The 55,232-nt window shown below is 39.4% G+C and carries 53 protein-coding genes (1 of these 53 cut by a window edge); 13 read left to right on the forward strand and 40 right to left on the reverse strand.

Translation table 11 applies throughout. The annotated features are described in order from the left end of the window. The 9 genes from C7972_RS14300 to C7972_RS14340 form a co-directional block, all read right to left on the reverse strand. On the reverse strand, positions 1-528 hold the 5' portion of the coding sequence (locus tag C7972_RS14300) for a hypothetical protein (protein WP_110356856.1). The gene continues 486 nt to the left of window position 1, outside the view; the window shows 528 of its 1,014 coding nt (coding positions 1-528); the start codon lies at positions 526-528; the stop codon falls past the left edge of the window. 223 nt (positions 529-751) lie between these two features. After that, positions 752-1,189: a GNAT family N-acetyltransferase gene (locus C7972_RS14305; protein WP_181422899.1), complete on the reverse strand. Its 438-nt coding sequence runs from the start codon at positions 1,187-1,189 to the stop codon at positions 752-754. A 139-nt stretch (positions 1,190-1,328) separates the two neighbouring features. Beyond that, positions 1,329-2,558 (reverse strand): MFS transporter, encoded by a 1,230-nt coding sequence (locus tag C7972_RS14310; RefSeq protein WP_110356858.1) that lies wholly within the window; start codon positions 2,556-2,558, stop codon positions 1,329-1,331. A gap of 307 nt (positions 2,559-2,865) precedes the next feature. Continuing rightward, complete coding sequence (locus C7972_RS14315; protein ID WP_110356859.1) at positions 2,866-3,213, reverse strand: 5-carboxymethyl-2-hydroxymuconate Delta-isomerase; 348 nt, start codon at positions 3,211-3,213, stop codon at positions 2,866-2,868. 82 nt (positions 3,214-3,295) lie between these two features. Continuing rightward, positions 3,296-3,925, reverse strand: coding sequence for an NAD(P)H-dependent oxidoreductase (locus C7972_RS14320; RefSeq protein ID WP_110356860.1), 630 nt, complete (start codon positions 3,923-3,925; stop codon positions 3,296-3,298). A gap of 11 nt (positions 3,926-3,936) precedes the next feature. Then, positions 3,937-4,653, reverse strand: coding sequence for a GNAT family N-acetyltransferase (locus C7972_RS14325; RefSeq protein WP_110356861.1), 717 nt, complete (start codon positions 4,651-4,653; stop codon positions 3,937-3,939). A 5-nt stretch (positions 4,654-4,658) separates the two neighbouring features. Next, positions 4,659-5,105 (reverse strand): DMT family transporter, encoded by a 447-nt coding sequence (locus tag C7972_RS14330; protein ID WP_110356862.1) that lies wholly within the window; start codon positions 5,103-5,105, stop codon positions 4,659-4,661. A 3-nt stretch (positions 5,106-5,108) separates the two neighbouring features. Further along, a complete protein-coding gene (locus C7972_RS14335) occupies positions 5,109-6,089 on the reverse strand; it encodes a cyclase family protein (RefSeq protein WP_110356863.1) in 981 nt (326 codons plus the stop codon). A gap of 70 nt (positions 6,090-6,159) precedes the next feature. Further along, a complete protein-coding gene (locus C7972_RS14340) occupies positions 6,160-6,738 on the reverse strand; it encodes a Crp/Fnr family transcriptional regulator (protein WP_110356864.1) in 579 nt (192 codons plus the stop codon). A 439-nt stretch (positions 6,739-7,177) separates the two neighbouring features. On the opposite strand from C7972_RS14340, the gene C7972_RS14350 reads away from it, so the two are divergent. The 3 genes from C7972_RS14350 to C7972_RS14360 all read left to right on the forward strand — a co-directional run bounded on the left by C7972_RS14350 (position 7,178) and on the right by C7972_RS14360 (position 9,571). Continuing rightward, on the forward strand, positions 7,178-7,717 hold the full coding sequence (locus C7972_RS14350; RefSeq protein WP_110356866.1) for a DUF7010 family protein: 540 nt from the start codon (positions 7,178-7,180) through the stop codon (positions 7,715-7,717). A gap of 166 nt (positions 7,718-7,883) precedes the next feature. Further along, positions 7,884-8,501 carry a class I SAM-dependent methyltransferase gene (locus C7972_RS14355; protein ID WP_375334787.1) on the forward strand — a complete coding sequence of 206 codons (618 nt, stop codon included), beginning with the start codon at positions 7,884-7,886 and terminating at the stop codon, positions 8,499-8,501. Positions 8,502-8,746: 245 nt separating this feature from the next. After that, the gene (locus tag C7972_RS14360; protein WP_110356867.1) at positions 8,747-9,571 is read left to right on the forward strand and encodes a universal stress protein; all 825 of its coding nucleotides are present in this window, start codon (positions 8,747-8,749) and stop codon (positions 9,569-9,571) included. Between the two features lie 118 nt (positions 9,572-9,689). Here the strand turns inward: C7972_RS14360 and C7972_RS14365 are convergent, their stop codons facing one another. The 11 genes from C7972_RS14365 to C7972_RS14425 form a co-directional block, all read right to left on the reverse strand. Beyond that, positions 9,690-10,412, reverse strand: a complete 723-nt coding sequence (locus C7972_RS14365) for a carbon-nitrogen hydrolase family protein (protein WP_110356868.1) — start codon at positions 10,410-10,412, stop codon at positions 9,690-9,692. Positions 10,413-10,499: 87 nt separating this feature from the next. Continuing rightward, positions 10,500-11,270: an SDR family NAD(P)-dependent oxidoreductase gene (locus C7972_RS14370; protein WP_110356869.1), complete on the reverse strand. Its 771-nt coding sequence runs from the start codon at positions 11,268-11,270 to the stop codon at positions 10,500-10,502. Positions 11,271-11,818: 548 nt separating this feature from the next. Then, the gene (locus C7972_RS14375; protein WP_110356870.1) at positions 11,819-12,394 is read right to left on the reverse strand and encodes a GrpB family protein; all 576 of its coding nucleotides are present in this window, start codon (positions 12,392-12,394) and stop codon (positions 11,819-11,821) included. A gap of 310 nt (positions 12,395-12,704) precedes the next feature. After that, complete coding sequence (locus C7972_RS14380; protein ID WP_258364870.1) at positions 12,705-13,193, reverse strand: GNAT family N-acetyltransferase; 489 nt, start codon at positions 13,191-13,193, stop codon at positions 12,705-12,707. Positions 13,194-14,062: 869 nt separating this feature from the next. After that, positions 14,063-14,905, reverse strand: a complete 843-nt coding sequence (rlmF, locus tag C7972_RS14395) for a 23S rRNA (adenine(1618)-N(6))-methyltransferase RlmF (RefSeq protein ID WP_110356872.1) — start codon at positions 14,903-14,905, stop codon at positions 14,063-14,065. 160 nt (positions 14,906-15,065) lie between these two features. Next, a complete protein-coding gene (locus C7972_RS14400; RefSeq protein ID WP_110356873.1) occupies positions 15,066-16,469 on the reverse strand; it encodes a sialate O-acetylesterase in 1,404 nt (467 codons plus the stop codon). Between the two features lie 519 nt (positions 16,470-16,988). After that, entirely contained in the window at positions 16,989-18,638 is a 1,650-nt protein-coding gene (locus C7972_RS14405; protein ID WP_110356874.1) for a SulP family inorganic anion transporter, read from the reverse strand. 319 nt (positions 18,639-18,957) lie between these two features. Further along, on the reverse strand, positions 18,958-19,428 hold the full coding sequence (locus C7972_RS14410; RefSeq protein ID WP_110356875.1) for a DUF4174 domain-containing protein: 471 nt from the start codon (positions 19,426-19,428) through the stop codon (positions 18,958-18,960). 168 nt (positions 19,429-19,596) lie between these two features. After that, positions 19,597-20,454 carry a mechanosensitive ion channel family protein gene (locus tag C7972_RS14415; RefSeq protein ID WP_110356876.1) on the reverse strand — a complete coding sequence of 286 codons (858 nt, stop codon included), beginning with the start codon at positions 20,452-20,454 and terminating at the stop codon, positions 19,597-19,599. Positions 20,455-20,720: 266 nt separating this feature from the next. Further along, a complete protein-coding gene (locus tag C7972_RS14420; RefSeq protein ID WP_110356877.1) occupies positions 20,721-21,509 on the reverse strand; it encodes a polysaccharide deacetylase family protein in 789 nt (262 codons plus the stop codon). A 54-nt stretch (positions 21,510-21,563) separates the two neighbouring features. Then, entirely contained in the window at positions 21,564-21,914 is a 351-nt protein-coding gene (locus tag C7972_RS14425) for a ribose-5-phosphate isomerase (protein ID WP_110356878.1), read from the reverse strand. Positions 21,915-22,072: 158 nt separating this feature from the next. On the opposite strand from C7972_RS14425, the gene C7972_RS14430 reads away from it, so the two are divergent. Beyond that, a complete protein-coding gene (locus tag C7972_RS14430; RefSeq protein ID WP_110356879.1) occupies positions 22,073-23,587 on the forward strand; it encodes a Gfo/Idh/MocA family protein in 1,515 nt (504 codons plus the stop codon). A gap of 345 nt (positions 23,588-23,932) precedes the next feature. Continuing rightward, the gene (locus C7972_RS14435; protein WP_110356880.1) at positions 23,933-24,892 is read left to right on the forward strand and encodes a lipid A-modifier LpxR family protein; all 960 of its coding nucleotides are present in this window, start codon (positions 23,933-23,935) and stop codon (positions 24,890-24,892) included. Positions 24,893-25,058: 166 nt separating this feature from the next. On the opposite strand, the gene C7972_RS14440 is transcribed toward C7972_RS14435, so the two are convergent. From C7972_RS14440 to C7972_RS14505, 12 genes are all read right to left on the reverse strand, one after another. Further along, positions 25,059-25,655 carry a hypothetical protein gene (locus C7972_RS14440; protein ID WP_110356881.1) on the reverse strand — a complete coding sequence of 199 codons (597 nt, stop codon included), beginning with the start codon at positions 25,653-25,655 and terminating at the stop codon, positions 25,059-25,061. A gap of 160 nt (positions 25,656-25,815) precedes the next feature. Beyond that, entirely contained in the window at positions 25,816-26,181 is a 366-nt protein-coding gene (locus tag C7972_RS24195; protein WP_258364871.1) for a hypothetical protein, read from the reverse strand. A gap of 1,012 nt (positions 26,182-27,193) precedes the next feature. Continuing rightward, positions 27,194-27,646 carry a hypothetical protein gene (locus tag C7972_RS14455; protein WP_110356884.1) on the reverse strand — a complete coding sequence of 151 codons (453 nt, stop codon included), beginning with the start codon at positions 27,644-27,646 and terminating at the stop codon, positions 27,194-27,196. A gap of 93 nt (positions 27,647-27,739) precedes the next feature. Continuing rightward, on the reverse strand, positions 27,740-30,163 hold the full coding sequence (locus tag C7972_RS14460; RefSeq protein WP_181422900.1) for an ATP-binding protein: 2,424 nt from the start codon (positions 30,161-30,163) through the stop codon (positions 27,740-27,742). Between the two features lie 383 nt (positions 30,164-30,546). Then, positions 30,547-31,650 carry a hypothetical protein gene (locus tag C7972_RS14465; RefSeq protein ID WP_110356886.1) on the reverse strand — a complete coding sequence of 368 codons (1,104 nt, stop codon included), beginning with the start codon at positions 31,648-31,650 and terminating at the stop codon, positions 30,547-30,549. Positions 31,651-31,773: 123 nt separating this feature from the next. Beyond that, positions 31,774-32,481 (reverse strand): class I SAM-dependent methyltransferase, encoded by a 708-nt coding sequence (locus C7972_RS14470; protein ID WP_110356887.1) that lies wholly within the window; start codon positions 32,479-32,481, stop codon positions 31,774-31,776. Positions 32,482-32,512: 31 nt separating this feature from the next. Continuing rightward, the gene (gene yiaK / locus C7972_RS14475; protein WP_220020911.1) at positions 32,513-33,532 is read right to left on the reverse strand and encodes a 3-dehydro-L-gulonate 2-dehydrogenase; all 1,020 of its coding nucleotides are present in this window, start codon (positions 33,530-33,532) and stop codon (positions 32,513-32,515) included. 205 nt (positions 33,533-33,737) lie between these two features. Beyond that, positions 33,738-34,166, reverse strand: a complete 429-nt coding sequence (locus tag C7972_RS14480; RefSeq protein ID WP_110356888.1) for a hypothetical protein — start codon at positions 34,164-34,166, stop codon at positions 33,738-33,740. Between the two features lie 387 nt (positions 34,167-34,553). Beyond that, positions 34,554-35,153 (reverse strand): hypothetical protein, encoded by a 600-nt coding sequence (locus tag C7972_RS14485; RefSeq protein WP_146216329.1) that lies wholly within the window; start codon positions 35,151-35,153, stop codon positions 34,554-34,556. A gap of 193 nt (positions 35,154-35,346) precedes the next feature. Next, positions 35,347-36,318, reverse strand: coding sequence for an acyl-CoA thioester hydrolase/BAAT C-terminal domain-containing protein (locus C7972_RS14495; protein WP_220020912.1), 972 nt, complete (start codon positions 36,316-36,318; stop codon positions 35,347-35,349). Positions 36,319-36,455: 137 nt separating this feature from the next. After that, on the reverse strand, positions 36,456-38,507 hold the full coding sequence (locus C7972_RS14500) for an alginate lyase family protein (RefSeq protein ID WP_110356892.1): 2,052 nt from the start codon (positions 38,505-38,507) through the stop codon (positions 36,456-36,458). 4 nt (positions 38,508-38,511) lie between these two features. Next, positions 38,512-39,438 (reverse strand): hypothetical protein, encoded by a 927-nt coding sequence (locus C7972_RS14505; protein WP_146216330.1) that lies wholly within the window; start codon positions 39,436-39,438, stop codon positions 38,512-38,514. Positions 39,439-39,652: 214 nt separating this feature from the next. Between C7972_RS14505 and C7972_RS14510 the strand changes: the two genes are divergently transcribed. From C7972_RS14510 to C7972_RS14520, 3 genes are read left to right on the forward strand one after another with little or no spacing between them, the layout of a single operon-like run. Further along, the gene (locus C7972_RS14510; protein ID WP_110356894.1) at positions 39,653-41,833 is read left to right on the forward strand and encodes a S9 family peptidase; all 2,181 of its coding nucleotides are present in this window, start codon (positions 39,653-39,655) and stop codon (positions 41,831-41,833) included. 30 nt (positions 41,834-41,863) lie between these two features. Continuing rightward, positions 41,864-43,474 (forward strand): hypothetical protein, encoded by a 1,611-nt coding sequence (locus C7972_RS14515; RefSeq protein ID WP_220020913.1) that lies wholly within the window; start codon positions 41,864-41,866, stop codon positions 43,472-43,474. A gap of 40 nt (positions 43,475-43,514) precedes the next feature. Further along, positions 43,515-43,808, forward strand: a complete 294-nt coding sequence (locus C7972_RS14520; RefSeq protein WP_110356895.1) for a Dabb family protein — start codon at positions 43,515-43,517, stop codon at positions 43,806-43,808. 71 nt (positions 43,809-43,879) lie between these two features. Here C7972_RS14520 and C7972_RS14525 read toward each other — a convergent pair whose 3' ends face one another. Then, a complete protein-coding gene (locus C7972_RS14525) occupies positions 43,880-44,884 on the reverse strand; it encodes a 2-hydroxyacid dehydrogenase (protein ID WP_110356896.1) in 1,005 nt (334 codons plus the stop codon). Between the two features lie 92 nt (positions 44,885-44,976). After that, positions 44,977-45,438 carry an Lrp/AsnC family transcriptional regulator gene (locus C7972_RS14530; protein WP_110356897.1) on the reverse strand — a complete coding sequence of 154 codons (462 nt, stop codon included), beginning with the start codon at positions 45,436-45,438 and terminating at the stop codon, positions 44,977-44,979. A gap of 182 nt (positions 45,439-45,620) precedes the next feature. On the opposite strand from C7972_RS14530, the gene C7972_RS14535 reads away from it, so the two are divergent. Together C7972_RS14535 and kbl are read left to right on the forward strand one after the other, a co-directional pair. Further along, positions 45,621-46,571, forward strand: a complete 951-nt coding sequence (locus tag C7972_RS14535) for an NAD-dependent epimerase/dehydratase family protein (RefSeq protein ID WP_110356898.1) — start codon at positions 45,621-45,623, stop codon at positions 46,569-46,571. 68 nt (positions 46,572-46,639) lie between these two features. After that, on the forward strand, positions 46,640-47,827 hold the full coding sequence (gene kbl / locus C7972_RS14540; RefSeq protein WP_110356899.1) for a glycine C-acetyltransferase: 1,188 nt from the start codon (positions 46,640-46,642) through the stop codon (positions 47,825-47,827). 97 nt (positions 47,828-47,924) lie between these two features. Here kbl and C7972_RS14545 read toward each other — a convergent pair whose 3' ends face one another. The 3 genes from C7972_RS14545 to C7972_RS14555 form a co-directional block, all read right to left on the reverse strand. Next, on the reverse strand, positions 47,925-48,470 hold the full coding sequence (locus tag C7972_RS14545; RefSeq protein ID WP_110356900.1) for a pyridoxamine 5'-phosphate oxidase family protein: 546 nt from the start codon (positions 48,468-48,470) through the stop codon (positions 47,925-47,927). A 139-nt stretch (positions 48,471-48,609) separates the two neighbouring features. After that, positions 48,610-48,855: a YgjV family protein gene (locus C7972_RS14550; protein WP_110356901.1), complete on the reverse strand. Its 246-nt coding sequence runs from the start codon at positions 48,853-48,855 to the stop codon at positions 48,610-48,612. Continuing rightward, positions 48,836-49,330, reverse strand: coding sequence for a MarR family winged helix-turn-helix transcriptional regulator (locus C7972_RS14555; RefSeq protein ID WP_110356902.1), 495 nt, complete (start codon positions 49,328-49,330; stop codon positions 48,836-48,838). Before C7972_RS14555 ends, C7972_RS14550 begins: the two co-directional genes overlap by 20 nt. A gap of 186 nt (positions 49,331-49,516) precedes the next feature. Between C7972_RS14555 and C7972_RS14560 the strand changes: the two genes are divergently transcribed. Continuing rightward, positions 49,517-50,659 carry a hypothetical protein gene (locus tag C7972_RS14560; RefSeq protein ID WP_110356903.1) on the forward strand — a complete coding sequence of 381 codons (1,143 nt, stop codon included), beginning with the start codon at positions 49,517-49,519 and terminating at the stop codon, positions 50,657-50,659. A 38-nt stretch (positions 50,660-50,697) separates the two neighbouring features. Here the strand turns inward: C7972_RS14560 and C7972_RS14565 are convergent, their stop codons facing one another. Next, a complete protein-coding gene (locus C7972_RS14565; RefSeq protein ID WP_110356904.1) occupies positions 50,698-51,702 on the reverse strand; it encodes a DUF1080 domain-containing protein in 1,005 nt (334 codons plus the stop codon). 207 nt (positions 51,703-51,909) lie between these two features. Next, positions 51,910-52,629 (reverse strand): class I SAM-dependent methyltransferase, encoded by a 720-nt coding sequence (locus C7972_RS14570; protein ID WP_110356923.1) that lies wholly within the window; start codon positions 52,627-52,629, stop codon positions 51,910-51,912. A 316-nt stretch (positions 52,630-52,945) separates the two neighbouring features. Here C7972_RS14570 and C7972_RS14575 point away from each other — a divergent pair, with 316 nt between their 5' ends. Then, a complete protein-coding gene (locus tag C7972_RS14575; protein WP_110356905.1) occupies positions 52,946-54,130 on the forward strand; it encodes a hypothetical protein in 1,185 nt (394 codons plus the stop codon). A gap of 270 nt (positions 54,131-54,400) precedes the next feature. Further along, entirely contained in the window at positions 54,401-54,985 is a 585-nt protein-coding gene (locus C7972_RS14580; RefSeq protein WP_110356906.1) for a DUF4494 domain-containing protein, read from the forward strand. Between the two features lie 145 nt (positions 54,986-55,130). Here C7972_RS14580 and C7972_RS14585 read toward each other — a convergent pair whose 3' ends face one another. Beyond that, entirely contained in the window at positions 55,131-55,217 is an 87-nt protein-coding gene (locus C7972_RS14585; RefSeq protein ID WP_258364821.1) for a hypothetical protein, read from the reverse strand. Between the last annotated feature and the right edge of the window lie 15 nt (positions 55,218-55,232).

The following is a 55,232-nucleotide window of genomic DNA, read 5'->3' on the forward strand; positions in this document are numbered from 1 at the left end:
ATGCATTAAATCAACGGAATTCCCCATTGAATTTGGATCCAAGATCATTTCCATGGTGGTACGAAGGGCATCGGATCTCTGGATATTTTCAACCTCGGTTTTGGCGTTATACAGATCTGGACGGGCAAAAAGGCCGGTGCCTACCCATTTATATTCTACACAAACCCTACTAAGTACATCTCCATATATATTTTTGGAAACCTCCTCCATGGCACAAACCTGTTCCATAATCTCTACCTTGTCCTCTGGGAGGTAGCTGGGACATTGCCTGCCAAAAGCTCTTAGGTATTGTTCGAAAATCATAAGGAATGGCATGTCCTCGCGTTTTATATCAATATTTTCAAAATGCCCTCTAAAAATATAGTCGTAGAACTCTGCGTTGTATAAGCCATCTGTATTAAAAACCAACGATTGTGTCTGTGTGTCCTTACTTTCAGAAAGGACGGGAATTGAATGATTAAAGGAGGAAATAATAATAAATAGAAAACCTAGGAATAAAATCCGAAAAAAGTAATTGTTTTTCCACATGTGAAACTTTGGTTGTTTTAGACGAAAAGTCAGGGTTAAATTATTGACAACTTGATAAATATACAAATTATCATAAATCTAAAAAATGCAATATGTCCTTGTTTTAGTGGGTAGACCATTTTATGCGATTCCAACTTTATAGATATTTAAGCTTTGTTTTACGGCTTCAATTTTGAACTTCAGGCCTTAGGGATGATCACAGTGGTATACTGTCTTTAATCAATTACAAATTGGAAATATGGTACTTAAATAAAATATACACCCCTTCCTTTGAGATTCCTTCGGATACGGCTTTCCATCCAGATTTTAAATAGAAATTAACACCTAATTTATTTAGTTTCAAACATTTTAATGTAACGTCAAAATTGGCCTTTTCAATGACCTTGTCCAATAGCATGGTGCCAATGCCATTACGTTGATAATGGTTCATAATATAAAGATGGTGTAGGAAATTGTCAGGAAGCCAAACGGAGGCAAAACCCACAATTTCATTTCCAACTTTCGCTACTAAAATGTATTCTCCTTCGGTGTCCCTATTAAACGACGATTTGTTGATAGATTCCTTGGTCAACCAAGTAAAGGTGCTAGACCTAACTTCAAAATAAATTTGTTCCAGCCTTTCCCTATCTGTTTCCTCAAAATCCGTTATATCAACTTTCAAAACCAATTGATTGTTTTGTCAAGGTTATTTTCTAAAATCAATACGCCTTATTGTAATGATAATTTTGGGATTATCTTAAGCCCATTTGTAATTATACTTTAAAATTCTCTTTTATCCGGTTGTAGACCTTAGCCCTGTATTATCCAATACTCCTAAGAGTGCTATTTTTATTTTCCTTCTTTAAAGAACGCATGAACAGCAAAATAAATACTGCACTGGACAATGCCACTAGGGTAATTATATGCCAGGTATACCTATATCCTAGATTGGCAACTAGATTCATTCCAATGCTGTGTCCAAAAATGTGGGCTATGGAGAACGAAATGGAGTAATAGGCCATGTATTGTCCTTGGTTTCCTTTTACGGATCTATTAAGGGCCAAGGAATTGGAGAATGGAAAGACGATCATTTCTCCAAAAGATATAAGAATCATTCCAATAATTAAGGCACCTATCCATCCAATAAAATTGATTACAATGAAGCTCATAGCCGTTAATAACACCCCAATGAGGATGAGTTTGGACATACTGTTTTTACTGCTTTCCAACCATTTGATCAATGGCATTTCAAAAATAAAAACAAGAAAGCCATTTAAGCCCAGAAGCAGGCCGATCTCTGCTTCTGACAAAGAATGTACATCTTTGTAAAAAATGGGTAGAGTGGATAACAATTGAAAGAATGCCAACCCAAACAAGGTCATTGCGGCCAAGAGAATCATAAAAGCCTTATCCGTGTATGCCTCTGCCGGATTTGCCACCTTTACTTGCTCTATAACCTTGGCTTTTTTGGGGTTGAGAATCTTCAATAATAACATACCGGCAATAAAACAGGTAAGGCCATCTATCCAAAACAATCCTCCGTAACCTAGGGCAAATATAATAAGGCCCCCCAAGGCAGGTCCCGCAGAAAACCCCAAATTTATGGCCAATCTTATCAGCGTTATGGAGCGCGTTCTGTTTTCCGGTTTGCTATATGAACTCAATGCCACAAACATGGCCGGTCTGAACATATCTGCAATGGCCATTAAAACAAAAACCCCTACACAAAAACCAACATATGATGTAATATACTGAAGTAGGATGAAGGAGATTCCTGAAGCCAAGAGGCTTATTGCCATAACCTTATAATAGCCTATTCTGTCCGTTAATTCTCCCCCCAACCAGGAACCAACTACAGACCCCATGCCAAAGAGTGCCATGATCCAGCCTACCTCCCAAAGGCTAAAATCCAAACTTTGGGTTAGATATAGGGATAGAAAAGGTATAACCATGGTACCTGCCCTGTTAATAAGTGTAATAAGTGCCAGCCACCAAACTTCCCTGGATAGTCCATCAAAGGTGTTAAAATAATTAAATAATAGTCTTTTCATTTAAACATTTCCTTTTTGATCCCACTTGGTATAATTGCACCTTCCACTATTGGTGATGGATATGGCATAATTGTTACAGATTCCCGGCCTATTCTATAAATATGATTTCGTGTTCAACGCGAATCCTGTTTTAGTACCTAGCTAATATTATTTTAAATTCATTGTTGGGAGATTCCGGGTTTTCCATGGATTGGATTACCAAAAAATCGTTCCATAACCTTAACCTTTTCATTCACCTAGATGAAAATAATAGCTAAAGTTGCGTGAAAGTGGTTAATTAGTATTATCCCAGATAAACTGTACACATTTACCCTACCATTGATTTATTATAGTAGGTGGCTTTCTCAAAATCCCGGATGTTCATAGAAATAATGGGAACTTCTGGAAGCAATGATTTCAATTCGGAAACTATTTTTTTTGATAAATCATTTTTTTCGGGAATGCTTCTTCCTTCCATAATATTGGCGAAAACGTGTATAAAGTCGCCCCTGGTATTACCTATCGTATAATATTCAAAGGGATTGATCCTTACCTTGATGTCCCCTTCTTCGAAAAGACCGGATGCTTCAGCGGTATTATAAACTATCTGAATGATTTCGTTAGGAGCCTTTTTGTTTAAAATGTTTTGCGAGCAATCAATTACAAAGTGTGGCATATTATAATTTCTTAGTGAGTTTTAAGCAAGTCCAACTTAATAAGGGAGTTGGACTTGCCATTCTTTTTTTAATTCTATCCCGTTAGGCGATTTGGAATAATTCTTCCTTGGTCTTCCTTACTTTTAACCTATTCTGGGTTTTATCGGAAACAGATCTATACCCTACGGGAGCTATCACCACTGCATTAAGTCCCTGTTCATCCAATCCCAATATTTGATTGTAGGCATGGTTGTCAAAACCTTCCATGGGGCAGGCGTCTATTTTCAGCTCTGCACAGGCAATAAGAAGGTTGTTCATGGCCAGATAGGTTTGCTTTTCCGACCAGCTTTTTCGTTCCTCTGCCGACATCTTGCCGATGCTCGTCTTGATGGATTCCCCGTATTGTTTTATCCCATTGGAAGAATTGCCCTGTATAGTGATAATTCGTTCTACATAATCGTCTACATGCCTGTCATAATCTAGGGTGTAATTACAAAAAACGAATAGTTGGGAGGCGTCGGTAATTTGCGATTGATCCCAAGAGGCCTTTCTAAGTGCAGCCCTGATTTCATCGTTTTCAATGATCAATACTTTATAAAGTTGAAGGCCGTAGGAAGATACGGAAAGCCTTATGGCTTCTTTTAGAAATTCCAAGTCTTGCTTGCTTACTTTTTTTTGGGGGTCGAACATTTTGGTGGCATATCGCCAATTTAGATGATCAATTAAATTCATTGTATACTGTTTTAATGTTTTACAAAATTCTGAATAAGGAAATCTTCTTGAAATCCTGTTTTTAGATATAGTCCTTTTGCCATGGAAGACGCTTGTAGGGTGGCATATTTTGCGCCTTGCTGATTCGCCAGGTACAAGACATGGTTCAGTAGATCTGCTGCATATCCCTTTCGTCTATGTTTGGGGGCCACCCCTATGGAATGGATACCGGCCGTGTTGGGTGTATCCCTATAAAGAACAGCGGTCCCGATAGCTTGGGATCTATGGTTTCCTATGAAGTATTCCACTTGCTCCATGGTGAGTTCTACTGTTTTAGGATCTATAAAATATCCAAAAGCCTTAAGGAAAAGTTGGGACCATAGGGCAGCGGAGCTAGCGTTGGTCACCTTTTCGAAATTTAGTCCACTGACTTTAAAGGTGGCATCCTTCAGTTGAATGGACATAGCGGACAATTCACTTTTTATATAGAAATCATGGGAATTAAATAGTTTTTCCTGTGCCATATTTTTCCATATGGGAATGGTGATGCCAGCCATATCATTACTATTTTTTACTTTCTGTAACATCTTTTTAGTAGGGGGGCTATGAAACCATATCCTATTTGGCCATCCCGATTTCGCCACCGTGCTGATGGCGTAATTTTCATTGCTATAGAACCGGCCATTGGCCTTACCTGCCAGGCTCCAAAGACTCGTTAGGTTCTTTATATTGTCTTCAGTTAAATCCATATTCCTTAATATTTTATGAGTATTATGCCCAGGGTCATCACTATCATTCCCATAATTTTTTTAAGGGTCATGGGTTCAAATGGCATTCCAAACCAGCCAAAATGGCCGGCTATGGCCGCAAAAATTATTTGACCACTAAGTCCAAAAATTACCGCTGTAGAAATGCCAATACGGGGAATTATGTAATAAAAGAGTGTTACCGCCAAGAAACTTAAAGCCCCTCCTGTGAACCACATATAGGCGGGAATAGATTGTATTTGGGCTGTACTGGGAAGATCCCGAACGGTCATACATACTGCAAATATTGTACAACTCGCACTCATGATCAAAGCTGCCGAGGTGGCCAATAAAGTATTGTTTAAAAGTATTCCGAGCCTAGCATTGATTCCACCTTGGATTACGACCAAAACACCCACCGAAAACGAAAGGATTAATAGTGACAAATTGTTCATGGCTTACTTCTTTGTATTTATTGGAATGGCTATTGGCCGCATTGGGGATCCACTTGCACCCCTCAATTTTAAAGATGTTGCAATGAATGCAAATTCATAGACCTGATCTTTGGACAACTCCTCCAGAAATAGTTGTTCAATGAACATTACCCCTTTTTCGGCAAGTAGATAGGTGTGGACAGGTACCCAATTGTCTTCCCGTTCCGGGGGGAATGCCTCAAAACTAAGGTTGTCGGCACCCAAGAGCATAATTTCTTGCTCTTCTACCAACCACTTAACGGCCTCCAGGCCAATACCTGGATAGTTGTCTAGGTAGTGCGGGGCATCATCATAAAACTTGGCTTGGCCAGTTCTGATTAAAACTACATCTCCCTTTTTTAGCTTTATATCCTGTTTTTCCAAGGTGAGCTGTAGGTCTTGGGAGGTGATGTGATGGTTTTTTGGAAGTGGCCCTGTGGCAGCCGCCACATCCAAGAGTACACCTCTGGCAATAATTGGTGGAATGGTTTCTGCTCCGGTCTTCTTCCAGCCCTTATTACCAAGGTATTCTTCCGGGGTAAAACCGTTCCATATTTTTCCATTAAGACCAAAATGGTTCAAGGCATCTATATGTGTACCCATATGGGTGTACATGGAGATGGCATCCCCGGTATAACTTACTTTTTTGTTCATTTCAGCTCCTAGGCCATTGGGATTGTCCACTATGGTGCCATGTGGTGTATGGGTTAACCAATACTGGTATCCAGGATCTCCCAAAGAATGAAAACTGGGCATCCCAACAAAGTAATCTACACTTAGATCGTAGGTTTTTCCAATGTAAATTTTGGATAGTACCTGAAGCTTAGAAGCTTCCGTCATCATATTTAGGGTACCAATTTCATCCTGTGGTCCCCAAGGACTTGTACCAACTGTTTCTTGATCTTGCCCTCTTGCCAAAAATTGAAAAAAGAGCAGAATTGCAATAAAAATTTTTGTTCTTTTCATGGTTTATAATATTTGTTTGTGCAAATATTAAAACCATGTGGAAGTATTCCATTAAGGTATCTTAAGAAGGCTAATGACCCCTTATATTTTTCCGGATAGAGCTTAGGTGTTCCGGGGTAACCCCCAAGTAGGAGGCCAGCATATATTGTGGAATCTGTTGTTCAATGTCTCGATAACGTACTATAAAATCAAGGTATCGTTGTTCAGCGGACTGACTCATATTATTGATCGTTCTTTCCTGTAGGGCTACATAGCCGTTCTGTGTTTTGATACGAAAAAATCTATCCATCATATGGATTTTATCAAAGAGTTCATTTAATCTGTCCCTATGTATTTGCAGCACGGTACTCTCAGATATGGCTTGGATAAAGAAAGTGGCAGGTTTTTGGGTGAGATAGGCATACAAGTCATTGATCCACCATCCACTTATCCCAAATTGTAGAATATGTTCAGCACCCAATTCATCTAGGTTATAAAGTTTTACACATCCGTGGGAAATAAACCGCATATGATTGCAGGGTTCCCCACTTTGTAGCAAATATTGTTTTCTGTTGAGAGTTATAGGTTCAAACGATTTCTGGATCAACTTGGATTCATCTTCGGTAATGGGGACCAATTCCCTAATATTTCCAATAAGCAGGTCATACATTATTCGTAGGTTGGATTATTCCGAAATAGTTTTCCGTTTAAAATTCGAAAAAAAATCCGTTCGACACAAGATATGGCCTATTTTCTTGACCCCTATCAATATATTTAATTGCCACTTGAGTAAAAATAATACAGCTTGTATGGAATTTAGGAATATTGACTTTTGCTCTTTATTAAATCGTATTTGGATTTTTGGGTATGCAATTCGCACAAATTCCAAAAATTATTGGAACTTTGTTCTAATCGGTTGGCATGGAATATCTTTATGGTGGTTTGTTAAAATAATTATGAGGCCTATTTTGTGGAAGGAAGAATAAGGGGGGACTGCCCATGGGGATCTCCCATTCGTCCTTTGGTTTTAGGCAAGTGGACATAAAAAAGAGAAAAGTGATACCAGTGGAAAGTAGATTTTCGGGGAATATATTAAGTAATTTAGGGTAATGGAGACATTGGAACAGCAACGTCGGGAATTTTCAAAAGGCCCCTTTTTGGCAACCCCAATTTCAGGTTTGATAGCTTGGTTGCTGGTGGCCATATCCGGTATTTTTTTTTCTGATAGGGTAACGGTTTGGGTGCTTTTTATAGCAACAGGTAGCATTGTGTATTTGGCATTGTTTATTTCAAAATTTACGGGTGAGAATTTTATGGACAGGAATAAGCCTAAGAATGTTTTTGACGGTTTATTCTTTTTTTCCGTTGCACAGGCCGTTTTGGTCTACGCTATAGCCATTCCTTTTTTCTTGACCGACTATACTTCCTTGCCCTTGTCCGTTGGCATATTGACAGGAACCATGTGGTTACCTTTTTCCTGGATCATTCAGCATTGGATAGGCATTGTACACGCCATAGTAAGAACAGTGAGTATTGTGATTCTGTGGTATGTTTTTCCCGACCTGCGATTTGTGGTCATCCCCTTGGTAATAGTGGTTATATACGTTGCAACCCTTGTTGTTTTAAATAATAGAAAGAAAATGATCTAAATTGTTATAGCTCATGGCAGTTCAATTTATTGGGCATGAGTTTTATGGTTTGGGTTATTGCAGTAGGTTTGCTTATGGTCCGTTAATAGTACAATAATGAATGTTTGTGAAGAAGGAGGAAATTGAAAGTAAATTAAGGAAGAAGCCTTGGCCCACTAAAGCGGCTATGGAACAGGTTTATGAAAAGAACCTATGGGGTGGTAAGGAATCCGATTTCTATTCTGGAGAAGGATCCCATGATCCGGAAATTGTAAAACCTTATATAGCTGTTTTAAAATCATTCTTGAGCTCGTTTAAAGAACCCTTGACCGTTTGTGATCTAGGTTGTGGGGATTTTAATATAGGCAAGGACTTGGTAGGGCATACCAAAAGGTACATAGCTATCGATATCGTATCTGGGCTTATAGCTAGGAATAACGAAAAATTTAAGGTAGAAAACCTGGAATTCCGTTGTTTGGATATCGCCCGTGATGATTTGCCATCTGGGGATTGTGCCATACTGAGACAAGTGCTTCAACATTTATCCAATGCTGAAGTACAAAGTGTAGTGGGTAAATTGTATAATTTTAAATATGTTGTTTTAACGGAACATTTACCTGAAGGTGATTTTGTACCCAATAAGGATATTATTTCCGGACAGGGAATTAGATTAAAAAAACAAAGCGGTCTAAACCTAGCGGCCCCACCATTTAATTTAAGGGTGAAGGAAGAAAAACAATTGGTATCCCACAGGATTCCTAGAGGTAAAGGGGTCATTGTTACTACACTTTATAGAACTTCTTAGGATTTATGTGTAGGCGTGTTTGTGGTTGTATTTTATCACCGAAAAGGAAAAAAATCTATAGATTTTAAAAGGCTTGGGAAGATGATGGTAAATGTTCATTTATTGGATTGTAACATTTCATATTACGTTGCTATGGGTTGAAGAATATCAAGGTCTGGGGTAGATTATTGGTAGGGATGACCAATATCATATTATTTGAGCCCATAGTTGGATAATTTTAAGGTACAAATTTTAAATAACGTTCTATGAGAATTTTAATTCCAACCGATTTTTCCGAATTATCCAATGTCGCAATTAAGTATGCCATTGATTTAGGTAAAGATATAGAGGTAAAGTTACACTTACTTCACGTTATAGATACATCTGCACCATCAAGGGCCAGAGTGGGTTCCCATAAACTTCAGGAGGCTATAAAATCCAGTTCAGAAAGGGACATGAAAGAACTTTTGGCATCTATCAAAAAAGATAATGACCGTAATATTGAAATAAGCTATGAGATTACCTCTGGCTCGCCTATAGGGAAATATGTTGAAATAACGGCACAGAAAAATGATGCTGATGTTGTATGTATTGGGACCAAGGGTGCCAGTGGACTTAAAAAGATTCTCTTTGGAAGTAATGCTGCCGATATCATAGAAAATAGTAGCATCCCTGTCTTAACCATTCCTGAGTTTGCCCGCTATAAGGGTATTCAAAACATTGTATATTCCAGTGATTTTTATAATCTAGACAAAGAGCTGGATATAATTATCCCATTTGCAAAATTATTGGATTCCTGGATTCAAATTCTTCATATTGACAAGGATAATGAAGGCTATGAGGGAGATCTAAAACAAAAGGAAATGAATTTAAGACAAGATTTTTCTTATCAAAAAATAAAATTGACCGAATTAAAAATCAACTCCGTGATATTGGGCATCAATAAATTTGTTACCGACGTTGACGCGGACATGGTGATTATGTTCACCCACCATACCAACTTTTTAGAAAAGGTATTTCAAAAGAGTGTTACCCAAAATACAGCATTTCAAACTAGCATACCACTTTTTACTTTTCAAAAGGATTCATAATCTTGTAGATACTTAAAAGTGTGTAGGTGAAAGAGATGGCTAAGTCAAAATTTATGGCATTTTGAGTCGTATCCTTTTTGATACTTATTTGCCCCATAGGTTTTTTTCATTTGGTACGTCATATCCGAAGGATCGATTTTGAAATTGTATCATAGATCAGTAATCCTTCACTTTGGCTGTTGAGTTGTCCAATACGATATCCGTTAGCGTCCCAAATTGACGTTTGTCCTGCACTTTGGAAATCATCACAATATCCAATAGAGTTGGCCATTAAAATAGGTGTTGAATATTTACGGGCCACCTTTGGAAAATAGGCATTCGCCTTTTCGATTCCCAGCTGTGATTTGGCCACACTTGCCAAATAAACGGTCGCTCCCATTGCATACGCATTTGCAGTATGTTGTGGCTGCAATGATTCGAAACAAATGGCAAGGGCAATTTTTGCGTCTTTCAGGGTCAAAATAGTTTGTTTATTACCTTCAATGAAATACTTCTTTTCGTCTAAATGCAATATTTGCTTGGAATAGGTTTGCCGTGGTAGGTGAGGTTGAAAAATAACCATGCTAATTAATATTCCAGCTTCTGAATGTGTGGGCAAACCAACTCCAATCGCAATTTTGTTTGTATTGCTCATTTCTTGAAATACATCCAATCTCAAGTCGTTTTGATCGGTTGCCAAAGCCTTTGCCAGTTTGGGTTCATAACCCAACAACGATAATTCAGGAAAAACAATTAAGTCGGTTTTTTCTGTCACAGCACGTGTAATCCATCTCAAATGGTTTTCGATATTGACTTTGATATTCCCTATTTCAGATTTTGTCTGTGCAACACAAATTTTCATTGTATTCGTTTTTTCAAAATGAATTGGCCAATAGGTAAGCGTTTGTAACGATTGATTGCATTTGGTTGCATACAATTTAAATTCGGACTACATATTATAAATGCCGCCATTGATGTCCAAGGTAGCACCGCTAATAAAGCCATCATATTCGGAGGCCAGGAATAGAACCGCCCGTGCAACGTCATTTGCGTTACCTGCTCGTTGAATTGGAATCCCAGCGGTTGTTGCGGCCGCTGATTCTTTGGTAGTATGTGTGTTATGAAAGGAAGTGCCAAGGATAAGACCTGGGGCAACGGCATTGACCCTAGTGCCTTGGGGACCCAATTCGGCAGAGAGAGCCCTCGTAAAGGTAAGGATAGCGCCTTTGCTGGTAGAATAAGCCAGAGATCCAGGGTGTCCCCCTTTGCGCCCTGCGAGTGAAGCCAGGTTAACGATACTGCTATTTTTATTTTTTGCTAGAAAGGGAGATGCGGCTTTAGTAACGAACATCATGGAAGTAAGGTTTATGTCCATTACCTTGTGCCAGAACCCAGCCTCCATTTCGCTCAGCATTTTACGAGAAACAAGTGAACCTGCGTTGTTGATTAATATGTCCAGCCCGCCAAACGTTTCCACTGCTTTTTGGACCAATGTATTGGCATCGGCCTCTTGGGTTAGGTCACCACCTATGGCAACAGCTTTTAGTCCTTTGCCCATGGCGTATTCCGTTAATTGCTTCGCAGTTTCTGCACTGGAAAAATAGTGGATGGCAACATTGGCTCCACTATCGATAAAGTGTTTGGTAATTGACTCGCCAATTCCTTGTGCACCAGCCGTGATAAGAATATTTTTTCCTGTTAATTTATGGTTGTTTTTCATGATATAACTTATTAAAAAGCATTGATAGTGGTCGTATAATTAATGTTTACTCTTATGGACAGCATACTCTTACAAATATAAGGAAACAAGGTAGGTATTTTTATACTGTAGACATTGTCGATACAAGAATAGTGTTATGGGAAAGCCATAGGAACCAAGTCATTGGAAGTGGGAGGGGCTTTTACAATTAATCCTGCAGTCTATACGTGCCGGGATGGACAGGAAGCAATGAGGTGGTCGGTTCCTTATACAGGTGTTATCTATTATTTAAGTTGTAATAAACCATGGATTTGCAATTTATAAAAACACCATTTAAACCTTGCGTATCAATCAAAGTCCATTAAGGTAATGGTCACTATTTAAATTATGAACATTCAAATTAATAGCCTTAAACCATTTGTGGTAATTCTGTTAATATCGTCGTTGCTTTCTATTTTTAGTTGTAACAATAATTCGGATGATGGCATAGCCGTAGAAATTATTAACACGCCAACCTGTTTTCTTGATCCACGAGCCAATATGGCACGATTGTACCCAGGGTGATGGGATTACTTTTCTCTTAACAAATTTAGCGTTTCTTTGATGAATTCCCCTTTTCCCAAGACATAGGCCCCTCTGTCATTTCGATACTTTGAAGCTAAATCCAGTTTTAATTTTTCGTATTCCTTTGCTCTTTTTTTGTCCGCAATCAGATAATCCCGAAATTCAATTTGTTGCCACATAACATTGTCCTTTGGGCACATATGTATATGAAAAATTTGCTCTTTTTCTCCATTAAGATTGTAACCTTTGCCAAAAGATGAATATTCTTCTATATTTTCCCTTGAAGGAACTTTAAAATGTGAGTATCCCAAATGGGCAAATTTTTCAATTAGATTTTCGTCGAATAATAGTTTTTTAGGTATTTCAATTAGCATGTCTATATAAGGTTTGGACTTTATTCCGGGAATTGAAGAACTCCCAAAGTGTTCCGCCCTTAAAACTATGTCCTTACCAACTTTTTCAATAATTAGTTCTTTTTCCTTTTCGTAAATAGCGATCCATTCCGGATTGTGATCTACCAGCTCAATTGGAAAAAGTCTATTCCAATCATCCTTGGTCAAATCGTAAAGTGACTTTTGCATTATTGTTTGTGTTTTACAAGTTGCGTATAAAGGTGGTTATAAAGTTAATGCGGGACAACCAATGGCTAAAGAATTAAAACTTGTTACAATTGTAAATAATGTATATACTATATTTTTACTACTCATGGAATTTGGTTTCAGTTTTGCACATTGGTCCAATACAACGGACAGCTAGGTTTTTTTACCAATTTTCAAATAAACTAGGACTCAGGCAATTGCGAGAGCCTCCTATGATCCATTATCTCATGGACAGTTGAGTGTTGGGGAAATCAGCTTTTCCGAATGTTTTTGAGATAATAGCAATTTGTGCTTATACATCTTTGGTCTTGTTTTTTTCTTTATTTTGGTAAACATTCGGATTGTATTTTTCCATATAGATCTCTGGTCTGGGCAGTTTTGTAAAACCGTATTTTTCATAGAGCCATTCCGCTGTGCTTGTCAATAAAATCCAGCGTCTTAAATCTTGTAAATGTTTGTGTTCCATGATCGTTTCCATAAGCCATTTGCCCAATCCAAGTCCGCGATATTCTTTTAATATAAATATATCACCTAGATATGCAATGGTAGAAAAGTCGGAAATAACCCTGGCATATCCAATGAATTTCGAGTCACAATATATTCCGAAATTTAAGGAATTGTCTATTGATTTTTTAACCTTATCCAATGAGATTCCATTACTCCAACCAGATTCGTTGGTCAAAAAATCATGAATCAATAAAATATCCAATTTCTTAGTGTCCGTGGAAATTAGATATTCATTTCTATATTTCTCTACAATCTCCAATTTAGTTTTGTTCATTAAATGAATGTACTAGGTCCCGTATTCCAATAATAGCCGATCATGAGTGTCATTTATATGCGGCCACCATCAACTTGGTGTTGTGAGCAACACTTTTATTTATCATTACTTCAGTTATATCTGTTTTATTGGCACCGCCCAAGGGTATAATACCCCGAGGCTTGCCCCGAGGTAGTTTACTTTGTGGCCAAGTGTTTCTTTCTGTTTTTTAATTCCAGTTTTGGTCAAGTTTCGACTTTTTCTATAATAAAGCCTATACATATCGGCCAATGTCATTCATATCAATTTGATACAAATGTGAACAATTCAATTATTTCCTTCTTCCCTCTAAGTTCTTTTTTTTTCAAGAGATCTGTGCCTATATCAGCTCCGGGAAGCATCATACCCATAAGTTTGCCAGATATGAGGCAATTAACATTATAGGTGTTGCAAAGCCCCTGAATACGTGCTGTTGAATTTAGTACATCGCCAGTAAAAATAAATATCCTTTTTTATAACGCCAATTTCTGTCTAAATGAAACCCCGCTTTGAAAACGGGACCAATACCATATTTTAAAGAATACTTATCGGTTTCATCCAGTAAGGCTTGCAAAAGTAAGAATTTTCAGGGTTGGTTGGGGCCGTATTTGATTATGGCCATAGTATCTGTTGTACAAGTTAGCCATTTGAGAAGAGTGGATTGCATTTTTACGGCACTAGAGGAGAACTTAATGCCAGGAAAAAGGCCAATTAGGAAAAATTCTTCAGCCGTTTCCAAATCGGTGAATGGGTGGGTCAGACCAATGTTTCTCGATTTTATATTGCAAAAAATACCTGGTCCAAAATAAATACTTGAGATAGTAGATCGAAATTATTTTGCAGCAACAAGTTTATCCCTTAAAGGTCCAGGCCACAAACCTGCTCTGTTTATTTCCCTGTTCCATATCCACAACCTTTACCGCTATTGGTAAGGTTTTATTAATGGCCCTTTTTATATTTTTCAAGTTTTCCTTTTGTGAGACTAGGGAGGTAAACCAATGTACCTGATCCTTGAATTGCACACTCTCCACAACCATTTTTTTAACAAAAGCTTCCTCACCCCCCTTATACCATAATTCGTTGGCCTGTCCACCAAAATTTTCCCCTTCCTCCAATTGCAGGTTGCGAACTTTTCGCTGGTTTTGTTGTTGGGCATCTGTTCGGTTCTTAAAAAATGGAGGATTGCAGACCACTACGTCAAAATTATCCCCAGGCAGAATTATGTGTTCCAAAATACTGTATTTGAACCGTTGCCGCCTTAGTACTATTTCTTGCAATACCGTATTTTTATCAATAATTTTCTGGGCATTTTTTAAGGCATCCAGATCCACCTCACTGGCCGTACACTGCCAATTAAAATGAAGCCTGGCCAAAATGGGATAGATTAGGTTGGCTCCAGTGCCTATGTCCAACAATCTAAGTGTGGTTTTAGGAATCAGATCAGCTATATGTAAGAGGTAATCTAAACGGCCAGGAATGGGGGGACAGAGGTTGTACTCAGGTATATCCCAGTGCTCAAGGCCATAATGGGCTTTTAGCAAGGCCTTGTTCAGCGCCTTTATGGCTAGTTTGTCCCCAAATTTAATAGTTTGGTTTCCATAAGCATTTACAAAGACAAACTTCCTGAGTGCTGGAGAATGAAGAATAAGGTCTTCAAAATCGTAATCTTTGGCAAAGGGGTTTTTTGGGTGCACCAGATGTGTTTTTAAAAAGTAAAGGTAGCAAAAGCTAAAGCAAAATTAGGTTTGCCGTAAACAGCGCCTAATTTCAATTCCAGGAATACCACAACAATCCAGTAACGGAGGATTGCCCCATGGCAAGCGCTTCCATTAATACAATAATTTATCTGGGTCGTTATTCCTCCCAGGTATCAGTTCTAAAGGAAGACGCGGGTAGTCCTTCGGTATTGAACAAACTTCCTGCCTCACAATTCTTAAAAGCATATCTCACGGCAACTGGTTCGGCCACTTCTTCAGCCCAGACGGTAAGGGTTTTGTCCCCATTAATTTTGGCCTTGGCGGGTTGAAAAATTTTGTCAGCACCGGCCACTTCAAAGCCCGATAATGGTTTTCCATAACCGGTGAGTCCGTTCTCATTATAATCAAAGGACAACTTTACTTTACCATCCTTTATTTCTTCAATTTCTTTGTAAACCGGACCACTAAAGGCAATTCCCTCTATACCGTAATCCTTGTTGAGGGCCCAAAGGGCCAATCGATCGCCAACCAATTTTTTCTCCCTAGGGTGTATATAATCACAGTCTCCAATATCCATAGTAACTGCCATTCCGGTATTTTCAGCTGATGTCATAGTGTGTAATTGAGCTTCCCTAACAAAGCCGGCGTTGCCGTCGGAATAGCCATATGGTGCAATTTGTACATAGTAAAAGGGAAACTTGCCTTGTTGCCACTTTTCCCTCCAGGCGTTGATCATGGTCGGGAACAGCTGGGCATATTCCTTGGCCCTGTTTCTGTTGGATTCCCCTTGGTACCAAATAGCTCCTTTAATATTGTATCCAATCAAGGGATTGATCATGGCATTGAACAAAAGGGTAGGGGTATACTGTGGTGCTCCGTCCGGAAGCTTTTTGGGCAACTCTATGGTCTTGAATTCGGAAAGCGCCTCCTTGTCTATCCAGGTTTCTACATTGGACCCGCCCCAAGAGGTATGGATAAGTCCAATGGGTACATTTAGAAGGCCGTACAGTTTTTTTCCAAAAAAGTAAGCGGTAGCACTAAAGTCCCTTACGGTTGTTGGTCTGGCCTCGGCCCATTGTCCTTCAACATTGTCAAGTGGATCTATGCTGGCGGCCCTTTTTACGGTAAACAGGCGTATCTGACTGTTGGTGGAGTTTAAGATGGCCTCGCCACTACCATTTATGGGTTGGTTGTTAAATCCTTTTACGGGCATTGCCATGTTGGATTGTCCTGAACACAACCAAACTTCCCCAATCATAACATTGTTAAGGGTTACATCATTACTGCCTTTTATGTTAAGGGTATAGGGTCCGCCATATGATGGTGTTGGAATATTAAGTTTCCAGTGTCCAGCCGTATTGGTAACGGTGGTGGATTCTTTTCCCCAACTTCCCATTACTTTGATTTTAGTGTTTGGTTTGTCGGTTCCCCAAATGGAGACCTTGTTGTTTTGCTGTAAGACCATATGGTCTCCAAATATGGCAGGTAACTGTAATTGTGCAAAGGAGAGTGTTGAACTACATAAAATAAAAGCTAGTAGAAAAATTTTAATTGGTTTCATGGCTGTGTATGAGGTTGTTATTTAAAAAAAAATATATAAGCATGGAGATCCCGAGCATAGCTGTAATTTTTCTCCCATTTCTATATGATTGTTAAAAGTAATAAAAATAAAATCATGGGACCCGTTGGATCGCTTTACAACACAGTGTGCTTTCTTAAAGGGGGTAGGTCTTGCACGGAAGTTTATTGGCACCGCCAAAGGATATAATACCCCGAGGTAGTTTACTTTTTTGACAATGCCAATTAACGAATTTTAATACAATGACCGCTCCACTTTGTTTTAATGGGAAGTATCGTTCGTAAGTAACCAAATATGACGTTGCCTCCGGTATCGGTACGTTGTGGGAAGGGCATTATAGCGTAGGTTAGGGTCTTCTTGCCTTTCATCTTACCATATTAAGTGCTTGGTTAAAGTCTTCCTTGGTCCAGGTTCCGATATCTGCTTCCGTGCCATAAAATCCAATCTGGATGCTAATTTTGGGATTGGTGGGTTATGTCAGGCTGACAAGTTTGTCCGGCCTTACTTAAATGATTTGGCTTTCTCCAAAGCCTCATTGATGTGTTTTAGGATATACTCTTCGTTCAACACCGAGAACATTTCATTCTTCTCAAAATCCATTTTGGTTTCTTCATTAATTCCCGAAAGGATTACTTTAATTCCCTTGGCCTTAAACGATTTTATAATCTCTTTTAAACTTTGGTATCCAGTAGCATCGATCAATGGTACATAGCGCATTCTTATAATAATGACCTTAGGTTGTAAATGGGTATTGGATATGGTTTCCTGAAATTGTCTGGCTGCACCAAAGAACAAGGGGCCATTAATTTCATATAGCAGCACATTCTTGGGGAGTTCCAGTATTTCATCGTCAAACAGATGTTCACCGTTAATATTTTCCGAAGTGATTTTTTCTACAAGGACCGCTTCGCTCATTCTTTTCATAAACATAAAACTGGAGAGTACTATTCCAATTTCAATTGCAATAACAAGATCGAAAATGACCGTTAGGAAAAAAGTGCACAGCAGAATGATGATATCCATTCTGTTACCCTTTAAAATGGATTTAAATTGTCGCCATTCGCTCATGTGGTAGGCCACAACCATTAAAATTCCAGCAAGACAGGAAAGGGGTATCAACTTGGCATAAGGAGCAAACAGAAGCATTATGGATAATAGAACGAAAGCGTGCACTATACCCGCAATAGGTGTTCTACCGCCATTCTTTACATTGGTGGCTGTCCTTGCTATGGCACCTGTGGCAGGAATACCACCAAATAGGGCAGAGAATATATTGGCAGCACCCTGTGCAAGCAATTCCATATTGGAACGATGTTTACCGCCTATCATGGAGTCGGAAACCACGGCGGAAAGCAAGGATTCTATACTGCCCAACAGGGCAATGGCAAAAGCTGGTTGTATCAACGATTTCACCGTGGCATAATCCACGTTGGGAAGGCTGGGCAAGCTCAAATTATTAGGGATTTCCCCAAAATTGCTTTCAATGGTATCTACGGGAATCCCAAAAACCTGTACTACAATAGTAGACAGGAGGATAGCAACTATGGAACCAGGTATTTTCTTTATCAACTTCTGAAAATATAGGGTAATGATGACCGTCCCGGCAGCGATTGCAATGGCATATCCATTTATCTTGTCGATATTTTCATAATATACCACCCACTTATCCATAAAGTCGGCCGGAACCTTTGCTATGTGAAGTCCAAAAAAATCGTTGACCTGGGAGGAAAATATAATCAGGGCTATACCACTGGTAAACCCAACAATCAGGGAATAGGGAATAAATTTTAATAAGTTCCCAAGTCTGGCCAGACCGAGGCCAATGATGATAAATCCGGCCATGAAAGTGGCTATGGTTAGACCATTAATACCAAACTCCTGAACAATTCCGTAGACGATTACAATAAAAGCTCCGGTTGGCCCTCCAATTTGAACCCGACTACCGCCAAAGGCCGAAATTATAACCCCGGCAACAATGGCCGTAATGATCCCCTTTTCCGGAGAAACTCCGGAGGCTATGGCAAAAGCAATTGCCAAGGGAAGGGCCACTATGCCCACGATGAGTCCAGAAAGTAGATCCTTTGTAATAGTTTCCTTGGAAATTCCCTCCTTTATAAGGGAGAACAACTTGGGAATAAACTCTTTATTCATGTTAATGTGTTATGGTCTACAACGATCAATTTGAAAGAAGAAATATCTATTGACCGTAAAAATTAGTATTAAACCATGTTAAAGATAGAATGATTTTTTATTTTAAGAAATTGGAAAGGAGTTTTTAAATTTTATTCCTTGCCAATATATTGGATTGGCAAAAAAATCACCCTTATAAAATGGATTTGACAAAAACTAGACCTTGGTATTCGCATATATGTATTTTGTGTTTTTTGGACATGACCGAATGTTATGCATATTATGGTATTAACGGGTCTTTGCCAGTTACCCTTAAAAATTAACCCCATCATTTCTAAGGTTATCTATTCTTTTTTCGGTTCAGTTCTGCCCGTCTCATGGGCATGGCGTCTATGGTTCCAAATAGTTCGGTTGCCGTAAGGACGTTTGCCTGCTCGAGTTTTGGGCTCCCGTCCAACCCTATCAAAATTATCTTGAAGTCCCTTCCTTTATTTGCAAACTTATCAAAAAGTATAGTGGAGGCAATCCAATTGTTGGGCCTGGTATTTTTTAGGTTATTCATAATTCTATACCGCTTCGGCAAAACCTGATAAATTATGATTTTTCTGTCTAGTAGATCTTTGGGCAAACTGTTGAACTGGGCAATTTGCTGTTGATAGGTTTTGATGTCCTCTTGATCTGATAGGATTAGAACTACTCGATTATTCCATTGGTGCCTTTTTAAATCTTGACCATAGGTATAATGCATTGTTAAAATGGCCGCTAAAACGTAGCAAATCCGAATTGGGTTATTAAATACTTCTACAGCCATTTTTTTCTAAATTAGATCAACATTCCTTTGATTGCCCTACCTAATAAAATTACTGTATTTATGATGTTGTTCAGCTAGTTGCTTCTAGGGGTAAAATAAATATTCATTTGGTAGGATAGTATTGCCCTAAAGCTCCCGAAGAATCCCTGGCGTGATTTTTGAACCTGGCTATTCATTTTTTGGAAATATTTCTGTGTGGCCCGATTTAAAATGCAGATCCATTTGGGGAAAGGGAATAACAATTTTATTCTCACTGAATTTCCGGTTGATGATCTTTCTGATATCACTTTTTACCTTCTCGATTCGAAATACATTTTCACTAAAGAAAAGCACCTCAAAATCCAAGGAGGAGTTTCCAAAATTCACAAACCGCCCTTCTATGGTTTTTCCATCTTCAAAGTCGGGATGTTCCAAGACACTTTCCTCCAAAATTTTTATCACCAAATCAACATCACTGCCGTACGCCACGCCCACCTCTATTTTAAAGCGGGTCTTTTTTTTCTGATGGCTCCAGTTAATTACCTTATTGGTAGTTATCAGGGAATTTGGGATGATGATGGAAATGTCGTTTCTGTTCAACCCCCTGGAAGTTCTCAAACCAATTTCCAGTATCTCTACTACATCCCCATCTATTTCCAAAATGTCATTGATTCTGATCGACTTCTCGGAAAGGAGTATGATGCCAGAAATTATGTCGTTGAAGGTTTGTTGCAAGCCCAATCCCACTCCCACCAATAGGGCTGCCGATCCAGCAATTAAAATGGTGACCTTAATGCCTACGGATTCCAGTATTAAGCCCAATGCAATTACCCACATTACATATTTAATTATCTGATAGAGGGCATAGGTATTTCCTTTATCTAGATGCAATCCCTTATAACGCCGAAATAGCGCCGTTTTTATTAACTTCAATATTACTCTGGTGACTAGGGAAATCAATAAAATTATTACCAGGGTGTAGACTTTTATTTTATAGTCCCCAATGCTGACTAGATTAAAATCCAATAACTTGCTAAGTGCGTCCATTTCTTTCTTTTTAGGGCCACCGAATGCCTAGCTATGAAGTTACAGCTTGGGCAGGGGGAGGGTAGGAGTGTTGGTGTTTTTCCGTTGAAATATAGTGAAATCCCTTGAACTATAAGTAGAAATCTAAGCTTATGAAGGAGGTGGGGGGACAATTCCACAATCTTGCCAGGAATTATTGAAGAGCGGTATTATTTATTCTTCCTACCATTATAGAAAGGATTAATGCTTATAAAACGGCTCCATTGCTAATATCTAAATATGAGTGGTTAGTTTTTTAGTGGCTTTTCCAGATCAGGAACAATACTTTTTTTGGCTTCATCCACATCAATATACTTCTGTAAATCCCTTAGGGAAACCACCTTAAAATTGTGATCCGATAAATATTGGAGATATTCCCTAAATAAATTAGGCGGTGTATCTACCCAAGGATGTTCCACATCGGGCACACCGTGCAGTGTAAGCACCACGATCTTTCCGTTTTTGGCTTCGCCCAGAGCGGTTAATATCTCATTTTTGTTATCCGCATTGGTTGCCCAACTGGGTATTAGAAAAGGATGATCTGCTAAAGGGTCATATGCCCTTCTACCACCTGCCCGTGCAAAATGGTAACCTTTTATTTCCAAAAATGAAAGTACTTTGGCATTTAGTCCGTAACCGGGATAAGCAAAGTTTTGTGGTTTGGCAATTCCCAGGGAATCGCATTTGTTTTCTATGTATTCCAACTCGGTATTAAATTCTTTTTGGGTGAGTTTGCTTACATTGGCATGGGTGTGGGTGTGATTGGCCACTTCAAAACCCATCCTGTCCAAGGCCTTAATCTGTCGCCAATTCATATAGAGGGTACTATCCTTATAGTTGGGAGGAAATTCACATACAAAAAAAGTAGCGCCAAAACCGAACTCTTTTAACATTGGGGCTACCACCCAATATTGACTGGCCGGGGCATCATCAAAGGAGAGTACTACCAGTTTATCCGGAATTTCCTTTTTTAGTACTTGGGAATGTCCATGCAAAAAAAGATTAAGAACGATAGCGATTAGGATTTTTTTTATCATAAACAATTACGACTCGGTTAAATTTAGGAAATTTTGTTCAGTATCCATACCTTCTCAATTATACCAAACAGCATATCGCTCGCGTCTCAATTCCAAGGCCAGACCTTCCTCTATTTCCAAAGCTTCCGCCCTGGTCAATACGGGATCTATATGATTATAAAGGCTTGGTCTTAGATACAGACCATATTTTTGCACAATGTTGGAAGATAGTTTATGTCCCTTTTTGTTTCTATATCCGGTCTTGTGCTGTTCAAATCGCTCTTTAGGGGTCTTGGAGGTCATACCCACATAAAGACATTCCAATACACCATTGAACTGGGGATTGGCAGCCCTAAATTTTGCATTTTCGGTAAAAACACGTTTGGATAATTCCACAACATAGACTCTGTACAGGGTTTTGGACATGGTTGATTATGACTATTTGGCCGTAAACTAAGTAAAATTCACCTTAATTTAAAGTCAAATTTTCCATGTTGTCCCTTTATTACCAATTTTTTTACGAATTTTATGGAGAATAAGCTACAAATTGAGTCTATTGTAAATTGAAATAAACAATCTTTACCATGAAAAAAGAACCAAACCAACCCTCACCGATTACTAGAAGAACCTTTATTAGTAAAACGGGAGTGGCGGCTGCCGGAATTACCATTCTCCCGAGCAACGTAATATCGGGAATGGGATATAAGGCGCCCAGCGATAAATTGAATATTGTTGGGGTTGGGGTTGGAAGCATGGGGTTTGGCAACCTAAGAAATTTGCAGAGCGAAAATATTGTTGGGTTGTGTGATGTGGATTGGAAATATGCAAAGAATTGTTTTGACCACTTTCCAAAGGCTAAGAAATACAAGGATTTTAGGGTGATGTATGACGAGATGGGCAACGATTTTGATGCTGTCTTGGTAGCTACCGCCGATCATACCCACGCTATTGTGGCGGCAGACGCCATGGTACGGGGAAAACATGTTTATGTACAAAAGCCACTTACACACTCCGTATATGAATCCAGACTATTGACCAAATTGGCCAAAAAACATAATGTGGTCACCCAAATGGGGAATCAAGGGGCTTCAGGAGAGGGAGTGGCACAAACCTGCGAATTAATTTGGAGCGGGGCCATCGGGGATATAACCAAAGTGGAATCTTTTACGGATAGGCCCATATGGCCGCAAGGGGTAAATCCCCCAACCCAAGGACAATGGGTCCCTGACACATTGGATTGGGATCTGTTTACGGGACCAGCAGAGTTGATACCCTATAATCAGGTGTACCACCCATGGAACTGGAGGGGATGGTGGAATTACGGTACCGGGGCTCTTGGAGATATGGCCTGCCATATTCTACATCCTGTATTTGAGGCTCTAAAATTAGGCTATCCTACCAAGGTTCAGGGAAGTTCGTCCCTACTCTTAAAAGACAGTGCCCCAACCGCACAGTCTGTTCAAATGACCTTTCCCGAAAGGGGCAGAAAGGGCAGGATTAAACTGCCAGAAGTAGAGGTAAACTGGTACGACGGGGGTATTAAACCCGATCTGCCGGCTAATTGGCCAAGCGGTAAAAACCCCAACAAGTCGGGTGGAGGTACTTTCTTTTATGGTACCAAAGGTATTATACATGCAGGCTGTTATGGAGTGGAACCTGAAATATTGGGTAGGGAAATGCCCAAAGTGGCCGAGACAGAGCGTAGGGTTGAGAAGGAAATTGGACTTGCTTGGAACAGGGGTGCCCATGAAATGGACTGGGTCAGGGCCTGTAAGGAAAGTCCAGGGAATCGCCAACCCTGTACTTCCGATTTTTCGGAAGCCGGTCCCTTTAACGAAATGGTCGTGATGGGAGTGCTTGCGGTTAGGTTACAATCTTTGAATAAAATATTGAACTGGGATGGAGAGAATATGAGATTTACGAATATAGGACAGGACGAGACCATTAAGACCGTAATCCGCGACAATTTTGTAATGAAGGATGGACGTCCAAAATTTGAAAAGGAATGGACAGAGCCCTATTCTGCCAGTGAGTTTGCTGCTGAATTGATAAAACATACCTATAGGGAAGGTTGGAAGTTACCGGACATGCCGGTCTAAAAAATTTATGACCCAACAATTATAACAATGGGAAGGAGTAGGGGCTTCTTCCCTTTTTTATGGGAAGTCTTAGGCCGTTGGCGGTAAAGCGTGAACAATGACCAGTAAATTGAAATATTTTGTGAGTAGCCGGGAGTTCATGGTATAGGGCCAAGGGTATAGAGTAAAATGACATGACAATTTATAGTACGGTTTTAGGTTCTGGTAGCAAAGCAGTCCATATTACTGTCTAATGAAGCTACCTCCTGAAAATGGAAATGTACTTACTTTTCCGATTATTAATTTGTACTTTCTCCCCACCAATACATCTCCAGTAAATTGAAGCTAGCTATTAAACCACTCAAAATGGGGCCTAATTTTTCCAAAGGCTTATTTAACTCCCTTTCATTAATAATGTGTTTGGTTGGCGGGACCTTTTATTCCGTGGCACAACAGGAGATGAATGGTCCGGAAAAGGGAACCATTCGTAACCAAATTGGATTGCGGCACGACAATGATTTTATATTGCTCACTGACCGGTATTATACTGCCGGATTATTTTTAACCTATAGGCACCGTTTGGAAAAGGGATTTTTTAATGCCCAAAACGAACAGTTCACTTTTTCCATTGGTCAGGAAATAATAACTCCGTCCTATCTTATTACCAAGGACGTCAAAGAATTGGACCGAGCCTATGTTGGGTTTACGGCACTTAGGTCTGGATGGTCCTATGTGGGACGAAATAATTTAATAGAGGCAAATTTTCTCCTTGGCTTAGCAGGCAAGGCTTCAGGTGCGGGGAGTTTGCAAAGGTGGTACCATCATTCGGTCATGAAGACCGAAACCCCTACCTGGGTGGGGGAAATGGAGAATAGCGTTCATTACAACCTGTATGTCAGACACCTCTATGAATGGCGGTTGGCTCCCAACCCATTTAGTATTCACCTTGCAGCACAGGCCCAACTTGCCTTTGGGACCAGGGATATCTATGTATATCCCGAGTTGGTGGCCTATTTTGGAAGGAGAAACCCTTTGTCTTCCAGTGTGGCACACAACCAAATTGGATCTACTGATAATGAAATTTTCTTTGCCTTGCGTGGTGGATACCGGTTGGTAGGTCACAATGGGCTATTGGAAGGCAATGCTCTGGGCGACGATTCCGTTTTATTGATCGCCTCAAATAATACCGTAGTCTATGCGGGCTTCGATTTTCAATTTCGTTTCGGACGAAATGAGTATTGGGTAGGTATGCGATATAATTCACCGGAATTTGCGCAGGCCAGACCCCATAAGTATGTTATTCTTTCATATACTAGAGGGTTTTGATGCGTTGCCCAGTGTTCAGTGGCCCATACTCCTGAGCCACGGGCCAGAGATTAAAGTCACGACAAAAAAGTCTAATACCCAAGTTTTCATAATGCAGCTTTTCATTTTTTGATCCTTTTACCGCAATGGTACCAGCAGGGCAAATATCTGGCTAGATTGGTGTTTTTCAGTGGTTATGGTCTTGTTGCACATTATTTTTGTTTTTATACAGTTCAATTGCTTTTAAGTACTTCAACCCTCCCGTCTCTGTTTGGTCGTGAAGGAATCCGTTCAATTCAGGATGATTTTCGTCAATCCAGCTTACAATATTATCTCTGTTTTTAACAAATGTTGAATCATTAAATACAATGTATTCTGTTGTTTCAATACTGATAATTTTATCATTGTCAAATCGGATAACTTGATTGGTGACAATGGGTACTAGGTGAAGAAATGAAATCCTTTTGTCGATTTTTGAAATCTTTGCTTTCACAATTGTATCTTTCTGCTCCATTTGGAGGATTTCGTATGTTGGGCTAAACACAGCATCCCATTTCAACCATTCCATGAATTCTTCAACAGAAAATGTCTGTTCATAGTTATATTCGGTTTCTTTAGTAACAAGGCTATCGGTTAACAAAAGTGCCATTTTCAAATTATCAGAACTATTCAGTGCTTTATAATAGTTTTTAGCAATTTCAAGTCTGTTGATCTCCCTTTCAGAAGTTTTACAGGAAATGAATCCGATTATTAATAGTAATGATAGAATTACGGTTCTGTTCATTCGTAGTTGGTTTTACCTAATGTGCTACAGTGTTCCCCGCTATGATTTGTAGCGACCTAGGATATTGTTTGATTTCCAGCTATGGTAAATCCAGCTGTTGACAATTTATAAGTTCGAAGTTAGTTAAAAGGCAACTATAAAATATAGCCCTTATCCTTAGTTACTTTTTTCCGAATCTTTTAAATCCGTAATAAATGAGTCCACAGCATATAAATAACCCAGATATGGCCGGTATCATTATAGATTTCCCTGGCTCACCTGCATTTTGAACACTCCAAACCATTTTCCCTGTAGCCATTACCACCACCACTCCAATTCCCATAATTAAGCTCCGTTTCCAAAAGGCCAAGCCCAATGCTATAAATGAAAACGGAATTGTTAGGGCCAACAAGGTCTTATCTAAGTTCCATTCACCGTAGAGATAGTCCTTTTCATATGCTAAAAATTGTACCACATTTTCATTTACCACTTCAGGTTTGGGAAACCAAAACATACTGGTAAATAAGGCGAATATAGAAATTAACATTCCCGAGAAACTTTTTTTGAAAGCGAAATAGCAAAATGGCAGCAAAAACAATGGCCTTAAATACCAACTCCACTGGTTATGATGTCGTTCAAAAACCCAATTAAAGAATGGTTTATTGGTCATTGAGAATACAATGAAAGCAATTGTTAGACCTAAAAATATGGCCGCAATTGTTTTATCCGTTATTGAATTTTTCATCTATTTTTATTGAATGCAGAAATAAGTACATATATGTTCAATGCTATATTCCCATTTATAAACCACCTAAAAAAGATGGGTCCAACGGCGTAATTGTACATTATTGGATCCTTTAAATCTGATTTACTAATATAGTATTTTTAGAAGTAAAATGGTGGAATACCTGGGTTGCAATTGCATTGTACAGGGGATGGATGGAGGTTGAAAGTTGCCAAGGCAGTCTGTTCGAACGTTAGAGAAAAACCATGGGTTTTGGAAAACCCCAAAAATTGGAATACCATGAGGTAAATCGCCCAGGTTGCAACGGCCAAGTATGTGTGATTTCCAATCGTCCCGAAAAAGGGCTCTGTCTAAGTGACCAACTTTGTTGGTTTGGGCACACCTTCCGGCAGACAGGTGAAGACGAAATGGAAGGTTCATTGCCGGGCGATTTTGTGCAGCTGTTCTATCGTTTGTTCAATTTAAATAGGGATAGCTTTTTTTATTGAGAACTGGTAAGCTTTTATTATTGTTCCTTCCAAAATAATTTTATTTCGATTCACTCATAATACCACTGAGCCGTATCCTAGGGTTGAAATAAATTTTTACCTTCCCTGGCGAGAGCATCACTCCTTTGACGCCCTATTCCGGAACCTTATTATCTTGGAAAATCACCTAATGTTTATGCCAGGGAACGCATTAAAAATGCAGATGTTTTTTCAATATGATAAAACAATAGTTCTTAAAATAAAGGGAAAATCCATTGGTCCTGGCGGGAGATAACTGCGGCATTAGCGATATCCACGCGTAAGTAGTAGGGATTGGTCCAATTCATTTAGGATAGACCATCAATCAATTCCATTTGAGCATCAAAGACCTCGACCATAACAAGGTCCCCATATTTTAATCCCTCAATCTTTGGAAGCAGAAGCTCCAGTATAGTCGGGTTTTGAAAATGTTCTGCTTTGGTGGTAGGATCTGGCATATAAATCAACCCCTTATAGGTAGTTTCATTAAATTGAAGGGATGCATCAAAAAAGTAAAAATTCTCAGGAGGGATATAGTCGGACCAGTTTACATTCTCAAGAAAATATTTTGGTTTTTTTATTTTAAAGGTATACGGAGCAATGTCTAAATTGATAGTCCCTGGAAAGTATTGATTTAGGTTCAGGCTTTTTTGTAAGAAATATTTGTATTGGGCTTTTAAGGTTCCCTCAGGATAGCGGGGGTCTTTGGCCTTCCCAGAGGCAACTCCATGACCTTGGCATACTATGGCATTCACTTTCATTCTTCTATATTTTTGGCCATTTTTTGGAAAGATTATAATGTTTCTTTACTTCTAGTTTTCAATTTTAAAGTAAAAACCCACTATATTTCAATATCATTTTTTAAAATATTTTTGGAGCAATGTAAGCAGTTCGGCCCTGTTGATCGGTTTTGTTAAATAATCATTACAACCAGCAACCAAAGCTTTATCCTTATCCCCGGAAAGTGCAAATGCACTCTGGGCGATAATGATAACATCCTTATTGATTTTCCTAATTTCCTGGGTAGCAATATATCCATTCATTACGGGCATTTGGATGTCCATCAAAATTAAGTCGGTATCCGGGTTTTCTTGAAACATTTCCACAGCTTCCAGTCCGTTCTGTGCTTTAATAACTTTTTTACTGTACTTATCCATTTCCTTGGAAATCAGCATTGCGGATATTTTGTCATCCTCGGCTATCAAAGTTTTAATTTTATTTATTTCAAATTCTTCATCAACTGGTGCAATGGTTTTTTCCTTTACCTCCAACTCTTCAGTACCAGGTTGATAGGGAATGGCAAAATAAAATGTGCTACCAATTCCCTCTTTGCTTTCCAGCCATATTTTTCCTCCAAGCATGTCTAAAAAAGCCTTTGAAATGGACAGACCCAATCCAGCTCCCTGCTTGGCCATAACGTTCTGAACATCTGCTTGTATAAAGCGTTCAAAAATCACATCCTGCCGATCTTCCGCAATTCCAATTCCCGTGTCCTTTACAAAGAACTCCAAAAATTCCTCCTTTTGAGAATACCCTATTGTAATTTCTCCCTGCTGCGTATATTTTATAGCATTTTTGACCAGATTCGTAAGAATGGCAAATAGTTTTTCTCCATCGGTTCTAATGACTATATTTTTTTTGGAGAATTGTTTATCTATATAAAGACCTATGTTTTTGTTTTCTGCTTCAGGTTTTAGTAGGTTACAAACAAAATCCACCTGATTGTAAATGTCGGTATCGGTATAAGAAATATTCCTTTCACCGGATTCTATTTTGGAAATACTAATAATGTCATTAATTATATTGAGCATACGATCACCTGCCCTTTCTATAATTTTAATGTAATTGTTTTGTTCATCCCCCGAAAGGCCTGGATCTTTTAACAATCTGGAAAAACCAAGAATACCATTCATAGGTGTTCTTATTTCGTGGCTCATATTGGCGAGGAATGCAGACTTTAAACGGTCACTTTCCTCCGCCCTTTCCTTTGTTTTAAGTAGTTCCTGATTGGCTTGATAAAGCTTTTGATTCTTAGCTTCAATTTCTCTAGACTTCAGCTTTAACGATATTTGAACCTTTTTTCTTTCTGTTCTATCGGAAACTGAACCTGCAATACGGATTGGTTTTCCGTGTTCATTTAAAACGGATGCCCCTCTGGTAAAAATCCACGCATAGTCACCAGTCTTTTTTCTTATTCGAAATTCCAACTGATAAGAAACGTTGTTTTCTAAATGATTTTTTAGAACCTTCATAACACGTTTGGAATCATTGGGGTGTATCCAATCTTTCCAATTGGAGAATCGGGCTTCCACTTCCCTGGGCTGATAGCCCAATATCTCGTACAACCTATCGGAAACCCATAACTTATCGCTTTCGAGCACCTTCCAATCCCATATACCGGCATTCGATGCCTTCACGGCCAAAGCAAACCGCTCTTCACTATCTTTTAGCAAGCGGATAGATTCCGTTTCTTTGGTAATGTCATGTGAATTATAAAAAACATATTTTTTTCCATTCTCAGAATTGATTATGGGGGTCAAGGTTACTTCTGCATGGTAGGGGAAATTTTCGATGGAGACTGACTCAACAAATTTTATTTGTTGATTGGAATCTATTACCTTTTTATAATTATTTATGGTGTTTTTAACCACGTCGGGTTCAAGATAAATGTAATCCTTGCAAACCACTTCCAGCGTTTTCCCGATCAGGTCTTCTTTGGTGACATGTATCCCGAATTGTTTGCCTTTGTCCAGATAGGAGTTATTTACAGCAACTACTTTAAAACTATGATTACCTTGATACTCTACCAACAATTGAAGATCTCGGGTATTGTTAAAGATAACGGACAAGAGGCTTTGACTGTCCAAAAATTTAATTTCGGTCTTCTTTTGCTCGGTTATATCACTAATTAAAATGGAGAATTTACCTTTTACCTGCGAGAATCCATATATATCATAAAATTTATTGGTGTTGTGGTTGTATTCTGTAAAATGTATGGGTACTTGATTTGACGCCAAGAGCGCAAACCTTTCTATCCATATCAATTCAATATCAGGAAAAATTTCTTTAATGGTCCGCCCTATAGTAGTTGTTATTTCTAGTCCGGTTTGTTCTTGGAAACCTTTGTTGATCCTTAAAAATCGGTAATCAATAGGTGTAAGGTCTTGGTCATAAACCATTTCACATAACGCATAGCCAATGGTAATACCATCGAACATTTTAAGGATTTGTTCCTCCTTATAATCGTCTTCGTTGATTAGTTTTTTGTTGGTATTCATAAATAGGCTATTTCTTTGCAAGAACATATGGAACCCACACGAACTATTTCAATATTACAACGACGTTAATGGATAAGTTTGATTCTTTGGCTTATATGCTTACGAACAGACGCGTAAAAAGGTTGGATTTGACTCAATAATTTCCTCAAATGTAGGAAATTTTAACAACCTTATGAAAAAATGTTAATTATTTGTTAATAATAAATGTATCCTCCATTCCTGATTGTTCGTCATAAAAGTTTGAAAGTTATTCCTGTGGGAGCCTTGAATGCCATGGATTGGAGGCTATATTTTAAAAGTTTACCAATTAAATATAAGTATTTTACTGCTGTTTAAGTAGCTTCCTCTATGAGTTGCTTTCGGTATCGGTGGGGCTGGACAATTTATTTTAAAGGAATTTCCCGATATTCGTTGTACACTTTTTTCATCACTTCTGTTTTACCTTCATCCTCTGCTATGGCATGGGTGGTAAACATCATAACGCCGGTCGACTTCCCAGCTAGTCCACCACGTAGTGCCGTTTCAAAGGCTTTATTGGTAACTATGCCAGGTTCATTGTAGGCTTGGACTATGGGCCATATTTTGGGGAAACCATCCTCCCTGGAATCTATTTTTTTGCTAAACCATTCAATATTTTCGCGTACCCAATTGGGTTTTCTTCCCATTCTTTGGTGGTAGACCATTGGTGAAAAAACATCAATGGTTTTCTTCAATAGATCGTAATCCAAACCAAGGATACGTTGCCTAGCGCCATTAAATTCTTCGTCCTTCCAAGGACAATGATAAAGTCCCAGAAGGGCATTGGGTTTAATTTCGGCCATAATGTCCTTAATGTTGGCAGTCCAGTCATAAATAATTTGGCAACGCCATTTTCGCCATTCCGAATCATGGTTGTCAAGAATATATTTCGCTATTTCGGGAGTGGAAATATCCGGCAAATGCACATTGCTATCCTTTGAAAAACTGCTAAGACAATGTCTGCAAAAACATGTTTCAGGCAAAACGGGTTCCGGGTCTTCAAATTGGGCGTGCCAGTGGACATAGTCCATCCACACCCCATCCAGATCATACTCTAAAAGTAAGTCGCGCAGCTGATCGAAACGGTATTTTCTAAATCCGGGTTCGGTAGGGCAGGCACCCATGAACCAAGTAGCGGCCTCTACTCTTTCTCCCTTTTCATTTAGGGCCCAGGCCTCTGGATGGGTATCCACATAACCTTTGCCGTTTAAAGTGGCAAATTCGGCATATACCTTGGCCCCTTCGGCCCTTGCGCGGATGATCATGTCCTCGTTAACGGACCCGCTGTGGACAAATATGGCATTAACCCCAAGGTCGTCCAATTTATACCCTTTGTCCCATAGGGGGTTTGGATTCCCATAAACACCCCTGATCTCTATGGTTTTAGTGAAAGATGGCCCACAGGATACCAATCCGAGCGTGGAAATAAGGAATAGTGTTATACATCGGAGTTTGAGGTTAGTGGCCATATCCTTGAATTTAGAGAATTAATTTACAACTTCCTTCATAATATTATAGCTTCATTATCATTAATAAGCATACGGATCTACCCGGAATTGCTGTGTCTTGTTCAATAATAATGGGTAGAATTCTTATTTTATACCCCCAAAGGCTCCAAAGCACATATTCTTGTGCAGTATTTCCACCTTGCTAAAGCCTAGCTTTTTCATAAGCTCCATCTGGTACGTCATAGATCTGGGGGAATCCTCTTTGTCCACATAATCCAACACCTTTTTTCTATAGTCCTTTCCGCCCAATTCCTCCAAATAGTCCCCATATCTTTCCCAGGTATATTCATTTAGTATTTCGCTGTCTTGCGTAACCAGGTCCGAAATCATTAAGCAACCTCCCGGTTTTAGCAGGTCATATATCTTCCTAAAGGTTGTTTCCCAATCTTGGTCGTCCCTTAAATGGTGAAGCACGGCCCCTGCCAAAATGATATCGAAATGGTTTTGCTTTAAGGAAACCTCCCTGACATCTCCCTTTACTAAATGCACCTTTTTATTGGTCTGTTCAGATACCCTTTCCAAGGCCTTGTCCAACATTGCCCCACTAAGATCTACCAAGGTACATTCCAGATTGGGAAGCTTGGAGAGCATTTTTAGGGAATAGTTTCCTGCCCCACACCCAATGTCCAATAATTGCTCGGCATTGGGGGCAATTCTCTTGGCTGCTTCGGTTATCAGCTCCAAGGAAATTTTTGCGTCGATGGTGGTAAGTTGCCCGGTGTCCAAATTGGAGAAACGCTCCACATCCTTGTCGAAACGTTCCCTGATCTCCGTTATGGTTGATTTTTTCATTACTTGTTAAGTATATATAAGTGCTACTTTTTTATGATTCGGCCAGGGCCATAATCTTTTCCCAAACACTATCGCTAACAGGCATCCCGTTCTTTAGATTTTCTTCTCTGGTAAGGGCACTCCTTTCCCCTGGATAATAAATTTTATCTCCGGCCTGCATGGGTTCCACGTCCTGGGTATAATTAATAATTTCATTTAATAGTTTTTCCTGAAGTGCCTTGTCTTTAAAAACCTCTTGGTATATGCAGAGGTATACCTGGGATATTCCTGTTTCAAAGTTCTTTTGCCCTACTTTATAGGTAGAATTCCCGGCGGACAATAAGGTGGCCAACATATCCAAAATTATGGATAGGGCCGAACCTTTCCAATAGCCAATGGGCAGGCCGCGTTCCTTTATCGTAATTTTCTCTGGATCGTTGGAAAGCTCGTCATTGGCATCCCATCCCCCTGGGAAGGGAAGTTTTTTACCCCTTAGTTTATAGTCGTTGATCTTTCCGAAAGCGAACTGGGAAATGGCCATATCCAGTATTACATTTCCCCCCTTGCGTGGAATGGATACAATGAACGGGTTATTGCCAATTCGGCTGTCCTTACCGCCCCAAGGCGGCATATTGGGCTGTGTATTGGTAAATAGGATGGAAATGCAACCGGCGTCCGCAGCCAGTTTTCCATAGGTGCCGCCGCGCATCCAGTGATTGGTGTTGCGTAAGGCTACAAGACCCATGCCTTGTGTTTTTGCCAGTTCCACAGCCCGGTGGGTACACTTGGTAGCATTAATGATACCCGGGCCATAATTCCCGTCCCACCGTTCGATACTTCCAAAAGATTCCACTTTTTCAGCTTCGGCATCAATCTTAACGGAACCGTTTTCCACATATTCCAGAAAAAGGGGAACGCGATTAATTCCGTGTGAATTTACCCCTGCCAGCGTACTCTCGGTATAGGTTTGGGCCAGTAAATGAGCCTTTTCCTGGGGGAATCTATATTTTAGGAACAGTTTGTAAAGTACATCCTGCATTTGTTGGGACGAAATCTGCATGGTTTTGTTCATTTAAAATTGATTATTGAATTGTTTAGGGTGGTTGATTTCTGAGCTGAATTATATTCATCATGTGACCCTTCCCGATTAAATGTACGAAAACTATTTTTTTGGAATTAATTTGTGGGATAATGATATGAAGAGTGTCCTTTGAAAATCCAATATCCTTTATATTCCAAGATCTTGGTTTATATTTAATGGTATTTTGAACCGTATATTATTGTTTGTACATTTTTCCTTCCCTTACTACATTTTTACCATTAACGGTCATGGTAGATTTATAGGTAAAACAATTCCCCTCTATGTTTATTACTTCCATCAAAATACCATTAATTTGATTAATATATTTTTGGGCCACTGTAAGTTCTGATTTGGATTCGTCATAGGTTAGGCGAAAAGTACAGTCATTTATCCATTCAATTTTGGATTGTTCAATTTTAGGAGCAGTCGAACCCTGTTCGTTTCTCGGAATTTCTACCTTATTTTCCATTTGGTAATTCCCTTCCCTGACCAATCTCCATGTTACTGGGGCGGCCCCGCTTGTGTGGACCAAAAAGGTACCATTTGTAAAGTCTGTACAATCCAGTTCCTGTGCGCTGGCGAATATTCCGGATAATGCTAAAATAAATAGGGTGGTTTTCTTCATAAGAGGCGCAAAGATGTGACTTAATACAATATTTTCAAATCCAATTCAGATTTAATACAATCTATTTTGGCAATTAAGTACAACAGTCTCCTAGAACCATGCGTTACAGGTTTTAAGTAGCTAATTTTAGTTTAAGAAGCGGTTATCAGAAATGATAAGGTACCCAATACTTTGTAAATCCTGTTATTTTTAGGGTCATACTGGATCCTGGAATAGATTACAAGTTCTTTGTTTTTGTTTTGTCTATTCGTAATTCCCTTCAAAAAAGGTTCAACAACAATCTCGTATAACCGTGGGTTAAGGGTTTCTATACATGAACTTTCAGTCTGGTATTTGACGTTAGTAATTCGGATATAATTTACGCCTTGTTGTGTCTAATATTTTTAATCATTTTGCTGTTATTTGATAGGGTGTTTCAGGAAAACCAAAAAGAATTGCTTTTTCCTCGTCAATTTCCTTAATTCCGATAAGTGTACTTCTTTCGCCATTTTCATACATCGAAGCAAAATATGTTCCCTGAAGTTTTTCCAACACTAATTTCCGACCCTCTATATTAAGTCTTTTGTTAATTTTATTTATTGTCGGATTATCCAAAATCTTATTAAACACGAAGGGGATTTTTTCATCATTCCATTCAGCTTCGAATTCGAGTGCCTGAATTTTCTTTGCGGTCAATTCTGTTTTTGTAGGTCTTATTCTTTCGTAATCCGTAGCAAATTCGGTATCTTCTATAAGCGATTCTGTTTCGCTAATAACTGTATGGGTTTTTCCCATTCTGAATATTCTTATCCGATTTTCATTAATAAACACATATTTGGTTTCAGAAAAATTTTCAATCCTTTCATGTACTTTTTTCGATAATCCGCCTACGCTTTTTTTCTCTAACCTAAAGTGAATAATTTGATTGTTCTCAAATTCAATAAATTCAGGCGGACAATAATCTGACCCTTTTTTAATCTTTAACCAAGTTCCATCAAATATCTCCATTTTATAAATCATTATAACGTTTTCCCAACATAGAGCACAATTGTTGTGTTATTAGAAGTAGGAGAGCAAACTATCCTTTGCTTTCCGCAAATCAGAAAACAAAACCTTTCCGATTTTGAGATCTCCGAAATTTGGACAAAATTAGGAATAGAAACCCAGGCCTGCATTGCTTCATAGGTTTTATTGGCAACATTTAAATTTTTTCCAAAAATTCCATCAATTTTATTTTGGCGTCTCGTTTAGCTTTAAAATCCCCATCATCATTTCCGCCAAATTCATATTCATAATTTTTTCCACCAATATTAATTGTTCCAGTGCTATAACTGGTATTGTCATCGGGATTACTAGAAATTAAGTGTCCGGCGTTTTCATATTTTATATTCTGAAAAGAGTATTTAAAACTATGGGCCTGCAATCTTTTTTCTATCATATCTGCCATTATGGATGATGGCCAAACCTGATCATCACGTCCAGAAAAAAGTAGAACAGGTCCATTGGTCTTTTCTACTTTGATTGCCGCTTGTTCTATGAAATCTGTTTTTTGCAACCCCTTTTTCCAATATTCCAGCATGTTAATACGATTCAATTGTTTGCCTGTGATTTTATCCATAGGGACGTATGGAATATCAACCCCCTTATATTTCCAACTCGATTTCAATTCGTTGGAATTGTATGGTAAAACTGTATTTGACCAGGTGACAGCGCTTGGTGCGTAGGCAACAACTCCGCTAATGGATTCGGGGAATATGGAAGCAAGTACTAATGCCAATTCCGCATTTCTAGATGCTCCCATCACAATTATTTTAGTTGGATCAACTTCTGGTTGTACTTTTAACCATGCCAAAGCTTTTTCAAAGTATTCCAAATTGATTTCTTCAGGTAACTGGGGTAAACCCTCTCTTTGAATATAGGGTAATGATAGGCCACTATATCCCTTATTGGCAAATAGTTGACCCCAATAATCTCCCCATGGTCCTCCACCTATCAAAACTATTGATACTTTTTTATTGGTATCGGTTTTTGCAAAATAATTTGCCTGAAAACCATTTTCATTTATAGCTCTCGCCTTTACACCACTGAATAGTATACTGTCCGCTATAAAATATCCTACGACTAAGAATATGGTAATTCCGATCCCTATAATATACTTTCTGCGTTTGCCCATTTGTTGAGTATGTTGCTTACAATAATGTTGGATTATATCTGCCCAATATAGGAAATCTTTAAAACCCATCTGTACTTTGTCCGAAATGTCCGGTATTTCAATTGGCGATTATGTGAATTTACGAAGACTGGATTATTCTAGTGGGATTTTACCATTGCTGCATCTTTACTTTCATAAAAAGGAATGTATAGCAGCCATTTGATATCCTTTGCAGATACACTAAGGGTAATCCCCTCTGTATTTTCCGCTTTAATTTTCGCCTTAATTTTCGGCATAGCTTTTTCTGAAGGCAAAATCAACCATACGAAAGTGGCATCGGAACCAATATTGGTAGAATACGAACTGGTGGTATTGGGACCATAGATATTGTATTCGGGACTATACCAACCTTGTATTTCTGGGGTTTCCTGCCCTTTGATAAAACTTGGATTAATTTTTTGCCTGCCTACAGGGATAATTGCGAGATTGCCCCTGTCGTTGGCAGTTTTCACTATCAATTTTTCTTTTTCCACCTTATTATCAGGATGCCAATGCCAAAGGGCTTCAATGGTACGGGGCCTGTCTGTTTCAACCCGATCCACCACTACCCAGAATTCGTTACGAACATAGAACAATGCCCTGGTATGTTTTGCCTTTCCTGCCATATCTTGAAATTGATCAAAGGAATTTGAAGCGTAATCAAAATCCTCCGTTATTTTAAAGTGACTATCCGCTAAGGGTTCTTGGGCAATTTTAGGCCCGTTGGTTTGTCCTTTACCATCTATTAAAATCAAGTTATGCCCGGCACTGCCCTTGGCATAGGAACGGAATTTCTCCGCTACCTCCCCGGTATAGGCAAATCTTCCCGAGTCTACCAGAAAATCTCTGCCATAGGCCGAAATGGAAAGATGGAGTTTGTCATTGTGTTGATGGCCACTGCCCCAAGGTCCCATATCAAAGAAAGACCAATGGGCATCTTGGTCGAAGCCACTTCTGGAAACAAAATGCCCTGCCCAGGGATAAAAATAGGAGGGACCGTCCTCTGGTTGTCTACCTGTTTCTCCATTGGTAACGATGTATTCCCAATCTTTATGGCCAAATTTTTGAGCTCCCTTTAATATAAGGTTTTTATCACTTCCCCTATCACCGTCATTGTTCATTATTCTATAGCCACTGGGTCTTACCATATGGGCAATATATCCGTACATTGCCTCAATAGTACGTTCGTAGAAATCGGGCAACTTCCTATCTGCCTTTTCGCAGATTTCCTTGAAAAGTTCAAAACTGTTTAAGGATACGTTGTGGTAATGCGAACTTAGTTCAGTCTGTACCCCATCGGCATACACCTGATCTTTCATGCTTTTCACCATAGTTTCAATGGCATAGTCCAGCCATTCTTCTGATTTTCTGTATTCCGGAAAATAGGCGGCTACAGTTGCCAATGAGGAAATTTCCATGGTGAGCCAATTATTACTACTGTGGAAATTTCTGTTGTAATGGGCATGGTCTGGTAAGCTACTGAGCAACAGTAATTGTGTGGCAGGGGAAATATATTCACTGTTTATTAATCCAAAAAATATTTTTGTCCACACTTTGGCTCGGGCCGCAACCTCCAATCCCCGCCATATGGAAGTGTTACTTTTTATTCCCGGGTAGGGCATGCCCATGATGATAAAATCTTTTAAAAACAGGTCTATATATTGGGCGTATTTGGGGTTGCCGGTTTCCAAATAAGTGTGAAGCACCCTGTTCAATTGACTATGCCTATTGGAAAGCCAAGCCCATTCCTTGTCATTATTGGGGCCTTTGTAGTACCAATCGCGATGTCCATCTTCCAGATAGGGGACTTTTCCCCGTACATTCTGTATTACAAAAACATTGGTCAGAATGGTATCGGCTGCGGCTACCTGCTGTGCAGTTGTTGTTGGGATTTCCTTGCGAAGATCGGAGGCCATGGTACCCTTTTTATAATAGGCCAATAATTCCTTGCACGCTTCCAGATTATTACCAGTGCTATAAGCAAGTTTCACCTTTTCGAGCCCCGTATACTCTAAATTGAATTGATTCAGCATATTTTCGATCGTCTCGGGATAGGCGGTGATAAGATCTTCTGCAGTGCTTATACTTTTCCAATTTTGTTGGGCGGTAAGCTGTTGTGCAATACAAATAAATAAGAGTATTAGTGAGAATGGATTGATGACTTTTAACATGCGATTAGGGTTGACTAAATTTGTTTATGGTAATTTTCTTGGCAGGATCTGCTTGGGTACTCCAGATAACCAATTTCCCCTTACTGTTTACCTGCAAACCTACCGCCGAATTAAAATCGGCCCCATTCTTACAATTAAAGGATTTGGTATCCACTTTTTCCATAATGGGTTCAAAAGGTCCACGTTTGCTTACAAGGATCAGATCGGCCGTTGCTAGGGAACCTTTTTTATAAAAACCCAAGGCGTAGATGGATGTATGATCCTTGAGAAGGTTAATGGCCTGATAGCCTCCCCATTCTGTGGGCGCAGTAAAACTATACAGTAATTGCTGTTTCCCACTTTTAGGTTTTATATGGTAGAAGTCCCAGTTGCGGGAGTCCCAATTGGCCACTATCGATAAGAATCCATCCTCAATGGCCAATAATCCCGATGCACCGGCGGTTTGCCGTTTGGGTTCGCCTTCCCGGCCTATGGTAACACTGGGCAGGGCGTTGGTCAATTCATTGTTTTGGTAATTATAAAGGCATACTCGTGAAGTGGTCTTTATAATATTATCCTCTATGCCGACAATTAAATACGGTTCGCTTACCTGGATTCCCCCAGCATGCCGGAAAGGATCTTTCATTAAAGGAATTAGGGATTCTGATGTACGTGAGTTAAGATCTATTTGCAAAACATAGGCCTTGGATCGGGAACTCCCAGAAACAAGCAGTTTTTCAGCTCCGTTTTTAATTATGTGTTGCACCCCCTGAAAATGACCATTGCGGTGAGGCACTTTAATTCGGTTGTTGATAAGGATCACTTCCGGTTCCAAACTTATTGCATCAAAAGCTTGGGGTACATTGGCTACCTGCTGCCCCCAACCCAAGATTGAATTAAGTAAGAGGTAGGCTATTAAAAATGTTTTTAAGAATTGACTTGGTGTGTCCAAAACAAAATGAATTTAGTTATTATCAATTTTTTAGTTTTTTATGGTTTACCCTCACCTTAAATAAAAATAAAATCAAGGTATGTATTTTTAATTTCAATAGAAGAGGCCTAAACCCACTGTTTTGATTTGTAAATATGGCTAATTTTTATAGTTTAAACGATTAAATATCTATCTTGGAACTGATTTTTCTCAAATATTATCCAAAAATCCCATTATGTTCAAAATGATTAAACCTAAAGCCCTTACCCTTGGAATAATTCTAATATTTTTATTAAACCCCAGTAATGCTTGGTCCCAAACCAATTATTCGGTCTTGGATTTTTGGAAGTATTATTCCGATGCAGAAAATCAACTTTACAAACAACAAGCTGAAATATCGTTTCAAAGTCTTGCCAAACGAAAAGAATCCATATCCAAGCTCCATACGAAGACAGATTGGGAGGGGAGACAAGGCTGGGTGAAAGGGAGACTACAGGAGTCCATAGGGGATTTTCCGGAAAGGACACCCTTGAACCCTATAATTACCAAAAGGATTAAAAAGGATGGGTATAGCGTAGAAAAATTGTATTTCGAATCCATACCGGGGGTCAAGGTCACTGCCGCCTTTTTTATTCCCCATGGGAAAAGGAAGAATCTGCCAACTATTATTTATTGCAGTGGGCATAGCGATTTGGCATTTAGAAGTGATATCTATCAGCATGTAATCCTCAACCTTGTTAAAAAGGGCTTTGCCGTCTTTGCTTTTGATCCTTACGGACAAGGGGAAAGATTACAGTATTTTGATCAACACCTGGGCAAGTCACGCTTTAGTCCAACACGTGAGCATTCCTATCCCGGGGCACAGCTTTTTATAAATGGATCCTCCACGGCCAAGTACATGATATGGGACGGCATAAGGGCAGTAGATTACTTGCTTACCCGCAAGGAAGTGGATCCCGAACGTATTGGTATTACCGGTAGGTCTGGTGGTGGAACCCAGTCATCCCACATTGCGGCCTTTGATGGGCGCATTAAAGCTTCGGCACCGGAATGTTATATAACCACCATGGAATATCAATTGAAATCTGGAGGGCCACAGGATGCGGAACAGAATTTCCCCAAGGGTATCCAACTTGGTTTGGACCATGCTGATCTTTTGCAGGTGAGGGCTCCCAAACCAACACTTATGATCACTACAACCCGAGACATTTTTAGTATTCAAGGGGCTCGGGATACCTATGAGGAAACAAAAAGGGCCTACAAAGCATTGGGCAAAGAAGGAAATTTGTTGATGGTAGAGGACAATGCTGGGCATCAATCTACCCTAAATAATAGGGAAGCCATGTATGCTTTTTTTCAAAAGCATTTGGATAATCCAGGAAATTCCAAGGATGAGGAAGTAGTTATTTTTCCTGTGGAAGAATTGTATGTTACGGAAACCGGTCAACTTTCAACTTCGGTAGGGAGCAAATTTTTGTTCCACTTGAATAGCGATCGGACCAAGAAAAATTTGGTTCTATTGAATGAGGGTCGGCAGAATTTGAACCAACATTTAATAAATTTAAAACAAAAAGTAAAAGCAATTTCGGGTTATACAGAGACAGCCAAGAAAGCAAAATTGATATTTTCCGGTCAAACAGAATTTGAGGCCTATTTTCTTAATAAATATCTTATTAAGGAAGAAGGGGATAAAATAATTCCGTTTATAACCTTCGTACCCAAACATCCTATGGGCGGCTCAGTACTTTATTTGGATAATATGAAGGACAAGGAGTCCAGCGAAGCCTATGCCATCCCCATACAAATGGCTCAAAAAGGTGTTACCGTAATTGTGCCTGACTTACCCGGCTATGGTGAATTGGGGCCTGGGTATTTAAAAGGGGATGCTTACTTTGAAAATACCTCTTACAATCAATGGTTTGCAGGTATTTTGAACGGTAAAAGTACGGTTGCCATTCATGTGGAAGCGATAGAAACACTGTTGCAAGTTTGTAAAACGGATTTGAAATTAGACGATAAAGAAATTATGGGGATATCCAAAGGGGGGTTTAATTCCAGCCTGTTGCACGCTGCAGTTTTAGGGGTAGATTTTAAAGGTATGTTGTTTTTGGACCCATTGCTTTCCTTCCAATCCGTTGTTTCTGACAAAAACTATAACCCTGCCCATATGCCATTTACCGTTGCCGGTGCCTTGCCTAATTATGACCTGCAGGATCTGTCGGCAGCTTTTGCTCCAAAGAAACTAAAGATAATTACTGAGAGCGATACTTTGGCAGCTGAGCAGTTTAAGAAGTCTTGTGAATTTGTTGCCAAACGTTATGAATCCATGGACGAGGCCAATAATTTTTCTATCACAAAGATTAATGCAGCGAGGGAAGCGATGAATTTAATAAATGCGTTTATATCGGACTTTTAACGGGTTATCATTTAACTAACCATACGTATTATGAAACTAAATTTAATTCTTGCTTTAGGAATTTTAAGTATAGTGGCCTGCAAAGATGCTCAACCCGTGATGGCGTTGTCAACGGAGCATGGCCTTCTATTTGACAAAGCGGATGAAAATGCCATTTTGGCCAATGAGGGATTTATTAGGAGTGGGAAATTTGTTCAAGGCTGGTTGGAGATGGCTGATCCTGAATCTGGACTAATCCCGAGAAACCTTGAAACTGACAAGGACATATGGAATGCAAAGGATGCCGCCGCCGATAATTATCCATTTATGGTACTTACTTCTTTTTTTACGGATCAGGATTTATTTGATGGGACCATGCTGGAGATGCTAAATGCCGAAAAAAAACTCACTTCCAGGGTCAATACCCTTCCCGATACCTATTCTTTTTCCAAAAAGGGTTTTCAAAATGAAAAATTGGATATGGCCGAAATTATTTTTGGTTCTTCGGAATATATTAAGGATGGCTTACTGCCCCTTACGGAATGGCTGGGAAAAAGTCCATGGTCGGATAGAATGATGGAGATGCTGTACGATTTAAAAAGTGAAGTAAGTGTTGCCGATGGGATATCAAAGGTAGGTTCCAATGCATCGCGGGAAGAGGTGAACGGTGAATTGCTGCAAACCCTTTCCCGAATATACTGGATGACCGGTGATGAAAAGTTTCTGGACTGGGCCCTAACCATTGGGGACTATTATCTACTGGGAGACCATCATCCTACAACGGATCTGGAATACCTTAGGCTCAGGGACCATGGGTGTGAGTTGATATCGGGTTTGTGCGAATTGTATGTGTCTACAAGCTTTGCAAAACCACAAAAAAGGGAAGCCTATAAAAAGCCTTTGCATGAGATGTTGCACAGGATTTTGGAAGTGGGAAGAAATGGGGATGGATTATTTTATGATGCCATAAATCCCCAAACAGGAGAGATTGTACAGAAAAGGCCTGCCGATAATTGGGGGTATACCCTTAATGGATTTTACGCTGTTTATCTGTTGGATCAGGATCCAAGTTATAAGGAAGCCATCTTGAAAATATATTCCAATTTAAACAAATATACCAACTTTGATTGGGAAAACGGCAGTGCCGATGGGTATGCGGATGCCATTGAAGGTGCCCTAAATTTATACAATCGGATTCCGGACCCCTCCGTAGCCAAATGGATGGACAGTGAAATAAAAGTAATGTGGGCCATGCAGCAGGAAAATGGAATAATAGAGGGTTGGCATGGAGATGGCAACTTTGCCAGAACCACCATTATGTATAATTTGTGGAAAAGCAAAGGCTTGTACCTAAAGCCCTGGAGAGATGACCTGTTTCTAGGAGCGGAGCAAAAAGGGGATACCTTATTGATTACTATTAAATCTGAGTTGCCCTGGAAAGGAAAGCTGTACTTTGATAAACCTAGACATAAGGAAAATATGAAGTTACCTATGGATTGGGCCAGAATCAACCAATTTCCCGAGTGGTTTACGGCAGATAAGGATAGCGTATATACCTTAGTGGATTATGACAAGTCCGAACCTACTAAATATCAAGGCATACAGTTGATTGATGGTATTGATATTAAATTGGAGGATAACAAAAGAATGGTAGTGTATTAGCGGCTTAAATTTACCTAAATAGAAATCTAAATTCCCATTTATGATCCAACACACAGTAGTGCTAAAGTTAAAATATCCCAAAGGCTCGCCTGAAGAAAAAGAGTTTCTTGCTGCAGCGGCCAAATTGGCCTTGATACCTGGAGTCCATAATTTTCAATCCTTAAGACAAATAGGGAAGAAGAACGATTTTGATTATGGTTTGTCAATGGAATTTGACAATATGGCGGCATATTCAGCTTATAATATACATCCGGACCATAATAGGTTTGTGGCAACCTATTGGGCCAAGTACGTAGAAAAGTTTTTGGAATTGGATTATGAGCCTATAATCTAATAACACACACTATAGAATACAGCTTTTCCATGGAAAAGCCAAGGGATTGAACAAGGTGTGGATGAGTGAATTTACAATTTTGTCCGTGGCTGATTTTGAAGTCGCGGGTCTTTTGACTTAATTGTGACCGGCCTATTTTCCATGACCTCTGTAATTCTCTCCATGGTCTCCACTTCAAGTCTATGCATGGCTTCATGGGTGTAAAAAGTGAGGTGGGGAAGTAGAATTACATTGTCCATTTCATAAAGCCTCTTTAACGGATGGTCAGTTTTGTTCAATGGCTCCTGACTGTATACATCCAAGCCGGCGCCAGCAATTTGTTTGTTCTCCAAGGCATTCAGGAGTGCCAATTCATCTATCAAGGCGCCTCGGGCGGAATTGATAATGATAGCGGTTTCTTTCATTACCGAAAATTCCTTTGAGCCTATGAGGTGTTTGGTTTCTTTGTTTAAAACAGCATGTAGGGAAATGAAATCGCACTCCTTGAGCATTTCGGTGAGGTCATCATATTTTTGAATCCCTCTTTCTGCCAATTTCTCTTTAGACTTGCTGGGGTCGTAACCAAGAACTTTTGCCCTGAATCCCAAGCCCGCCATCCTTGCCATGCTACTTCCTATTTTACCACAACCAATGATGCCGAGTGTTTTTCCGGCAATATCGTGTCCCAACCACTCGCTACTTGGCCATACCCAAGCTTTGCTGTTCATTTGTTTTTGTAGCACAGGGAGCTTTTTGGCCAGTGCAATGAGCATGGCAAATGCCCCCTCCGCAACGGTCTCCTCTGCGTATTCAGGAATATTGACCACTACTATTCCGCGTTCATTGGCAGCAGGAATATCAATGGCATCTATTCCTACTCCGTATTTTATTATTGCTTTGAGCTTTTTTGCAGCATCAATTGTTCTACGGCCAATAGGGGTGTAGCACATTAATAGGATGTCGCAATCCTCCAATTCTTGCATTAGAATTTCTTCCGATACCCCGTCTGGGAGCAATATCAGATCATGTCCATTTTCGCGAAGGCTTTGGTCTACATAGGGAGTCTCCAACTCCATGTCGGTTCTAACTATCTTCATAATACAAGCAATAGGTAACGGTTGGTTTGTGTATGATGGCTGTTTAAATGTTGATATTCGGTATTACAACAAATTTAGAAAAGCTGTTGGAATTAAATGTAGTATTCCGAGGATTGTTTTATTTCCTTCAATACGAATGTACTGTTCAAGACACCAATGTTTTCTATTTTTGAAAGCTTGGTCTTTACAAAATCGTGGTAGTCCTCAAGGCTTTTGGTATGGATTTTTAAAATAAAATCTACTTGCCCTGCCAAATGGTAACATTCCTGTACCTCGTCCAGACTCTGTACCTGAGCCTCAAACTTCTCTATAAATGCTTCGTTGTGATACCGCATGGAAACCTGGCATATAACGGTTATGGAGCGGTCTATTTGTTTTTTGTCCAGAATGGCAACGTATTTTTTAATGACTCCTTGTTTTTCAAGTCTACGGATCCTTTCATAAACAGGGGAGGGGGTAAGATTAAGAATGGCTGCAATCTCCTTTGCCGTTTTTTTGGAATCTTTTTGCAAAATCCTTAGTATAGTAATGTCGGTATTATCTAGTTGCTCCATGGTAGTGGGAAAAATTACTTTAAAACATCCATTTTTTTATATAAAAAAGCAAATATAACTTTAAAAATGGCGCATTTAAGTGATAATTACTTAATTATTCCTATTGTACTAATATAGTAATCGCTTTTTGTAATTTCGACAGTAATTAACACTTATGGTTAATAAGGCTAAAATAGTAAATTATGAAAGCAAAGGTTCTGGTAATTGGCGCCAATGGACAATTGGGATCCGTACTTGTTAAAGAGCTGCAACACCGCCATGGTTTGGACAATGTGGTAGCTTCGGATATAAATAAATCCCATAATTTCCATGGAGCATTTGAAGTGTTGGATGCTACCGATAAAACTCAATTATTAGAGGTGGTTGAGAGCTATGGCATTACCCAAATATATCATCTGGCGGCCATTTTATCCGCCAAGGGAGAAGCAAACCCGCTGACTACTTGGGATCTTAATATGAAAATGCTGTTTAATGTTTTGGAAGTTGCACGAGTGCAGGAGATGGATAAGGTCTTCTTTCCGAGTTCAATTGCCGTTTTTGGGGAAGATGCACCTTGGGTAAACACACCAAACAAAGCCTATCTTAACCCTGCTACCGTTTATGGCATGAGCAAGGCTGCCGGAGAACAATGGGCACAATATTATTTTTTAAGATATGGTCTGGATGTAAGGTCTCTTCGCTATCCCGGGGTTATAGGCTACCAATCTTTGCCAGGAGGCGGTACCACGGATTACGCCGTTGAAATTTTTCACAAGGCCGTCTTGGAAGAGGAATTTGTTTGTTTCCTGAATGAAGATACTACCTTGCCCATGATCTTTATGGACGATGCAATTAGGGCGACTATGGAATTAATGGAGGCACCTAAAAGAGATATTAAAATAAGAACGGCCTATAATCTTGCCGGGAGTAGTTTTTCCCCAGAGGATATAGTAAGGGAAATCCGTAAGTTCTATCCAGACTTTATGGTAAAATACGAGCCAGATTTTAGGCAGGACATTGCTGCCAAATGGCCCAAATCTATCAATGATGATGAGGCCGCATTGGATTGGGGGTGGAAACCGGAATACGATCTGGAAATAATCGTCAGCACTATGATCGAAAAACTAAAAGAGCAATACGTACCTCAGCAATAAATGCGCTAGGAATCTTTAAATAAATCAAATGCCTTATCTAGTTTGGGCAGAAAAAAGAAATAACAGACATGTATTCAACAGTAAAAAACGAATTAAGGGAAGAACTTGAGGCCATAAGAGCCGAGGGACTATATAAAGAGGAAAGGATAATAACCAGTCCCCAGGGGGCTGAAATTCAAACCACTAATTCCAGGGATGTCCTTAATTTTTGTGCCAACAATTATTTGGGACTTTCGGCCCACCCAGATGTTATAAAAGCAGGTAAGGAAGCCATTGACTCCCATGGTTTTGGATTATCGTCCGTTCGTTTTATTTGTGGTACCCAGGATATACATAAAGAATTGGAACGCAAGACGGCTGACTTTCTGGGAATGGAAGACTGTATTCTATATGCCGCTGCATTCGATGCCAATGGCGGTCTGTTTGAACCCATTCTAGGGCCGGAAGACGCTATTATTTCTGATGCATTGAACCATGCTTCCATCATAGACGGGATAAGGTTGTGCAAGGCGAAACGTTTTAGGTTTCAACATAATTCCATGGTGGACTTGGAAGAGCAATTGAAAGCAGCCCAGGGTTCCCGAAGAATTTTGATAGTTACCGATGGTTCCTTCTCAATGGATGGAACCATTGCTCAATTGGATAAAATATGTGATTTGGCCGATAAGTATAATGCCATGGTCATGATAGACGAATGTCATTCTACCGGTTTTTTGGGAGCTACCGGGCGTGGCTCACATGAATATAGAAATGTAATGGGAAGGATCGATATCATTACAGGTACCTACGGGAAGGCACTTGGGGGTGCATCCGGAGGTTTTACGGCGGCCAGAAAGGAAATAGTGGACATGTTGAGACAACGCTCCAGACCTTATCTTTTTTCCAATACTTTGGCACCATCTATCGTAGGGGCTTCCATAAAAGTTTTGGATTTATTGGCTTCTTCAACCGCATTACGCGATAAGTTGGAAGCCAATACCCGCTATTTTAGAGAGGCAATGACCGCTGCTGGTTTTGATATTGTTCCAGGTGATCATCCTATTGTTCCGGTAATGCTTTACGATGCACCCCTGGCCCAAAAGTTTGCTTCCCAATTGTTGGAGGAGGGAATTTATGTTATTGGTTTCTTTTATCCAGTAGTACCACAAGGTAAAGCCAGGATTAGGGTGCAATTATCGGCAGCCCATGAGCAGAAACATTTGGAAAAGGCGGTAGCGGCATTTACCAAAGTAGGGAAGGCGCTCAAAGTAATTTAGTCCCTTTGCCTTTGGCCCAAACAATTGGAGATGAACAATAGCGGCCCAAGCAATTAAGCTATTGGGTTTGTGTGACCAATGGTATTATAAAGTGGTTTTAATCCCCAAGTATTTCGGTCTCAAAGCCGTCAATACTCCTGGTGTTTTTATTTTCCCAATACCTTTCAATTCCTGCAGGCCCTTGTTTGGTGGACCATGAATTTAAAGCAGTTCTTTCTTCTTTGTAATCCATGAAGGGAACTGCAAAGCCACAGGAGGTCTGCACCAGGTCGATATCCATTTCGATAATCTGCCGAGATCCAATGTTCTCGGGGAATAGTTTTATATATCTATGAAATTCCACATCCCTTCTATGGTAGATTTTAGCCTGTCCATATAGTCTTAATATCATGGGTTTGCCTTCAAATGCACAGAACATGACGGTCATCCTATTGTTCTTTAACAAATGTGCTGCTGTTTCATTACCACTACCTGTTAGATTGAGCCAAACTATTTTATTTTGGTCAAGGATCCTAAATGAATCAGTTCCTTTGGGCGATATATTTACCCTGCCTTCAGAAGCTGCCGTGCCAACAAAAAAAATCTTTTGTTGCTGAATGAATTCTTTCAATTCAGTTGTAATCGAATCTAATTTTTTCCCCATGTTTAGAAATTATGGTAAACCTGAATCTTATGAGATAAGATATTAATCCTATGAAACCCAAGATTTGGGCCGGTATAAATTTACAAAACTTTTACAAGTGGGCGGAACCTTGGATTTTAATTTAAACTTACCAACTCCCTTAGGTTTTAAGTTTTGACCCCTTATTGGAATCGTACAGTTTAATTAAATGATAAACATGAATGATACAGAAAACTATTCCTGCAATTACAAGAGGCATAGAATTCAACATGGCGCCATAAATGATGTAAAAGAAACTGGAAATTAAATGCCAAAGGCGGAATTTTCCCATATCTTTTTTAGTAATGGCAAAGAAACCTGTTAGGATGGCGATATAGCCAATACTCTCAATTACTATGTTCGTCATTTTTTAAATTTTTTAAGGTTCTGTCCTTGTAATCGCTTTGGTTCAATTTTTCTTCTATTTTTAAAAATTCTTCCAAAAAATGGGGACTGTCGGCAAGTAGGTCCATAACGGTCTTTCTACCTGCTGTCCAGTATTTTTCAAAAACCGGTAACTGTTTATGTGCTTTTTCCGTTAGGGTTAATAGCTGTTTTCTTTTATCCTTTGTATCGGTCCTAGTCTCTATATGTCCGTTTTTTTTCATTTTATTAATGATTTTTACTACGGCAGGATGCGAAAATTGTAATGTTTCGGATATTTCGGTAATGGTCATGGTCTCGTTTTCCTGTAAAAGAATAAAGATCAGGTTCCAGTTGGGTTCTATATCCAGACCTTCTGATTTGTAAAGTTCCTTGGTACTATAAAGTAGGGAATCACTTAATCTCTTCAGCCTACTGGTTAGACCAACATATTCCATTTCCGTCAAAAAGTCGTTCATATTATCCACATTAAGTAACTGGTTACGCAAATATATTCATTTTTCGGTAACTGGTTACATAGTTTGATTTTTTTTGAAAGAATAATTACCTATTTGATACATCAGGTAAAATTTAGTAGATAGTGGATCTTGTTGAATAATTACTTTGGATTGATTAACTTTCCAAAAAATTAATAAAGACCAACAATGTTAAAGAACACTTCACTAGCCGTATTGTCAATTGCATGCTCTCTAGGATTATCATCCAGTGTATTGGCACAAAATAACCAACACCTACAAGATCATACACATCATGTACATGAAAATAATGATGTTGCCCACCATCATGAGCATGACCCAATGGTATCGGATAAAATGCCTATGCAAGCAAAACTGCTAACCGGTCAAGGGGAGTATGTTTTCTCATGGGACCAAGAATTAACCGCGGCTTTTCCAGAAGAAGCCCATGAGTTTGAACCCGGTATGCACGGTGGGTTTAATGAAGACCCCGATACGGGCATTGTTTATACAGGAATACCTGGTTATGGACTTTGTACCATAAGCCCCGACTTAACAAAATGGTCTACCATAGGGAATGATGAACGCTTAAAGGATAACATCCATGGAATTGTTTTCTTTGTTCATAAAGGTGAAAAATACCTTGCTGTTGCCCAAGAGGGGAAAAGAGTACTCGTACTTACTTTGGATGGAGAAATTGTTAGTGAAATTTTGAAACCTACGGGAAATGAATTCAAGTTTGCCGAAGCCAATGAGTTCTTCGGATCAAAGGATAGTAATTTTGGTGTTACTGATGTTACTTATCTTAATGGCACTCTATATGTGGCCCATGGTTATTCTGCTGGGGATTTTGTGATGACGATAAAGGAAAAGAACGGAGTTTGGAGCTGGGGCAAACATGCTTGGGGAGGAAAGGGAGACAACCCTGGTCAGTTTCAGACCGCACATGGTATATATGCCCACAATAAGCACATCCTAGTAGCCAATAGGGCTGCAGGACAGGTAGTAAAATTTACCAAGAAGGGTAAATTTGTGGAAATTTTTAATGATATACCAGAAAGTAGTCTCATTTGTAATGTCTCCTATAAGGATGAACATTACTTCTTGAATGCTTTGCAGGCCATTGGTGAACAGAAATCGGCTCCGCTCTATGTTCATACAGGGGAAAAGTTGGTATCCACAGTAATTCCGGGAGATTTGGATATCCCTGTATTAACAAATATTCATCAGGTTTGGCCGCACATTGTTACCGAAAATGGATCCAAACAATTATACTTACTTGTTCATGGATGGAACAAAGGCAAATTTGCCGTCCTGAAGATGGAAAAATAATTAAAAGGCCTCCCCAAAAAGGAGGCCTTTTTTATTGATTATTTAATGGGGGTCAGTACAATGTTTCGATAGGCTACATTGCCATGGTCTCCTTGCAAATAGATGGGCCCTGGACTCAAAACATCGGAGGAAATGGCTCCGCCTGTAGGACCCCAAACGGGTTGGTTGTCTATTATTTTTTTGCCGTTAAAGATTACGGTAAGGTGTCGGTCTACCAGTGTAATATCCAAAGTTTGCCATTCCCCCGCAGGTTTTTCGGCTGCCTCACTGGGGGTAATACGGCTATATAAGGCTCCCATATTATGGGAATCCAACTCCTTGCCATAGGAATCCACTACCTGAATTTCATAAAGTCCACGTAGATAAATACCGCTGTTGTTGCCTTCGGGTACATTGACTTCCAATTTTAGGTTGAAGTCATTAAATTCCTGTAGTGTGCGAATGTTGCCATACGAAATATGTTCGCCGTCCTTTGGTTGTATGGGATCGTTTACGATCATGCCATCTTTCACCTTAAAACCGTTGGCCTTTGATGGGTCCATTAATTTCCAGCCCGTCAAATCCTTTCCATTGAACAATTTTATAGGTTTTTCAAATTTAAGTTTGGACAGGTCCGGTGTATCCGGCAATGGCGGCATACGTTTCCCGGTAAAATTTTTAATGGAAATCCCGTTACCGTTTCTCTTGGGGCCACTCATAGTGCCCTCCAAGGCTTCCCCCACTTTTTTGACCTCCAAGGTATAGGTGACCGTATGGCTCCGGTGGGCACTTCTTTTAACTTCATAGGTACGGGTAGCCACCAATGTATTTTCGTCTACCAGGTAAATGTTGGACACAGGAACAACACTACCACCTATCCATAACAGTTCGGCATCCAAGAAGCCATGGTCCTCATGAACGTTTAGCCAGCCGGCACCACCACCTTTAATGTCGAGTCCCCACATGCCTATAAAAGGATTGGTCCAAAGAGGCTGTGGAGCAGTATTGGAATAGCTATTAAGGACCATAAATAGTAATAGCATGGAAAGAATTGTCCGTTTCATTTTAGTGCGTTTTAGTATGGGTTGATTTATGAACAACAGAGACTGCTGTTATCATTTGAAGGTAATCAATTATTTAAAATGGAGTTTCATTTCCGACCAGAAAATTAGACCATCCCTATAAGAAGTAAAATTTCACGCAATAGTTTTCCCTATTTAAACCAAGGAACAAAGGGTAAGGTAATATATGGTATATACCTTGGTATTAATTCAATTCTTCACAAACACCATACAGTGCTGCCAAGGAAGATTATCAATGTTGCGCTCTAACTTCATTCCTGCTGCTTTCAATTCCACAATGGCCTGTGCCTCGGTCATTTTATGAAGGGTTTTTATAGGAACTTTGTCATCCTCGGCGCGATATTCTATCAAAAACAGTTTACCATCGGCCCGTAAAGCTTTTTTAATGGAGCTCAACATTTCTGCCGGAAAATTAAACTCATGGTAAACATCCACCATAAGTACCTTGTCCAAAGAATTCTCAGCTATGTTTATATTTTTTTCACTGCCTTTTATGATCCTTACATTTTTAATTTGGTCCCGTTCTTTGCAACTCTTGATCTCTTCCAGCATTTCTTCCTGAATATCCACAGCGAAGACAAGCTCAGACCTGGACAATTTGGCCATCTTAAAAACATGGTAGCCGGAACCAGCACCTATGTCGGCAATATTATCTTCCGGTTCAATAGCCATATTACGCAATAGGGTAGTGGTGTTTTCTTCTACTTCACGCTCGGGACGATCTAACCATTGTATGCCCTGATATCCCATTACATATGCAATTTCCCTTCCCATATACCATTTTCCAATTCCATTGGGGTCTCCTTTTTTATAAGTGTAATGGGGGATGGGGGTTTTGTTTTGTGCAATTCCTGGGTGCCAGGATATTGAAAACAAGAGAAGGAACAAAATTTGGGCAATTTTTTTCATAGGAATTTTAATATCTTGTTCCGTGTTCATATAATGTGGGACAGACTAATAGTCTCCAATAAAAGTAATGAAATTAATGCATTCCTATCCCTGAAATTGTGGAAAGGTACTTTCTCCTTGGAGGATTTCGAAAGGCTAAGGTTATTATAATTTTAATGGATCGATGAAATTTGGTTCCGGAAGAATATCATGGATCTCTTAACTTAGTGAACAATGGCTAATTGCATATATTATCAATACTTTAAAAATAGATAGCCTTTCTTTTATATTACCTATAAATATTTTAGATTAACTTGGTGACCTAGAGACCAACAGTATGAATTTTATAAACATTTCACCTTCCTTTTCCTCACTTTTTTGTCTATTGATCTGCGGATATGGTGTGTTTTCCCAGGAGGCCAATACCCGGGAACTTTATTTGGAACCCATTTTTCATGTAAATTATGGGGACGCTACGGCAGATAAACCCCAGTCCAAATCATGGACAAACCAATATGGGCATTGGTTGATAGTAGGGGACGGGGATGGCCCCAAATTATTGAAAAAGGAAACTACTGTTTGGGCGAGTCAATTTGAAGTTAATAAAGCTTGGCAAAATTTGCCGAGTAGGGCCGATGTGTATAGCTCAGGTGATGAGGCGCATATAGTTTTGGTCGGGGAATGTGCATTGAATGTAGTTCAGATAACCTATTCCCACCAAAACAAACAATACGAACATCAATGGAAGGAATCCCTGCCCATTCCCCAGGACTGCCAATCCCTTGAGACGGCTACCATAACCCGAGATTCGAAAAATCAATATTGGGTTTGTGCGGATGTGAACCAGAAAATTATGGTTTGGCATTCCTATAACGGTAAGGACTGGTCGGAACCCATTGAATTGGCAGACAACATCAACAGAGACGATATTTCCCTAATAGTAGGATTGAAAGACAAGGTATCCGTTATTTGGTCCGACCAAAATACCCAATCCATTATGGAGCGAATCCACCGGGATGGGGAAGGGCCTGCACATTGGTCGGCGCCCATAATTGTTCAGCAGGGCGATAATAATGCAGACGATCATTTAAATGCTACAATATTTGGGAACGGAGAAATGGCCTTGGTTTCCAAGAACAGTGTGGACCAAATTGGCCAGCCCCAATTTGTATTGCGAATGAGGGACAAGGAGGGAAGGTGGACCAATATTCCGTACGAGATTCTCACCGCACAAAAAAGTCCATCACGACCTATTATCAACCATGTTGAATCGGGAGAAATATTTGAGGTACATGCGGTTAAAGATCGGGAGAACAATCGATATTTTATTTCTGTCAATGAAATAAAAAGAAGGAAAGATGGCTGGGAGTTTCGGGAACTCATCCAATTAAAGACCAAAATAAAGGGGAAAAACGGTGATGTTACATCCAGTAAGGCCAGTTTCTTATCCAACAGACCAAAATTGATATTTTTTTCTGATGATTTGGGCAATATTTATTCGTTCGACCTGGATAGCCTATAGAAGGTTTTTTGCTAGAGTGCTACTCCGTATTGAAATGGACCGTTTAACACCTCAGAATTAATTTTAGACCAAATATTTTATAATCCTATGTTATAAATTATTGGACTTCGGGGAATTAGGTAACATACCTATCAATCCGACCAAAAATCAACTGCCTACAATCAGGACTGCTATTTTTTCCACAATCGTAAATTGTGAATATCTATTTCCCAAATGGAGGGATATTTTTTTATTAAGACCTATTTTTGGCGTCCTTAAAAATATATAGATATGAGTCAGACTTGGTACGAGTGCAAGGTAAAATATAGAAAAACACATGAAACTGGGGAACAGAAAGTAACAACGGAAACTTATTTGTTGGATGCGTTATCCTATACCGAAGCGGAGAGCAGAATAAATGAAGAGATGGCCGCTTATACCAGTGAAGAATTCTTGATCACCAATATAAAAGTCGCGAACTTTTCGGAGGTGCATCCTTTTGAGAATTCCGATCGATGGTTTAAATCAAAGGTGGCTTTAATTGCCTTTGACGAGAATAGTGGTAAGGAAAAAAAAACCAATACTTATTTATTGGTACAGGCCAATGATGTAAAGGAGGCCTATGACAATACCATACAGGCCATGAAAGGTACCATGGGCGATTACACTATTCCTGTAATATCGGAATCTCCGATCATGGATGTATTTCCCTATTTTTCAGGCGAAGAAGGGGATATGGACCAATTGGAAAAGTTCAATGCCCTAAAGGCTTCAACTTCGGAATCCAACGAACTTAATGAAAATTTGGAAGCCTTGGATGCTTTTGAAAACGAAGAAGCCCTGGCAGTTGGAGCTGTAGGTGGGGAGGAAGAGTAGTCCAATATTCTTGGGATAAATAATGTAGAGGTCGTCTAAAAACTAATTAGGCGACCTTTTATTTTTCGGTTTTTCTGATATTATTTTGAACTTGCTTTGTTTATCAGGTAATTTTAGTGGTTAGCTTAATGGGGCAAAGCGATTCCTACATCGCCAAGCTCACTTTTTTAAGGTTATGTGCCATTGCAATGAGCCCTATTTCCGTTTCCACCTTATCAAGACCTCTTAGCATGAACCTTTTAAAGTT

It is taken from the genome of Arenibacter sp. ARW7G5Y1 (assembly GCF_003201775.1).
GTDB lineage: Bacteria > Bacteroidota > Bacteroidia > Flavobacteriales > Flavobacteriaceae > Arenibacter.

What these genes read in the sequence shown, in the direction of transcription:
- C7972_RS14310 (WP_110356858.1), bottom strand. Translation starts at nt 2,558, where the DNA reads ATGAAAAGACTATTATTTAATTATTTTAACACCTTTGATGGACTATCC.
- C7972_RS14315 (WP_110356859.1), bottom strand. Translation starts at nt 3,213, where the DNA reads ATGCCACACTTTGTAATTGATTGCTCGCAAAACATTTTAAACAAAAAG.
- C7972_RS14320 (WP_110356860.1), bottom strand. Translation starts at nt 3,925, where the DNA reads ATGAATTTAATTGATCATCTAAATTGGCGATATGCCACCAAAATGTTC.
- C7972_RS14325 (WP_110356861.1), bottom strand. Translation starts at nt 4,653, where the DNA reads ATGGATTTAACTGAAGACAATATAAAGAACCTAACGAGTCTTTGGAGC.
- C7972_RS14330 (WP_110356862.1), bottom strand. Translation starts at nt 5,105, where the DNA reads ATGAACAATTTGTCACTATTAATCCTTTCGTTTTCGGTGGGTGTTTTG.
- C7972_RS14335 (WP_110356863.1), bottom strand. Translation starts at nt 6,089, where the DNA reads ATGAAAAGAACAAAAATTTTTATTGCAATTCTGCTCTTTTTTCAATTT.
- C7972_RS14340 (WP_110356864.1), bottom strand. Translation starts at nt 6,738, where the DNA reads ATGTATGACCTGCTTATTGGAAATATTAGGGAATTGGTCCCCATTACC.
- C7972_RS14350 (WP_110356866.1), top strand. Translation starts at nt 7,178, where the DNA reads ATGGAGACATTGGAACAGCAACGTCGGGAATTTTCAAAAGGCCCCTTT.
- C7972_RS14355 (WP_375334787.1), top strand. Translation starts at nt 7,884, where the DNA reads ATGGAACAGGTTTATGAAAAGAACCTATGGGGTGGTAAGGAATCCGAT.
- C7972_RS14360 (WP_110356867.1), top strand. Translation starts at nt 8,747, where the DNA reads ATGAGAATTTTAATTCCAACCGATTTTTCCGAATTATCCAATGTCGCA.
- C7972_RS14365 (WP_110356868.1), bottom strand. Translation starts at nt 10,412, where the DNA reads ATGAAAATTTGTGTTGCACAGACAAAATCTGAAATAGGGAATATCAAA.
- C7972_RS14370 (WP_110356869.1), bottom strand. Translation starts at nt 11,270, where the DNA reads ATGAAAAACAACCATAAATTAACAGGAAAAAATATTCTTATCACGGCT.
- C7972_RS14375 (WP_110356870.1), bottom strand. Translation starts at nt 12,394, where the DNA reads ATGCAAAAGTCACTTTACGATTTGACCAAGGATGATTGGAATAGACTT.
- C7972_RS14380 (WP_258364870.1), bottom strand. Translation starts at nt 13,193, where the DNA reads ATGAACAAAACTAAATTGGAGATTGTAGAGAAATATAGAAATGAATAT.
- C7972_RS14400 (WP_110356873.1), bottom strand. Translation starts at nt 16,469, where the DNA reads ATGAAACCAATTAAAATTTTTCTACTAGCTTTTATTTTATGTAGTTCA.
- C7972_RS14405 (WP_110356874.1), bottom strand. Translation starts at nt 18,638, where the DNA reads ATGAATAAAGAGTTTATTCCCAAGTTGTTCTCCCTTATAAAGGAGGGA.
- C7972_RS14410 (WP_110356875.1), bottom strand. Translation starts at nt 19,428, where the DNA reads ATGGCTGTAGAAGTATTTAATAACCCAATTCGGATTTGCTACGTTTTA.
- C7972_RS14415 (WP_110356876.1), bottom strand. Translation starts at nt 20,454, where the DNA reads ATGGACGCACTTAGCAAGTTATTGGATTTTAATCTAGTCAGCATTGGG.
- C7972_RS14420 (WP_110356877.1), bottom strand. Translation starts at nt 21,509, where the DNA reads ATGATAAAAAAAATCCTAATCGCTATCGTTCTTAATCTTTTTTTGCAT.
- C7972_RS14425 (WP_110356878.1), bottom strand. Translation starts at nt 21,914, where the DNA reads ATGTCCAAAACCCTGTACAGAGTCTATGTTGTGGAATTATCCAAACGT.
- C7972_RS14430 (WP_110356879.1), top strand. Translation starts at nt 22,073, where the DNA reads ATGAAAAAAGAACCAAACCAACCCTCACCGATTACTAGAAGAACCTTT.
- C7972_RS14435 (WP_110356880.1), top strand. Translation starts at nt 23,933, where the DNA reads ATGGGGCCTAATTTTTCCAAAGGCTTATTTAACTCCCTTTCATTAATA.
- C7972_RS14440 (WP_110356881.1), bottom strand. Translation starts at nt 25,655, where the DNA reads ATGAACAGAACCGTAATTCTATCATTACTATTAATAATCGGATTCATT.
- C7972_RS24195 (WP_258364871.1), bottom strand. Translation starts at nt 26,181, where the DNA reads ATGTTAATTTCTATATTCGCCTTATTTACCAGTATGTTTTGGTTTCCC.
- C7972_RS14455 (WP_110356884.1), bottom strand. Translation starts at nt 27,646, where the DNA reads ATGAAAGTGAATGCCATAGTATGCCAAGGTCATGGAGTTGCCTCTGGG.
- C7972_RS14460 (WP_181422900.1), bottom strand. Translation starts at nt 30,163, where the DNA reads ATGAATACCAACAAAAAACTAATCAACGAAGACGATTATAAGGAGGAA.
- C7972_RS14465 (WP_110356886.1), bottom strand. Translation starts at nt 31,650, where the DNA reads ATGGCCACTAACCTCAAACTCCGATGTATAACACTATTCCTTATTTCC.
- C7972_RS14470 (WP_110356887.1), bottom strand. Translation starts at nt 32,481, where the DNA reads ATGAAAAAATCAACCATAACGGAGATCAGGGAACGTTTCGACAAGGAT.
- yiaK (WP_220020911.1), bottom strand. Translation starts at nt 33,532, where the DNA reads ATGAACAAAACCATGCAGATTTCGTCCCAACAAATGCAGGATGTACTT.
- C7972_RS14480 (WP_110356888.1), bottom strand. Translation starts at nt 34,166, where the DNA reads ATGAAGAAAACCACCCTATTTATTTTAGCATTATCCGGAATATTCGCC.
- C7972_RS14485 (WP_146216329.1), bottom strand. Translation starts at nt 35,153, where the DNA reads ATGGAGATATTTGATGGAACTTGGTTAAAGATTAAAAAAGGGTCAGAT.
- C7972_RS14495 (WP_220020912.1), bottom strand. Translation starts at nt 36,318, where the DNA reads ATGGGCAAACGCAGAAAGTATATTATAGGGATCGGAATTACCATATTC.
- C7972_RS14500 (WP_110356892.1), bottom strand. Translation starts at nt 38,507, where the DNA reads ATGTTAAAAGTCATCAATCCATTCTCACTAATACTCTTATTTATTTGT.
- C7972_RS14510 (WP_110356894.1), top strand. Translation starts at nt 39,653, where the DNA reads ATGTTCAAAATGATTAAACCTAAAGCCCTTACCCTTGGAATAATTCTA.
- C7972_RS14515 (WP_220020913.1), top strand. Translation starts at nt 41,864, where the DNA reads ATGAAACTAAATTTAATTCTTGCTTTAGGAATTTTAAGTATAGTGGCC.
- C7972_RS14520 (WP_110356895.1), top strand. Translation starts at nt 43,515, where the DNA reads ATGATCCAACACACAGTAGTGCTAAAGTTAAAATATCCCAAAGGCTCG.
- C7972_RS14525 (WP_110356896.1), bottom strand. Translation starts at nt 44,884, where the DNA reads ATGAAGATAGTTAGAACCGACATGGAGTTGGAGACTCCCTATGTAGAC.
- C7972_RS14530 (WP_110356897.1), bottom strand. Translation starts at nt 45,438, where the DNA reads ATGGAGCAACTAGATAATACCGACATTACTATACTAAGGATTTTGCAA.
- C7972_RS14535 (WP_110356898.1), top strand. Translation starts at nt 45,621, where the DNA reads ATGAAAGCAAAGGTTCTGGTAATTGGCGCCAATGGACAATTGGGATCC.
- kbl (WP_110356899.1), top strand. Translation starts at nt 46,640, where the DNA reads ATGTATTCAACAGTAAAAAACGAATTAAGGGAAGAACTTGAGGCCATA.
- C7972_RS14545 (WP_110356900.1), bottom strand. Translation starts at nt 48,470, where the DNA reads ATGGGGAAAAAATTAGATTCGATTACAACTGAATTGAAAGAATTCATT.
- C7972_RS14550 (WP_110356901.1), bottom strand. Translation starts at nt 48,855, where the DNA reads ATGACGAACATAGTAATTGAGAGTATTGGCTATATCGCCATCCTAACA.
- C7972_RS14555 (WP_110356902.1), bottom strand. Translation starts at nt 49,330, where the DNA reads ATGAACGACTTTTTGACGGAAATGGAATATGTTGGTCTAACCAGTAGG.
- C7972_RS14560 (WP_110356903.1), top strand. Translation starts at nt 49,517, where the DNA reads ATGTTAAAGAACACTTCACTAGCCGTATTGTCAATTGCATGCTCTCTA.
- C7972_RS14565 (WP_110356904.1), bottom strand. Translation starts at nt 51,702, where the DNA reads ATGAAACGGACAATTCTTTCCATGCTATTACTATTTATGGTCCTTAAT.
- C7972_RS14570 (WP_110356923.1), bottom strand. Translation starts at nt 52,629, where the DNA reads ATGAAAAAAATTGCCCAAATTTTGTTCCTTCTCTTGTTTTCAATATCC.
- C7972_RS14575 (WP_110356905.1), top strand. Translation starts at nt 52,946, where the DNA reads ATGAATTTTATAAACATTTCACCTTCCTTTTCCTCACTTTTTTGTCTA.
- C7972_RS14580 (WP_110356906.1), top strand. Translation starts at nt 54,401, where the DNA reads ATGAGTCAGACTTGGTACGAGTGCAAGGTAAAATATAGAAAAACACAT.
- C7972_RS14585 (WP_258364821.1), bottom strand. Translation starts at nt 55,217, where the DNA reads ATGCTAAGAGGTCTTGATAAGGTGGAAACGGAAATAGGGCTCATTGCA.